At 62.2% G+C, this 57,288-nt stretch carries 50 protein-coding genes (2 of these 50 cut by a window edge); 25 read left to right on the top strand and 25 right to left on the bottom strand.

What is annotated here, in order from left to right; genetic code table 11:
- The 7 genes from nusG to rpoC all read left to right on the top strand — a co-directional run.
- A protein-coding gene (nusG, locus tag ACT6QG_RS11930) for a transcription termination/antitermination protein NusG (protein ID WP_444977782.1) crosses the window boundary here: on the top strand, positions 1–299 show its 3' portion. 232 nt of this gene lie to the left of the window's left edge; the window shows 299 of its 531 coding nt (coding positions 233–531); its start codon lies beyond the left edge, outside the window; its stop codon occupies positions 297–299.
- Between the two features lie 165 nt (positions 300–464).
- Positions 465–914, top strand: a complete 450-nt coding sequence (gene rplK / locus ACT6QG_RS11925) for a 50S ribosomal protein L11 (protein WP_444977781.1) — start codon at positions 465–467, stop codon at positions 912–914.
- Between the two features lie 5 nt (positions 915–919).
- A complete protein-coding gene (rplA, locus tag ACT6QG_RS11920; protein WP_444977780.1) occupies positions 920–1,618 on the top strand; it encodes a 50S ribosomal protein L1 in 699 nt (232 codons plus the stop codon).
- Between the two features lie 596 nt (positions 1,619–2,214).
- On the top strand, positions 2,215–2,733 hold the full coding sequence (gene rplJ, locus ACT6QG_RS11915; protein WP_444977779.1) for a 50S ribosomal protein L10: 519 nt from the start codon (positions 2,215–2,217) through the stop codon (positions 2,731–2,733).
- Positions 2,734–2,787: 54 nt separating this feature from the next.
- Positions 2,788–3,165: a 50S ribosomal protein L7/L12 gene (gene rplL / locus ACT6QG_RS11910; protein WP_444977778.1), complete on the top strand. Its 378-nt coding sequence runs from the start codon at positions 2,788–2,790 to the stop codon at positions 3,163–3,165.
- Between the two features lie 240 nt (positions 3,166–3,405).
- Positions 3,406–7,482 carry a DNA-directed RNA polymerase subunit beta gene (gene rpoB / locus ACT6QG_RS11905; protein ID WP_444977777.1) on the top strand — a complete coding sequence of 1,359 codons (4,077 nt, stop codon included), beginning with the start codon at positions 3,406–3,408 and terminating at the stop codon, positions 7,480–7,482.
- Between the two features lie 99 nt (positions 7,483–7,581).
- Entirely contained in the window at positions 7,582–11,772 is a 4,191-nt protein-coding gene (gene rpoC, locus ACT6QG_RS11900; RefSeq protein WP_444977776.1) for a DNA-directed RNA polymerase subunit beta', read from the top strand.
- Between the two features lie 1,050 nt (positions 11,773–12,822).
- On the opposite strand, the gene ACT6QG_RS11895 is transcribed toward rpoC, so the two are convergent.
- Positions 12,823–13,482, bottom strand: coding sequence for a GNAT family N-acetyltransferase (locus tag ACT6QG_RS11895; protein WP_444977775.1), 660 nt, complete (start codon positions 13,480–13,482; stop codon positions 12,823–12,825).
- Between the two features lie 309 nt (positions 13,483–13,791).
- On the opposite strand from ACT6QG_RS11895, the gene ACT6QG_RS11890 reads away from it, so the two are divergent.
- Positions 13,792–14,706, top strand: coding sequence for a methyltransferase domain-containing protein (locus ACT6QG_RS11890; RefSeq protein ID WP_444977774.1), 915 nt, complete (start codon positions 13,792–13,794; stop codon positions 14,704–14,706).
- A complete protein-coding gene (locus tag ACT6QG_RS11885; RefSeq protein ID WP_444977773.1) occupies positions 14,703–15,152 on the top strand; it encodes an acyl-CoA thioesterase in 450 nt (149 codons plus the stop codon). The genes ACT6QG_RS11890 and ACT6QG_RS11885 overlap by 4 nt, the downstream gene beginning before the upstream one ends.
- A gap of 74 nt (positions 15,153–15,226) precedes the next feature.
- On the opposite strand, the gene phbB is transcribed toward ACT6QG_RS11885, so the two are convergent.
- Both phbB and ACT6QG_RS11875 read right to left on the bottom strand, forming a co-directional pair.
- The gene (gene phbB / locus ACT6QG_RS11880) at positions 15,227–15,949 is read right to left on the bottom strand and encodes an acetoacetyl-CoA reductase (protein ID WP_444977804.1); all 723 of its coding nucleotides are present in this window, start codon (positions 15,947–15,949) and stop codon (positions 15,227–15,229) included.
- 166 nt (positions 15,950–16,115) lie between these two features.
- Positions 16,116–17,294 (bottom strand): acetyl-CoA C-acetyltransferase, encoded by a 1,179-nt coding sequence (locus tag ACT6QG_RS11875; protein ID WP_444977772.1) that lies wholly within the window; start codon positions 17,292–17,294, stop codon positions 16,116–16,118.
- 280 nt (positions 17,295–17,574) lie between these two features.
- Between ACT6QG_RS11875 and phaR the strand changes: the two genes are divergently transcribed.
- Positions 17,575–18,210, top strand: a complete 636-nt coding sequence (phaR, locus tag ACT6QG_RS11870) for a polyhydroxyalkanoate synthesis repressor PhaR (RefSeq protein ID WP_444977771.1) — start codon at positions 17,575–17,577, stop codon at positions 18,208–18,210.
- A gap of 77 nt (positions 18,211–18,287) precedes the next feature.
- Here phaR and ACT6QG_RS11865 read toward each other — a convergent pair whose 3' ends face one another.
- Both ACT6QG_RS11865 and rpmF read right to left on the bottom strand, forming a co-directional pair.
- Entirely contained in the window at positions 18,288–19,046 is a 759-nt protein-coding gene (locus tag ACT6QG_RS11865) for a hypothetical protein (protein ID WP_444977770.1), read from the bottom strand.
- Between the two features lie 476 nt (positions 19,047–19,522).
- Entirely contained in the window at positions 19,523–19,708 is a 186-nt protein-coding gene (rpmF, locus tag ACT6QG_RS11860) for a 50S ribosomal protein L32 (RefSeq protein WP_444977769.1), read from the bottom strand.
- Positions 19,709–20,032: 324 nt separating this feature from the next.
- Between rpmF and ACT6QG_RS11855 the strand changes: the two genes are divergently transcribed.
- The 4 genes from ACT6QG_RS11855 to leuB all read left to right on the top strand — a co-directional run bounded on the left by ACT6QG_RS11855 (position 20,033) and on the right by leuB (position 24,167).
- Positions 20,033–20,914: a peptidylprolyl isomerase gene (locus ACT6QG_RS11855; protein ID WP_444977768.1), complete on the top strand. Its 882-nt coding sequence runs from the start codon at positions 20,033–20,035 to the stop codon at positions 20,912–20,914.
- A 211-nt stretch (positions 20,915–21,125) separates the two neighbouring features.
- Entirely contained in the window at positions 21,126–22,367 is a 1,242-nt protein-coding gene (gene argJ, locus ACT6QG_RS11850; protein ID WP_444977767.1) for a bifunctional glutamate N-acetyltransferase/amino-acid acetyltransferase ArgJ, read from the top strand.
- Entirely contained in the window at positions 22,364–22,768 is a 405-nt protein-coding gene (locus ACT6QG_RS11845) for a (deoxy)nucleoside triphosphate pyrophosphohydrolase (protein WP_444977766.1), read from the top strand. The genes argJ and ACT6QG_RS11845 overlap by 4 nt, the downstream gene beginning before the upstream one ends.
- Positions 22,769–23,057: 289 nt before the next feature.
- Positions 23,058–24,167, top strand: a complete 1,110-nt coding sequence (gene leuB, locus ACT6QG_RS11840) for a 3-isopropylmalate dehydrogenase (protein WP_444977765.1) — start codon at positions 23,058–23,060, stop codon at positions 24,165–24,167.
- A gap of 91 nt (positions 24,168–24,258) precedes the next feature.
- On the opposite strand, the gene ACT6QG_RS11835 is transcribed toward leuB, so the two are convergent.
- The 5 genes from ACT6QG_RS11835 to ACT6QG_RS11815 form a co-directional block, all read right to left on the bottom strand.
- A complete protein-coding gene (locus ACT6QG_RS11835; protein WP_444977764.1) occupies positions 24,259–24,816 on the bottom strand; it encodes a GNAT family N-acetyltransferase in 558 nt (185 codons plus the stop codon).
- 140 nt (positions 24,817–24,956) lie between these two features.
- Positions 24,957–26,006 (bottom strand): sulfate ABC transporter substrate-binding protein, encoded by a 1,050-nt coding sequence (locus ACT6QG_RS11830; RefSeq protein ID WP_444977763.1) that lies wholly within the window; start codon positions 26,004–26,006, stop codon positions 24,957–24,959.
- A 235-nt stretch (positions 26,007–26,241) separates the two neighbouring features.
- The gene (locus tag ACT6QG_RS11825; protein WP_444977762.1) at positions 26,242–27,600 is read right to left on the bottom strand and encodes an AmpG family muropeptide MFS transporter; all 1,359 of its coding nucleotides are present in this window, start codon (positions 27,598–27,600) and stop codon (positions 26,242–26,244) included.
- 187 nt (positions 27,601–27,787) lie between these two features.
- The gene (locus tag ACT6QG_RS11820) at positions 27,788–28,462 is read right to left on the bottom strand and encodes a LuxR C-terminal-related transcriptional regulator (RefSeq protein WP_444977761.1); all 675 of its coding nucleotides are present in this window, start codon (positions 28,460–28,462) and stop codon (positions 27,788–27,790) included.
- Between the two features lie 117 nt (positions 28,463–28,579).
- Entirely contained in the window at positions 28,580–29,047 is a 468-nt protein-coding gene (locus ACT6QG_RS11815) for a secondary thiamine-phosphate synthase enzyme YjbQ (RefSeq protein ID WP_444977760.1), read from the bottom strand.
- Between the two features lie 110 nt (positions 29,048–29,157).
- Between ACT6QG_RS11815 and ACT6QG_RS11810 the strand changes: the two genes are divergently transcribed.
- Complete coding sequence (locus ACT6QG_RS11810; RefSeq protein ID WP_444977759.1) at positions 29,158–30,114, top strand: alpha/beta hydrolase; 957 nt, start codon at positions 29,158–29,160, stop codon at positions 30,112–30,114.
- A gap of 36 nt (positions 30,115–30,150) precedes the next feature.
- Here the strand turns inward: ACT6QG_RS11810 and ACT6QG_RS11805 are convergent, their stop codons facing one another.
- A complete protein-coding gene (locus ACT6QG_RS11805; RefSeq protein WP_444977758.1) occupies positions 30,151–30,714 on the bottom strand; it encodes a hypothetical protein in 564 nt (187 codons plus the stop codon).
- Positions 30,715–30,975: 261 nt separating this feature from the next.
- Between ACT6QG_RS11805 and ACT6QG_RS11800 the strand changes: the two genes are divergently transcribed.
- Positions 30,976–31,458 (top strand): phage holin family protein, encoded by a 483-nt coding sequence (locus ACT6QG_RS11800; RefSeq protein WP_444977757.1) that lies wholly within the window; start codon positions 30,976–30,978, stop codon positions 31,456–31,458.
- Positions 31,459–31,503: 45 nt separating this feature from the next.
- Here ACT6QG_RS11800 and ACT6QG_RS11795 read toward each other — a convergent pair whose 3' ends face one another.
- The 5 genes from ACT6QG_RS11795 to ACT6QG_RS11775 all read right to left on the bottom strand — a co-directional run bounded on the left by ACT6QG_RS11795 (position 31,504) and on the right by ACT6QG_RS11775 (position 36,641).
- Complete coding sequence (locus tag ACT6QG_RS11795; RefSeq protein WP_444977756.1) at positions 31,504–32,370, bottom strand: type 1 glutamine amidotransferase; 867 nt, start codon at positions 32,368–32,370, stop codon at positions 31,504–31,506.
- A gap of 138 nt (positions 32,371–32,508) precedes the next feature.
- Positions 32,509–33,021 (bottom strand): MarR family winged helix-turn-helix transcriptional regulator, encoded by a 513-nt coding sequence (locus ACT6QG_RS11790; protein ID WP_444977803.1) that lies wholly within the window; start codon positions 33,019–33,021, stop codon positions 32,509–32,511.
- A gap of 372 nt (positions 33,022–33,393) precedes the next feature.
- Entirely contained in the window at positions 33,394–34,578 is a 1,185-nt protein-coding gene (locus ACT6QG_RS11785) for a site-specific DNA-methyltransferase (RefSeq protein ID WP_444977755.1), read from the bottom strand.
- 174 nt (positions 34,579–34,752) lie between these two features.
- Positions 34,753–35,481, bottom strand: coding sequence for an SGNH/GDSL hydrolase family protein (locus tag ACT6QG_RS11780; protein ID WP_444977754.1), 729 nt, complete (start codon positions 35,479–35,481; stop codon positions 34,753–34,755).
- Entirely contained in the window at positions 35,478–36,641 is a 1,164-nt protein-coding gene (locus ACT6QG_RS11775; RefSeq protein ID WP_444977753.1) for an OpgC family protein, read from the bottom strand. The genes ACT6QG_RS11780 and ACT6QG_RS11775 overlap by 4 nt, the downstream gene beginning before the upstream one ends.
- A gap of 376 nt (positions 36,642–37,017) precedes the next feature.
- Here ACT6QG_RS11775 and ACT6QG_RS11770 point away from each other — a divergent pair, with 376 nt between their 5' ends.
- The gene (locus tag ACT6QG_RS11770; protein ID WP_444977752.1) at positions 37,018–37,845 is read left to right on the top strand and encodes a TrmH family RNA methyltransferase; all 828 of its coding nucleotides are present in this window, start codon (positions 37,018–37,020) and stop codon (positions 37,843–37,845) included.
- Between the two features lie 8 nt (positions 37,846–37,853).
- On the opposite strand, the gene ACT6QG_RS11765 is transcribed toward ACT6QG_RS11770, so the two are convergent.
- Positions 37,854–38,570 carry an MgtC/SapB family protein gene (locus ACT6QG_RS11765; protein WP_444977751.1) on the bottom strand — a complete coding sequence of 239 codons (717 nt, stop codon included), beginning with the start codon at positions 38,568–38,570 and terminating at the stop codon, positions 37,854–37,856.
- A gap of 194 nt (positions 38,571–38,764) precedes the next feature.
- Here ACT6QG_RS11765 and ACT6QG_RS11760 point away from each other — a divergent pair, with 194 nt between their 5' ends.
- Both ACT6QG_RS11760 and leuC read left to right on the top strand, forming a co-directional pair.
- Positions 38,765–38,899, top strand: a complete 135-nt coding sequence (locus ACT6QG_RS11760; RefSeq protein ID WP_444977750.1) for a hypothetical protein — start codon at positions 38,765–38,767, stop codon at positions 38,897–38,899.
- 89 nt (positions 38,900–38,988) lie between these two features.
- Positions 38,989–40,413 carry a 3-isopropylmalate dehydratase large subunit gene (gene leuC / locus ACT6QG_RS11755; RefSeq protein WP_444977749.1) on the top strand — a complete coding sequence of 475 codons (1,425 nt, stop codon included), beginning with the start codon at positions 38,989–38,991 and terminating at the stop codon, positions 40,411–40,413.
- Positions 40,414–40,581: 168 nt separating this feature from the next.
- On the opposite strand, the gene ACT6QG_RS11750 is transcribed toward leuC, so the two are convergent.
- Positions 40,582–40,704 (bottom strand): hypothetical protein, encoded by a 123-nt coding sequence (locus tag ACT6QG_RS11750; RefSeq protein WP_444977748.1) that lies wholly within the window; start codon positions 40,702–40,704, stop codon positions 40,582–40,584.
- Positions 40,705–40,835: 131 nt separating this feature from the next.
- Here ACT6QG_RS11750 and ACT6QG_RS11745 point away from each other — a divergent pair, with 131 nt between their 5' ends.
- Positions 40,836–41,249, top strand: coding sequence for a metallopeptidase family protein (locus ACT6QG_RS11745; protein WP_444977747.1), 414 nt, complete (start codon positions 40,836–40,838; stop codon positions 41,247–41,249).
- A 72-nt stretch (positions 41,250–41,321) separates the two neighbouring features.
- Here ACT6QG_RS11745 and rnd read toward each other — a convergent pair whose 3' ends face one another.
- A complete protein-coding gene (gene rnd, locus ACT6QG_RS11740) occupies positions 41,322–42,470 on the bottom strand; it encodes a ribonuclease D (RefSeq protein WP_444977746.1) in 1,149 nt (382 codons plus the stop codon).
- A gap of 477 nt (positions 42,471–42,947) precedes the next feature.
- Here rnd and aspS point away from each other — a divergent pair, with 477 nt between their 5' ends.
- Positions 42,948–44,723, top strand: a complete 1,776-nt coding sequence (aspS, locus tag ACT6QG_RS11735; RefSeq protein ID WP_444977745.1) for an aspartate--tRNA ligase — start codon at positions 42,948–42,950, stop codon at positions 44,721–44,723.
- Positions 44,724–44,842: 119 nt separating this feature from the next.
- On the opposite strand, the gene ACT6QG_RS11730 is transcribed toward aspS, so the two are convergent.
- Positions 44,843–46,906: an aq_1923 C-terminal domain gene (locus tag ACT6QG_RS11730; RefSeq protein ID WP_444977744.1), complete on the bottom strand. Its 2,064-nt coding sequence runs from the start codon at positions 46,904–46,906 to the stop codon at positions 44,843–44,845.
- Between the two features lie 183 nt (positions 46,907–47,089).
- Between ACT6QG_RS11730 and ACT6QG_RS11725 the strand changes: the two genes are divergently transcribed.
- The gene (locus tag ACT6QG_RS11725; protein ID WP_444977743.1) at positions 47,090–49,375 is read left to right on the top strand and encodes an NADP-dependent malic enzyme; all 2,286 of its coding nucleotides are present in this window, start codon (positions 47,090–47,092) and stop codon (positions 49,373–49,375) included.
- A gap of 132 nt (positions 49,376–49,507) precedes the next feature.
- Here the strand turns inward: ACT6QG_RS11725 and ACT6QG_RS11720 are convergent, their stop codons facing one another.
- Positions 49,508–50,725, bottom strand: a complete 1,218-nt coding sequence (locus ACT6QG_RS11720) for a cell wall hydrolase (RefSeq protein WP_444977742.1) — start codon at positions 50,723–50,725, stop codon at positions 49,508–49,510.
- A gap of 98 nt (positions 50,726–50,823) precedes the next feature.
- A complete protein-coding gene (meaB, locus tag ACT6QG_RS11715; protein ID WP_444977741.1) occupies positions 50,824–51,777 on the bottom strand; it encodes a methylmalonyl Co-A mutase-associated GTPase MeaB in 954 nt (317 codons plus the stop codon).
- Between the two features lie 193 nt (positions 51,778–51,970).
- Here meaB and chrA point away from each other — a divergent pair, with 193 nt between their 5' ends.
- The 3 genes from chrA to ACT6QG_RS11700 all read left to right on the top strand — a co-directional run bounded on the left by chrA (position 51,971) and on the right by ACT6QG_RS11700 (position 54,910).
- Entirely contained in the window at positions 51,971–53,197 is a 1,227-nt protein-coding gene (gene chrA, locus ACT6QG_RS11710; RefSeq protein WP_444977740.1) for a chromate efflux transporter, read from the top strand.
- A 76-nt stretch (positions 53,198–53,273) separates the two neighbouring features.
- Entirely contained in the window at positions 53,274–53,615 is a 342-nt protein-coding gene (locus tag ACT6QG_RS11705) for a rhodanese-like domain-containing protein (RefSeq protein WP_444977739.1), read from the top strand.
- A gap of 221 nt (positions 53,616–53,836) precedes the next feature.
- Positions 53,837–54,910, top strand: a complete 1,074-nt coding sequence (locus tag ACT6QG_RS11700) for a polyamine ABC transporter substrate-binding protein (protein ID WP_444977802.1) — start codon at positions 53,837–53,839, stop codon at positions 54,908–54,910.
- A 121-nt stretch (positions 54,911–55,031) separates the two neighbouring features.
- Here ACT6QG_RS11700 and ACT6QG_RS11695 read toward each other — a convergent pair whose 3' ends face one another.
- From ACT6QG_RS11695 to ACT6QG_RS11685, 3 genes are all read right to left on the bottom strand, one after another.
- The gene (locus tag ACT6QG_RS11695; protein WP_444977738.1) at positions 55,032–55,721 is read right to left on the bottom strand and encodes a YceI family protein; all 690 of its coding nucleotides are present in this window, start codon (positions 55,719–55,721) and stop codon (positions 55,032–55,034) included.
- 188 nt (positions 55,722–55,909) lie between these two features.
- Complete coding sequence (gene rnhA / locus ACT6QG_RS11690; RefSeq protein ID WP_444977737.1) at positions 55,910–56,347, bottom strand: ribonuclease HI; 438 nt, start codon at positions 56,345–56,347, stop codon at positions 55,910–55,912.
- Positions 56,344–57,288, bottom strand: the 3' portion of a protein-coding gene (locus tag ACT6QG_RS11685; protein ID WP_444977736.1) for a homoserine kinase. The gene runs 21 nt beyond the window's last position; 945 of the gene's 966 nt are visible here — the last part of the coding sequence; the start codon falls outside the window, past its right edge; its stop codon occupies positions 56,344–56,346. Before ACT6QG_RS11685 ends, rnhA begins: the two co-directional genes overlap by 4 nt.

Genomic DNA, 57,288 nt, shown 5'->3' with positions numbered 1-57,288 from the left:
TCATCAAGAATACACCGAAGGTGACCGGGTTCCTGGGGGCTGACAACAAGCCCATGCCGATTCCGGAATCCGAGGCGATGCGCATCCTGCATCAGGTGCAGGAAGGTATCGAGCGGCCGAAGCCCTCCGTTTCCTTCGAGGTGGGCGAGACGGTCAAGGTTTCCGATGGCCCGTTTGCTTCCTTCAACGGCATCGTTGAAGAGGTGGATGATACCCGTTCGCGCCTGAAGGTGGCGGTGTCCATCTTCGGCCGTGCAACGCCGGTCGAGCTTGAGTTCGGTCAGGTCGACAAGGTCTGACCCGTTCCCGCTCCGTAAGGAGTGGTGGGATGGCATATGCTGTCCCTTTGTCGCGTGGGAGGGAAGGGGGCGTCTCGCCAAGCGCCTTCGAGTACCGCACCACGTTCCCAGCCACGCTATGACCGCCCTTGAAGGTGCGGGTGGCTTATTTGGGGAGTTGTTCTTATGGCGAAGAAAATTGCAGGTTATGTCAAGCTGCAGGTGCCTGCTGGCAGCGCCAATCCGGCCCCGCCGATTGGTCCCGCGCTTGGTCAGCGTGGCCTGAACATCATGGAATTCTGCAAGGCGTTCAACGCGCAGACCGCCCAGATGGAAAAGGGCATGCCGATTCCGGTGGTGATCACCGCGTATCAGGATCGTTCTTTCACCTTCGTGATGAAGACCCCTCCGGTCTCCTATTTCATCAAGAAGGCTGCTGGCCTCGACACCAAGAAGAAGCCGGGCACGGGTTCCAAGACCCCGGGCAAGGGCGGCTCTGTCGGCAAGATCTCTCGCGCCCAGATGGTCGAGATTGCCGAGAAGAAGATGAGCGATCTGAACTGCGACACCATTGAGGCCGCGATTCAGATGATCGAAGGTTCCGCCCAGTCCATGGGCATCGAGGTTCAGGGGTGAGCGCAATGGCTAAGCACGGAAAGCGTATCCGCGCCGCGCGCGAAGGCATTGACCGCGACCAGCTCTACAGCCTTGATGAGGCTCTGAAGCTGCTCAAGGAGCGGACCACTGCGAAGTTCGACGAGACTGTCGAGCTGGCGATCAATCTCGGTGTTGACCCGCGCCATGCCGACCAGATGGTCCGCGGCGTGTGCCTGCTGCCGAACGGCTCCGGCCGTACGGTTCGCGTGGCGGTGTTTGCCCGTGGCGCCAAGGCTGATGAGGCCAAGGCCGCCGGTGCCGATATCGTTGGCGCTGAAGACCTGCTGGAGACCATCCAGGGCGGCACGATCGATTTCGATCGCTGCATCGCGACCCCGGACCTGATGCCGCTCGTCGGCCGTCTCGGCAAGGTGCTCGGTCCGCGTGGCCTGATGCCCAACCCCAAGGTTGGCACCGTGACCATGGACGTGAAGGGCGCTGTTGAAGCCGCCAAGGGTGGCGCGGTCGAGTTCCGTGTCGAGAAGGCGGGTATCATCCATGCCGGTATCGGCAAGGCCTCTTTCGATGCCGAGAAGCTGGCTGAGAACATCCGTGCGTTCGCGGATGCTGTCGTGAAGGCCAAGCCGGCTGGCGCCAAGGGTACCTATGTCCAGCGCGTGGCGATTTCGTCCACCATGGGCCCGGGCCTGAAGGTTGAGCCGTCCACGGTTCTGACCGCCTGAGTTTTGCCTCCGCTTCTGCGCGGCAGGAATAGAATTTGCGGGTCGCAATTCCGGTTGCGATCCGCAAATCGTTTGAATGGCATAAAAAATGCGTTGGGGGGCGTGACAAGCCTCTTCAATGTCTATATATGAACCCGTTCCCATGGAAGTGTTTAGCACTTTTTAGGGAATCATGGCTTTTACCCTTAACGGGTAAGAGGGGTCGGGAAGGTTAGCCTCCCCGGCCTTGTCGTCTGTCTCTGCTGCCTTCTGGTGGTGTGACGGGCGGCCGTCCTGTCCGAGACTGCAGGTGTCTTGCCCGTGCAAGACTTAATTCTCATTGTTTCGCCCTTTGTGGCGGATGGTGGAGAGCCGGCATAGACGGGGAAGACCGGATTCAATGTGGAGAGTGATCTTCACATCTGTTTGAGATCGGTTCGAACCAGCGCCTTGTGTTCCGTCCCGGATGTGTTCCGTGGTCAGGATCCGAGGGGACAGGGCATGTGAGCGTCGCGCGGCGCGGCTGGCATGCCGTCATAAGGCGGATCCGGCTTTGTCGGGCGACAAGGCGCAACAGGTGGAACTCAGGTTCTGCCGCAGGCTTAAGAGAGCCAGACGTGGATCGAGCGCAAAAGCAAGAGCTCGTCACGACGCTGACGGATGTGTTCAAGACCACATCCATCGTCGTGGTCGCCCACTACTCCGGTCTCACCGTGGCCCAGATGTCCGACCTGCGTCGGCAGATGAAGGCCAGCGGTGCGTCCGTGAAGGTGGCAAAGAACCGCCTCGTCAAGATCGCTCTGGAAGGCTCCGACGTTGCCCACATGGAGCCCCTGTTCAAGGGGCCCACGCTGATCGCCTATTCTGACGATCCTGTGGCGGCGCCGAAGGTGGCTGTCGAGTTTGCCAAGACGAATGACAAGTTTGTCATCCTTGGCGGCGCGATGGGCACCACGTCCCTGAATGTGGATGGTGTGAAGGCTATGGCCACCATGCCGTCCCTGGACGAACTGCGTGCGAAGATTGTCGGCCTGGTTCAGGCTCCGGCAACCAAGATCGCGCAGCTCTCCACGGCACCCGCGGCGAAGCTCGCCCGCGTGTTCGGGGCGTATGCCAAGAAGGACGAGGCCGCGTGAGGCGGTTGCTTCACGCATATTTTTATTTCGAACCTATCTCCAGGAAGAAGAACAATGGCTGATCTGAACAAGATCGTTGACGATCTGTCCGCTCTCACCGTCCTCGAAGCTGCCGAACTGGCCAAGCTGCTCGAAGAGAAGTGGGGCGTTTCCGCCGCTGCCGCCGTTGCGGTTGCTGCTGCTCCGGGCGCTGGCGCTGCTGCCGCTGCTGTTGAAGAGCAGACCGAGTTCACTGTCGTTCTGGCCTCTGCCGGCGACAAGAAGATCGAGGTCATCAAGGAAGTCCGCGCCATCACCGGCCTGGGCCTCAAGGAAGCCAAGGATCTCGTCGAAGGCGCGCCGAAGCCTGTCAAGGAAGGCGTCGACAAGGACGAGGCCGAGAAGCTCAAGGCTCAGCTCGAGAAGGCTGGCGCCAAGGTCGAGCTCAAGTGAGTTTTTGAAAATGGCGCCCCGGGTCACCCCGGGGCGCTTTCTCGCATGGGGCCTGGGCTCCGGTGAGCTGGGCGGTTCCCCCGACAGTCTGCAGGCAGGCTGTCAGGAGAGCCGTCATGGTGTTGGTAAGGGGTGGTCCCGGGCGGGGATCTCTTCGGTGTGACGGCGAACGGTTCCAGTGTCGGCAAGGCCAACCCGGATGGGTGTCGACGCGAGGGCCCTGTACGGACGAGGATCGAGATGGCGCAAACGTTCACCGGTCGTAAGCGGATCCGCAAGTTCTTCGGAAAGATCAAGGAAGTGGCTGAGATGCCGAACCTCATCGAGGTTCAGAAGGCGTCTTATGATCAGTTTCTTCAGATTGAAGAGCCGAAGGGCGGGCGCGACGACGACGGTCTGCAGGCGGTGTTCAAGTCGGTATTTCCCATTTCCGACTTTGCCGGTGCCTCCATGCTGGAATTCGTGCGCTACGAGTTTGAGCCTCCCAAATATGATGTCGATGAGTGCCGCCAGCGTGGCATGACCTTTGCCGCGCCGCTGAAGGTGACGCTGCGCCTGATCGTGTTCGATATCGATCCCGATACCGGCGCGAAGTCCGTCAAGGACATCAAGGAGCAGGACGTCTATACCGGCGACATTCCGCTCATGACGATGAATGGCACCTTCATCGTGAATGGCACGGAGCGCGTCATCGTCTCGCAGATGCACCGTTCGCCGGGTGTGTTCTTCGACCATGACAAGGGCAAGACCCACTCCTCGGGCAAGCTGCTGTTCGCCGCCCGCATCATTCCCTATCGCGGGTCCTGGCTCGACATCGAGTTCGATGCCAAGGACATCGTGTTTGCGCGTATCGACCGCCGTCGCAAGATTCCGGTGACCAGCCTGCTCTATGCGCTGGGTCTGGATGCGGAGGAGATTCTCGGCACCTTCTACGAAACCATCCAGTTCGAGCGGGCCAAGGATGGCTGGCGCGTGCCGTTCGATCCCAAGCGGATGAAGGGCTTCAAGGCTGTCGTCGATCTGGTCGATGCGGACACCGGTGAGGTGGTGCTGGAGGCCGGCAAGAAGCTGACCGTGCGTGCCGCCCGCCAGCTGGTCGAGAAGGGCCTGAAGGCACTGAAGATCTCCGATGAGGAGATGATCGGGCAGTATATCGCTGAAGATCTCGTGGATGTTCAGACCGGTGAGATCCATGCCGAGGCTGGCGAGGAAATCACCGAGAAGACCCTCAAGATGCTTGAGGAGGCCGGCTATAATGACGTGCCGATCCTCGACATCGACCATGTGAACACCGGCGCCTATATCCGCAACACACTGGCGGCAGACAAGAACACGACCCGTGAGGAAGCGCTGTTCGACATCTATCGCGTGATGCGCCCCGGCGAGCCGCCGACCATTGATTCCGCGCAGGCGATGTTCCACTCGCTGTTCTTCGATCCGGAGCGGTACGATCTTTCCGCGGTTGGTCGCGTGAAGATGAACATGCGTCTGGATCTGGACTGCCCGGATACCGTGCGCGTGCTGCGTCGGGATGATATTCTGGCGGTCATCCGCACGCTTGTGGAACTGCGTGACGGCAAGGGCGAGATCGACGACATCGATCACCTTGGCAACCGTCGTGTGCGTTCTGTCGGCGAGCTGATGGAGAACCAGTATCGCGTCGGCCTGCTGCGCATGGAGCGCGCCATCAAGGAGCGCATGTCGTCTGTCGATGTCGATACGGTGATGCCGCAGGATCTCATCAACGCCAAGCCGGTGGCGGCTGCGGTGCGTGAGTTCTTCGGTTCTTCCCAGCTCTCGCAGTTCATGGACCAGACCAACCCGCTCTCCGAGATCACCCACAAGCGTCGTCTCTCGGCACTTGGTCCGGGCGGTCTGACGCGTGAGCGTGCGGGCTTCGAGGTGCGCGACGTGCACCCGACCCACTATGGCCGTATCTGCCCGATCGAGACGCCGGAAGGCCCGAATATCGGCCTGATCAACTCGCTGGCGACCTTTGCCCGCGTGAACAAGTATGGCTTCATCGAGGCCCCCTATCGCCGTGTGGTGGATACGAAGGTCACTGACGAAGTGGTCTATCTCTCCGCCATGGAGGAGGGGAAATACTATGTCGCGCAGGCCAATGTGCCGCTCGACGCCGAAGGCCGCTTCGAGGAAGACCTGGTGATGTGCCGTCACGCCGGTGACGTCATGCTGGTCAGCCCCGATCGCGTGGATTTCATGGACGTGTCGCCGAAGCAGCTTGTTTCGGTGGCGGCGGCGCTCATTCCGTTCCTTGAGAACGACGACGCCAACCGCGCGCTCATGGGCTCGAACATGCAGCGTCAGGCTGTACCGCTGGTGCGCTCGGATGCGCCGCTGGTCGGCACTGGCATGGAAGCGGTTGTGGCGCGGGACTCCGGCGCGGCTATCGCGGCCCGCCGTACCGGTGTGGTCGATCAGGTGGATGCCACCCGTATCGTGATCCGGGCAACGGAAGAGACCGATCCGTCCAAGTCGGGCGTCGATATCTACCGGCTGATGAAGTTCCAGCGCTCCAACCAGTCCACCTGCATCAACCAGCGCCCTCTGGTGCGCGTGGGCGAACAGGTGCGGAAGGGTGACATCATCGCTGATGGCCCCTCCACGGATCTGGGCGATCTGGCGCTGGGCCGGAACGTGCTCGTCGCGTTCATGCCCTGGAACGGCTACAACTACGAGGACTCCATCCTGCTCTCGGAGAACATCGTCAAGGATGACGTGTTCACCTCTATCCATCTGGAAGAGTTCGAGTGCATGGCCCGCGATACCAAGCTGGGCCCGGAGGAAATCACCCGCGATATTCCAAACGTCTCTGAAGAGGCGCTGAAGAATCTCGATGAGGCCGGCATCGTCTATATCGGTGCCGAGGTGAACGCCGGCGACATTCTGGTGGGCAAGATCACGCCCAAGGGCGAAAGCCCGATGACGCCGGAAGAAAAGCTGCTGCGCGCGATCTTCGGTGAAAAGGCTGCTGACGTTCGCGATACCTCCCTGCGGCTGCCGCCCGGCACCAAGGGCACGATTGTTGAAGTGCGCGTGTTCAACCGTCACGGTGTGGACAAGGACGAGCGCGCCCTGGCGATCGAGCGTGAGGAGATCGAGCGTCTCGCCAAGGACCGTGATGACGAGCAGGCCATTCTTGACCGTAACGTCTATGGCCGTCTGGCCGAGACGCTGATCGGCAAGATCGCGATTGCCGGTCCGAAGGGCTTCAAGAAGGATAGCGACGTCACCCGTGAGGTGCTGGACGGTTATCCGCGTTCGCAGTGGTGGCTGTTCGCCGTGGCGGACGATGCCGTCATGGGCGAGCTGGAAGCCATGCGGGCGCAGTATGACGAGTCCAAGAAGCGTCTTGAGCAGCGCTTCCTGGACAAGGTCGAGAAGCTGCAGCGCGGTGATGAGCTGCCTCCGGGCGTGATGAAGATGGTCAAGGTCTTCGTCGCCGTGAAGCGCAAGATCCAGCCGGGCGACAAGATGGCCGGCCGTCATGGGAACAAGGGCGTTGTCTCTCGTATCGTGCCGGTGGAAGACATGCCGTTCCTTGAGGATGGCACCAATGTGGACATCGTGCTCAACCCGCTGGGTGTGCCGAGCCGCATGAATGTCGGCCAGATTCTCGAGACCCATCTGGGCTGGGCCTGTGCGGGCCTTGGCAAGCAGGTCGCGGCTGCCGTGGACTCCTATTACGCAACGCAGGACATCAAGCCTCTGCGCGAGCGTCTGGAGACCATTTACGGCGTGGAAGAAATCGGGCCGCTGCCTGACGACAACCTGCCGGAGCTTGCCGAGAATGTCCGCAGGGGTGTGCCGATGGCCACGCCGGTCTTCGATGGCGCGCATGAGGATGACATCGAGACCCAGCTTGAGCTGGCGGGTCTTGATCGTTCCGCGCAGTCCACCCTCTATGACGGGCGTACGGGTGAACCCTTCGACCGTAAGGTGACTGTCGGCTACATCTACATGCTGAAGCTGCATCACCTTGTGGACGACAAGATCCACGCCCGCTCGATTGGCCCGTACTCGCTCGTGACCCAGCAGCCGCTGGGCGGCAAGGCGCAGTTCGGTGGCCAGCGCTTCGGTGAAATGGAAGTGTGGGCGCTTGAGGCTTATGGCGCAGCCTATACGCTTCAGGAAATGCTCACAGTGAAGTCGGACGACGTGGCCGGCCGTACCAAGGTCTATGAGGCGATTGTGCGTGGCGAAGACACGTTCGAGAGCGGCATTCCCGAGAGCTTCAACGTTCTTGTGAAGGAAATGCGTTCGCTCGGCCTCAATGTCGACCTCGAGAACGGCTAGGTTCGTACCAGATATTTGCCGCGAAAGCGGCCTTCCGCTCCGGCACCCCGGCCGGAGCGGCGCAGCGATTAAGCCGCCCACCTTGTTTGGGAGCACCAGATGAATCAGGAAGTCCAGAACGTCTTCAACCCGACGGTTCCGGCCCCGAATTTCAATCAGATCCGCATCACGATCGCCAGCCCCGAAAAGATCAAGTCCTGGTCTTACGGCGAGATCAAGAAGCCGGAGACGATCAACTACCGTACCTTCAAGCCGGAACGGGACGGCCTGTTCTGCGCGCGTATCTTTGGCCCCATCAAGGACTATGAGTGCTTGTGCGGCAAGTACAAGCGCATGAAGTACAAGGGCATTATCTGCGAAAAGTGCGGCGTCGAGGTCACCCTCTCGCGCGTGCGCCGTGAGCGCATGGGCCATATCGAGCTGGCCGCGCCCGTCGCTCATATCTGGTTCCTGAAGTCACTGCCGAGCCGTATTGGCCTGCTGCTTGACATGACGCTCAAGGATCTGGAGCGGATCCTCTATTTCGAATATTTCGTGGTGACGGAGCCCGGCACCACGCCGCTGAAATATCGCCAGCTTCTTTCCGAAGAAGAGTATCTGCGCGCGCAGGACGAGTTCGGCGAAACCAACTTCACGGCCATGATCGGCGCGGAAGCCATTCGTGAACTGCTTCAGACCATGGATCTGGAGAAGATCGCGGCTGACCTGCGTCAGGAGATTGCCGAGGCGACCACCGAGCTGAAGCCGAAGAAGCTGGCCAAGCGCCTCAAGATCGTCGAGGCATTCCAGCTTTCCGGCAACAGGCCGGAATGGATGATCCTGACCCATGTTCCGGTCATCCCGCCGGATCTGCGCCCGCTGGTGCCGCTGGATGGTGGCCGTTTCGCCACCTCTGACCTGAATGACCTGTACCGTCGCGTCATCAACCGCAACAACCGCCTCAAGCGCCTGATCGAACTGCGTGCGCCGGATATCATCATCCGCAACGAGAAGCGCATGCTGCAGGAGTCTGTGGATGCGCTGTTCGACAATGGCCGTCGTGGCCGCGTCATCACGGGTGCCAACAAGCGTCCGCTGAAGTCGCTCGCCGACATGCTGAAGGGCAAGCAGGGCCGGTTCCGTCAGAACCTGCTCGGCAAGCGCGTGGACTATTCCGGGCGTTCGGTCATCGTGGTGGGTCCGGAGCTCAAGCTCCATCAGTGCGGCCTGCCCAAGAAGATGGCGCTGGAGCTGTTCAAGCCCTTCATCTATTCGCGTCTCGACGCGAAGGGCCATTCCGCCACCGTGAAGCAGGCGAAGAAGCTGGTCGAGAAGGAGCGTCCCGAGGTTTGGGACATTCTCGACGAGGTGATCCGCGAGCATCCGGTGATGCTGAACCGTGCGCCGACGCTTCACCGACTTGGCATTCAGGCGTTCGAGCCGGTGCTGATCGAGGGCAAGGCTATCCAGCTTCATCCGCTGGTCTGTTCCGCCTTCAACGCCGACTTTGACGGCGACCAGATGGCCGTGCACGTTCCGCTGAGCCTTGAGGCACAGCTGGAAGCGCGTGTGCTGATGATGTCCACGAACAACGTGCTGCATCCGGCCAACGGTGCGCCGATCATCGTGCCGTCTCAGGATATCGTGCTTGGGCTCTATTATCTCTCCATCATGCGGGAGAATGAGCCGGGCGAGGGCATGGCCTTCGCTTCCATGGCAGAGATCGATCTTGCCCTGCATGCCAAGGCGATCACCCTGCACACCAAGATCAAGGGCCGGTACATTGGCCTTGACGCTGATGGCAATGAATATTCCAGGATTTATGAGACCACTCCCGGTCGCATGAAGATTGGCGAGCTGCTGCCCAAGCATCCCAAGCTGTCCTTCGATGTCGTCAACAAGCTGATGACGAAGAAGGAAATCTCCAACATGATCGACGCGGTGTACCGTCACTGCGGGCAGAAGGAGAGTGTGATCTTCTGCGACAAGATCATGTCTCTTGGCTTCTTCAATGCGTTCCGCGCCGGCATTTCGTTCGGCAAGGACGACATGGTGGTGCCGGCCAAGAAGTGGGATCTGGTGGAGGAAACCCGCGCGCTCACCAAGGAATATGAGCAGCAGTACAATGACGGCCTGATCACCCAGGGTGAGAAGTACAACAAGGTCGTTGATGCGTGGGGCAAGTGCACCGATCGCATCGCCGAAGAGATGATGAAAGAAATCTCCTCGGTGAAGAAGGACCCGGAAACGGGGCGGGACAAGCAGATCAATTCGATCTACATGATGTCCCACTCCGGCGCCCGTGGTTCGCCCGCGCAGATGAAGCAGCTGGCCGGCATGCGCGGCCTTATGGCGAAGCCTTCCGGCGAGATCATCGAGAGCCCGATCATCTCGAACTTCAAGGAAGGCTTGACCGTGATGGAGTACTTCAACTCCACCCACGGTGCGCGTAAGGGCCTTGCCGATACAGCGCTGAAGACCGCGAACTCGGGTTATCTCACCCGTCGTCTCGTGGACGTGGCGCAGGATTCCATCATCACCGAGCGCGATTGCGGTTCGGAGAATGGCATCCACATGCGTGCCATCGTCGATGCGGGCCAGATCGTGGCCTCGCTGGCCTCGCGCGTGCTGGGCCGTACTGCGGTCGAGGATGTGGTGAACCCCGCCACTGGCGAAGTCATCGTGCCCAAGGGCCGGATGATTGAAGAGCCGGATGTGGAGCTCATCAGCAAGTCCCCGATCCAGGAGATCAAGATCCGTTCGGTGCTGACCTGTGAAACACGCAATGGCGTGTGCGCCACCTGCTATGGCCGTGACCTTGCGCGCGGCACGCCGGTGAACATGGGTGAGGCCGTGGGTGTCATCGCGGCCCAGTCCATTGGTGAGCCGGGTACGCAGCTCACCATGCGCACCTTCCATATTGGTGGTGCGGCGACGCTGGCGGATTCGTCCTTCGTGGAGTCGAACTTCGAAGGCTCGGTGCGCATCCGCAACCGCAATGTGGCCCGCAACTCCGATGGCGACCTCATCGTCATGGGGCGCAATGTGGCTGTCATTATTGTGGACCATGACGGCACCGAGCGCGCGGTGAACCGCGTGCAGTATGGTGCGCGTCTGAAGGTCGATGAAGGCGATACCATCAAGCGCGGCCAGCGTATTGCCGAGTGGGATCCCTATACCCGTCCCATTCTGACGGAAGTGGATGGTATCATTGCGTTCGAGGACCTTGTCGAAGGGGCCTCGATGAACGAAACCGTTGACGAGTCCACCGGTATCGCCAAGCGTGTGGTGACCGATCCGCGCAGCGGTCGCGGGCCGGAGCTGCGTCCTGCCATCCTCATCAAGGATGGTGACGGCAAGGTCGTGAAGCTGCCCCGTGGCGGTGACGCGCGCTATGCCCTCCCGGTGGAAGCGATCATTTCCGTGGATCCCAGCGGGCGCGTGAAGGCGGGTGATGCCGTGGCGCGTGTGCCGATGGAAGGTGCCAAGACGCGAGACATCACCGGTGGTCTGCCGCGTGTTGCCGAGCTGTTCGAGGCACGTCGTCCGAAGGATGCGGCGATCATCGCCGAAGTCACCGGCACGATCCATTTCGGGCGCGACTACAAGAACAAGCGTCGGGTCTCGATCGAGCCGACGGATGGGGGCGATACCGTCGAGTATCTGATCCCGAAGGGCAAGCACATCCATCTGCAGGATGGCGACCTGATCGAGAAGGGCGATTTCATCGTCGACGGCAATCCCGCGCCGCATGACATTCTGGCCATCAAGGGCGTGGAAGAGCTCGCAGCCTTCCTTGTCAATGAAATCCAGGAAGTCTACCGGCTCCAGGGCGTGCACATCAATGACAAGCACATTGAGGTGATCGTCCGGAACATGCTGCAGAAGGTCGAGATCGAGGATTCGGGTGAGACCGACTTCCTGGATAACGAGCAGGTTGACCGTCTCGAGTTCATCGAGGCGAATGAGAAGGCTCTGGAAGAGGGCAAGAAGCCGGCGACCGGTCATCCGGTTCTGCTCGGCATCACCAAGGCCAGCTTGCAGACCCGCTCCTTCTTCTCCGCCGCCTCCTTCCAGGAGACGACCCGCGTGCTCACCGAGGCTGCCGTGAATGGCAAGGTGGACCCGCTGGAAGGTCTGAAGGAGAACGTGATCGTTGGTCGCCTGATCCCTGCGGGTACCGGTGCGCAGATGAACAAGCTGCGGGCTGTGGCCAACTCCCGCGATGATCTGATCGTCGCCACGCGGGATGAGCGCACTGAGGTTCAGGTTCCGCGTATCGAGGGACCTGCTGCCGATCCGGCAGAATGACAAAAAGGCCGGTGGGGTGACCCACCGGCCTTTTTCTTTATGCAGAGCATGGTGATGGCGGGCTTTGCCGGGGCAGACTTGGGGGGCTTGAGTTTTGGCGCGGATATGGGCGCGGGGTCGGGCGACGGGGCAATGCCTGAGCCAGTAGGGGAATGGCTCCGGACCATTCACAACCTCGGCGGCGGACTCCTAAGACGTTTTCCGAATTTGGATGGCAGCGCGCTTGAGTGCTGCGAGGGAGCTGTCCGGTCGCTGGTCGTAGCGGGGGCAAGGCCCCGATCAGTTTGATCCTGTTGAAAAAGCGCTCGACGAGGCTTCCTGGTCGAAAGAGCCACGGACTGAAGGCAAAGGTGCGCTTGCGGATTGGCGCGGCGGCACATTGGCAGAGTCACCGCGCCTGACCATCTCGGTGTGGATGGCATTGGTGCTCATAAGCCTTGTCGTGAGCAGGATGCCGCCCGGCGCGAGCCGGGCCGGAAACTCTCATTCGGCTGGTGCATCGCCCACCTGACCAGAAGATGGATCAGCCGGCTTTCAGCATCGACCAGAGCATGGATCCTGGTGGTGAGCCACACCGGGAGCATCTCATGGAACGATGGTCCTCGCCCCTTTTAATGGGGAGCGCCAAGCTGGTGAACGCGAATGCAGAAGCTGTCCATCATCACGCGATTGCCGTCACAGGCGGCTGAGACTGCTGTCAACAGCTTGTCCCAGACCCCCATTCGCCCGCTGGCGAACGAAACAGGTGTTGAGGGGGGTGCGCGGACCGCAGAGCTCCGGAACGCAGCCGTCAGACAATGCCGTTGATCACACGCCGGTGCTCGACCCGCGCGTTCCCGCGCGGCTTGTTTGGCAACAGCGGGGCGATGTTCGCTTATTCCTCGTCCGCCAATTCGTGGCGGTGCATCACATCGGCCATTTGGGTGTCACTCTCGCCAGAGCGCTTCCTGTGCGACTACCCTGTCCAAAAAATAAGCCACCCGCCCAGAAGGCATAGGCTTTCTGGGCGGGTGGCTTGACACACTGTGGGATCAGCGCGCGGGCGCAGTTTTAGCCATTGCTGACCTTGCGGCTTTCAGCGGCGGCATCATTGTTCACCTGCATCAGCAGGCCGAAAAGACGGCCTGTTGCCAGACGCTGCGCCTGAAGGGCCATGCCGGCCATGCCTTGCAGATCTGTCGCCGCCTCGCGCGCCAGTGAAATGGCGGTGGGAAAGGGCGCCTTGAGCTGGGCGACAACCTCATCCGTATCGAAGGTGAGATCGGCGTCAAACTTGCGGGCGATCTGCTGCATGCGGCGATTATGCAGCAGGCAGTTCATGCACAGGGAGCGGATGCCGCGGTTGCGCGCGACAAGGATGACATGTTCCAGAAGCGCGGTTCCAAGCCCGTGGTTCTGGTATTCGCGCTCCACACTGAATGCGGCTTCCGCCTCACCGGGCAGCACATCTCCCAGCGGATACAGCTCTGCCGCGGCGCGCAGCACGCCATCCACGAAATAGCCTTGCACGATGGCGCCATTGCGGAAAGCCCGCGATGTGTAGCGTTCAATAAACTCATCGGATACAGCAGACCCGAATCTGAAACGACGGCTCTCCATATCCAGCCTGAGCAGATGCTCGCGGAAGATAGTAGCCTCTCCGGCCCACAGTTTGCGCATCGTTCCGGGTGTGACCTCTCCGGTCATGTTGGCCTCCAGACCTGGCGTCATGAAAGCCCCCTCGGTCCTCCGATCGTGAATTTAGGTGCAATGCAGCATAGGTCAAGACAAAATATGAGGCTCATCTGCATCTTCATAAAATTGCAACCCTGGGGAAAATACGTAAGCCATAGAAAAATGTAGATAATATGCTGATATGCACAAAGTGCAATTCTGTTGCGCTGCACGCGTGGCAATGCGCCTTCCTGTTGCCATCCTCTGCTGCAGTGCACGGATGTTTGCCCCATTACCGTCATATCCTCATCCCGCGGGCCTTTCGTGATGGGTGCATCGCTTCAGCTAAAGCGCTATAGGCAGGGCATGAAAAACAGTTCGGATGCGCTCCCCAGGGTTTTTGATCGCGCCCTTGCCCGCCGCCGCCTTGCCCGTGCCTTCAGGCTCGGGCCGGAAGCCTTTCTGCTGGAGCGCGTCGCTGAAGACATGGTCGACCGCCTTTCCGCGGTCAAACGCCAGTTCGCGCTGGCCGCAGATATCGGCACGCCGACAGATGCCATGGCCCGCCTTCTGGCTGCCTGCCCGCAGATTGAAAAGCTGGTTTCACTGCGTCCGCTGCGGGCAGGCGGGCAGGTGGATGTGATCGCCGATGAGGAATATCTGCCTCTGGCTCCGGCGAGTCTGGATCTTGCCGTTTCCGCGCTGGCGCTGCATGGCGTGAATGATCTGCCGGGTGTGCTGGCGCAGATCCGCCGGGTTCTGCGGCCGGATGGGCTGTTTGTTGCGGCCTTTGTGGGCGGTTCCAGCCTTACCGAATTGCGACAAAGTCTGGCGATCGCCGAGACGGAGATTACCGGGGGGCTTTCCCCCCGCATTGCCCCCTTTGTGGATGTACGGGATCTGGGAGGACTGTTGCAACGCGCCGGCTTTGCTCTTCCTGTCACGGATGTGGACCATATCACAGTGCGCTACGGTTCACCCTTTACGCTGCTGTCAGACTTGCGGCGCATGGGGGCAACGAATGTGCTGGTGGAACGCCGGCATGTGCCCTTGCGCCGGTCTGTGCTGCTGCGCGCCGCAGAGATTTATGCCGAGCAGTTTTCTGACCCGGATGGGCGGGTGCGCGCCACTTTCGATATCGTCTGGCTTTCGGGCTGGGCACCGCATGAGAGCCAGCAAAAGCCCCTGCGCCCGGGTTCCGCCCGCATGCGCCTTGCCGATGCGCTCGGGGCGCAGGAAGTGACATTGCCAGTAACAGACAGAACAGGAAAACTTGAATGAGCCAGCCGCCCGCCGCGCGTCAGGAGCCGTTGCCCATCAGCGCCTTTCCCTATCTGCATACGCTGACCACACGCTGGAAAGACGTGGATGCCTATGGGCATGTGAACAATGTGGTCTACTATTCCTATTTCGATACAGCGGTAAATGCACACCTCATCAATCAGGGTGTTCTGGACCCCCACACCAGCCCGGTGATTGGACTGGTGGTGGAGACGCGCTGTGTCTATTTCCGCAGCCTTCATTTTCCGGCGGATGTGCAGGCGGGATTGCGGATCGTGCATCTGGGCACATCCTCTGTCCGTTATGAAATCGGGCTGTTTCAGGGAGAGGACATGCAGGCCGCCGCGCAGGGGCATTTCGTGCATGTCTATGTGGACCGGAACACGCATCGGCCCATGCCGATTCCGGCACCCATCCGTGCTGTGATGGAGCAGCTCGTCGTCTGACGCTTCAGGCTCCGGGCAATAAAAAAGCCGACCGGGAAAGCCCGGCCGGCCTGCCTGTACGGCGCCTGAAATGATCAGGTGATGTACTGGGCGCCATTGATGGTGAGCGTGGAGCCCGAGATGAAGGATGCATCATCGGACGCCAGGAACACCACGCCACGCGCAATGTCTTCCGGCTCGCCCAGACGGCCCACAGGAATGGAGGCAACGATCTTGGCCAGAATATCGGCCGGAACCGCGCGCACCATCTCCGTGCCGATATAGCCGGGTGCAATGGCGTTCACGGTGATGCCGTATTTGGCGGTTTCCTGAGCCAGCGCCTTCACGAAGCCGATCTCGCCGGCCTTGGCCGCGGAGTAGTTCGACTGGCCGAACTGGCCCTTCTGCCCGTTGATCGAGGAAATGCAGACAATGCGGCCGAAGCCGCGTGCGCGCATGCCTTCGATCACGTTGCGAGACGTGTTGAACGCGCTGGAAAGATTGGTGTTGATCACGGCATTCCACTGCTCAAGAGTCATCTTGTGCAGCGGGGCGTCACGGGTGATGCCCGCATTGTTGACCAGCACGTCGATGGGCCCAACCTCGGCCTCGACCTTGGCGATACCTTCCTTGCAGGCCTCGAAATTGGAAACGTCCCACTTGAAGGTGGGGATGCCGGTCTTTTCCGAGAAGGCCTTGGCCGCCTCGTCATTGCCAGCATAGTTTGCCGCAACGGTGTAGCCAGCAGCCTTCAATGCTACCGAAATGGCCTCACCGATACCGCGGGTGCCCCCGGTGACCAATGCGACACGCGCCATAGCTCCCTCCATCATCTTTCCGCCCAGTTGCAGATGCGCGCCATATCCGATCCGGTTCATTGGGCTTTGCCCGGATCGCCCTCAAGAGATGGGCGCTTGCCTCAATGCCGGGTCGCGAAATCTCCGCGACCCGGAACATGTTGCAGGTACCGGCTATGCTGCCGGATCAGTCACGCGCCACGCAGACGGCAACACCCATGCCGCCGCCGATGCACAGCGTGGCAATGCCCTTCTTGGCATCGCGCTTCACCATTTCGTGGAGCAGCGTGACGAGAATACGGGCGCCGGAGGCACCGATGGGGTGACCGATCGCGATGGCGCCGCCATTCACGTTCACCTTCGAGGTATCCCAGCCCATGGACTTGTTGACCGCCAGAGCCTGGGCGGCGAAAGCCTCATTGGCCTCGATCAGGTCCAGATCGTTCACGGACCAGCCGGCACGCTCCAGCGCCAGCTTGGAGGCGGGGATGGGGCCGGTGCCCATGATGGTCGGGTCCACACCGGCCTCGGCCCAGGAAACGATGCGGGCGAGGGGGGTGAGGCCCTCGGCCTTGGCGCGGGCTGCGCTCATCAGCACGACGGCAGCCGCACCATCATTGATGCCGGAAGCGTTGCCGGCCGTGACCGTGCCATCCTTCGCGAAGGCGGGGCGCAGCTTGGCCATGGATTCGAGGGTTGCGCCGTGGCGGATATATTCGTCGGTGTCGACCACCACATCGCCCTTGCGGGTGTGAATGGTGACAGGGATGATCTCATCCTTGAACTTGCCGGCCTTCTGGGCGGCCTCGGCCTTGTTCTGCGAAGCAACGGCGAAAGCGTCCTGCTCCTCGCGGGTCAGCTCATACTGCTTGGCCACGTTCTCGGCGGTGATGCCCATGTGGTAATCATTGAACGCGTCCCACAGGCCGTCCTTGATCATGGTATCGGCGAAGGAGGCGTTGCCCATGCGTACGCCGGTGCGCAGATGCGCGGCATGCGGGGCAAGGCTCATGGATTCCTGACCGCCGGCAATGACGACCTCGCTGTCGCCGCTGGCAACGGCGCGGGCGCCCAGAGCCACGGTGCGCAGACCAGAGCCACAGACCATGTTGATGGTCCAGGCCGGGGTCGTCACCGGCAGGCCGGCATGGATCGCAGCCTGGCGGGTGGGGTTCTGCCCCTGGCCAGCCGTCAGCACGTTGCCGAAGATCACTTCATTGATCTTTTCGGGGGCAAGGCCGGTGCGCTCAAGCAGCCCCTTGATCACAGTCGTGCCAAGCTCATGGGCGGGAAGCGCGGACAGTGAACCGTTGAATGAACCAACCGGGGTGCGCCCTGCACCGACGATGACGACCTCATCCTTCATGATCTTCTCCTGGAACTTGCAGGCAGCCCGCAAAAGGCGGGCGGGTGAAACTTAAAGGCAGGCACGGTTTTGGCACCGTTTTGCGTCTGACCAATATATCTCAATTTCAAACATCCATGTGTCAATGATCCAAATCAGTATTCAACGACGGATTTGATGAGGGTCTTCCCACAGGATCTTGACGGATGCGAAAGGCGGTGATGGTATTTATATAGGGGTGGCTAAGGGGGGCGAAACCCCTTAACGTGGGTCAACGCCAAGAATTCTGGATGACCGGATAATGGGAAAATCACAAGAGCCAGTCACCATCAAAAAGTATGCGAATCGCCGTCTTTATAATACAGGCACGAGCACTTATGTCACTCTCGAAGATCTCGCCAATATGGTGAAAGATGGAGAGGACTTCGTTGTCTTTGATGCCAAGAGTGGTGATGATATTACGCATTCTGTCCTGACTCAGATTATTTTTGAGCAGGAGAATAAGGGGCAGAATCTACTGCCGATCGCTTTCCTTCGGCAGATCATACGCTTCTATGGTGACAGCATGCAGATGCTGGTTCCGCGCTATCTGGAAGCCTCGATCAGCAGCTTCACGAAGGATCAGGAAAAATTTCGCTCGCAGATGACCAATACATTTACGGGAAAGACTTTTCCCGGATTTGAGGATCATGTGCGTCGAAATATGGAAGTGTTCGAACGTGCCTTCCAGATGTTCATCCCCTTCCCGAAAGGTGATGAGCCTGCTTCCGAAGCCGGGCAGGGTGAGGCTGTGCCCTCGAAAACCGGCAGTGACCGCAGCGAGCTGGACCAGCTGAAGAAGCAGATGCTGGAAATGCAGACCCTGCTCAACAAGCTGGCTGCGGAGCCTGAAGTCGCTGAAAAGCCGCAGACAGGCAGTTCCAAGTCCAAATCCTGAAGCTTTTCCGGTTCAGCCGGGATGGATTGAAAAAGGGCGCGCTCCTTGTGAGCGCGCCCTTTTTCAATCCGGCTATCCTATTTCTTTTCCGCAGCTTCTGGAGCAGGTGCTTCTGCCTCTTTCGCCTTGGCTTCAGGGGCTTCGGGTGCTGCCACTGGCGGGGCGCTCCCGGTCGCTGTGGGGCTTGCCGCCTTGTCCGACTCGGGCGCTGTGGCTGGCTGTGTCTTGTCTGTCTTTTCCGCAGGGGGCGGCGTCACCGGTTGGATGGGCGGTGTCACTGGCGGGGCATTTTCCGCAGGCTTTGCCACTGCGGCTGTTGCGGACACCGGTGGAGCCTGAGTTGCCGGGGCTGTTGCCTGTGCCGGGGCGGGCGTTACGACCGGTGCAGGTGCAGGTGCAGGTGCAGGTGCAGGCCGGGGCGCGGGAGAGCTCGCGACGGGCGGGTTCTTGGCTGCGCGTGCGCGGCGTGGCGCGCGAATAGCTGCCGTGATGCCGATGACCACATCCAGAAACATGATGCAGATCAGGATCGCAAAGGTGGATGTCCCCGCCTGCGGCACCAGCAGAAACTCAGCCAGCGAGATGAGCATGATCAGCGCGGACAGGCCATGATCCATGAAGGAGCGGGCATGCACCCGTGCCGATTTCAGGATCTCGAACAGGAGAAAGAGCAGGCTGAAGGCAATGAAGGCTTTGGCTGTGCTGATATCCCACAGGGCTCCCGATGGCAGGCGCACCTGCCAGAGAATCGCGTTCCATTCGAGGCCCGGCGTGAGAAAGGCCACGATATTGTAAAGCGCGAATGGAATGATCAGCAACGGAACTGGCGTCAGCATGGAACCTCCTCAGACGGGTCCGGGCCGGGTGCAGGCAGAATGGGCTGATGGGTGGCATATTGCGGGGGGAATGTCACCGTTTCCGGCACTGGGCCCTGGGCCTGCCGCAGGGGCAAAGCGCAGGGTGTGCAGGGCAGTGGTTCCCAGATATGGGATGTTCAACATGTTGAGCAGGAAGGCAAAAACAAAACGCCAATAGTAAGGCGCAGGGCGCACGCTACTGTTAACCCTGAATGCCGTATGCCGGCTTTCCTTCTCCCGGGGGAGGGGGCTCTTTATTCCTGTACCACCCAGGAGGAGGGGCGGAGATGGGCTCAATCCGCCGACAAGGAAAAGGCGGCGAGGCATGGAGCCTGCCGCCTTGATCTCAAATCCAGACATCACCCGAAGCGCGCTTGGGCCTGATTCCAGGCGGGTGGCGATTCACGGGTGCGTCACGGGGATGAGGCCACAGCCCATCCCCCCATCACGCTGACTCAGGCCTCAGCCTTGGGGGTCAGAACCTGACGGCCACGGTACATGCCGGTCTTCAGGTCGAGGTGATGCGGGCGACGCAGCTCGCCGGAATCCTTGTCTTCCACATAGGTGGGCTGCTTGAGCGCATCGGCCGAACGGCGCATGCCACGACGCGACGGCGAGGTTTTTCTCTTCGGGACTGCCATTGTCCAAACTCCTGCTGGCGTAACGCCCGAGGGGGCATTTTGCCCGCCACGTCTCTACCGCCAAATTGTGCGCTGGTTTCCTCATATCCCTTTTGCCGGATGGCAGGAACACGGTAAACCAGATTCCATGATCGAAGGCGCGCCTTATACAGCCTCTCGCGACGAAGCGGAAGCCCTGTCCTGTGAAATGTCGTGCGGGCTGCCTCAAGAAAGCCTGCTTGCCACGGGATGAGACTTGCGCAAGTGTGCCATTCACAACCGATATGCGCCACATCGGCACGCCATGGTGGTTACGCCGATCATATATGCGAGGAAACCGGACCTATGAAGCGTTCCGCCCACACCGCCGTTTTCGCGGCTGCTCTCGCCTCGTCTGTTGCGTTTGCATCCCTCGCCACGCCGGCCCTGGCGCAGCCGGCGCCTGCGGCGGAGGCGGAGGACGTTGTCGTCGCAACCGTCAACGGCACGCCGATTCGCGCGAGCGAGGTGGCGATTGCAGTGGAAGATATCGGCCCGGGTCTGCCGCCGCAGGTGCAGGGGCCCGAGCGGGAAGCCTATGTGCTCTCCTTCCTCACGGACATGACCCTGCTCGCACAGGCTGCCGAGGCGCAGAAGCTGGCGGATACGGAAGCCTTCAAGCAGCGCCTCAACTATGCGCGCAACAAGGTTCTGATGGAGGCCATCCTCACCAACGCGGCGAAGTCCGCCGTGACCGATGAGGCCAAGCGCAAGACCTATGAGGAGTTTGCAAAGACTGCCGCCGATGAGCAGGAAGTGCATGCCCGCCATATCCTTGTGGAAGATGAGGCCAAGGCCAAGGAGCTGGCCAAGAAGGCCAAGGGCGGGGCGGATTTCGCCAAGCTGGCCAGCGAGAACTCCAGCGATGGCGCCGCCAGTGGCGGTGATCTGGGCTATTTTACCAAGGAACAGATGGTTCCCGAATTCGCCGAAGCGGCCTTCAAGCTGAACAAGGGCCAGGTTTCCGATCCGGTGAAGACCCAGTTCGGCTGGCACGTCATCAAGGTTGAGGACAAGCGCTCCAAGCCGGTGCCGAAGTTCGAGGAAGTGGAGGATCAGGTCAGCGAGTATCTGGTGCGCAAGGCGCAGGCCGATCTCGTGACCAAGCTGCGCGCGAATGCCAAGATCGACAAGACCGCGGCTCCCGCCGCCGCTTCCGAGGAAGACGAAAAGCCCGCTGGCAAGTGATGCCGTCGGGTGAGTGATCGCGCTCCGCGCTTTCCGGCGCGGGCGTGTCACGAATGGGGAAGGGGTGCGCCAGGCGCGCCCCTTTTTGCTGAGACAGGCGCCGGTGGCACCGCTTCAGGCCGCAAATGCAGGGCTGGCATATGGCCCCGGCACTTGCCAGCCAGATCAAGGTGCGTCACAGGTTAGGCCTCATTGTGTTGGGTGTTGTTCCATGTCTGTCACCATTTCTCCGCTTGCTCCTCAAAATGTCCCGGATGTGCCGCCGGTTGCCGGCGTGCGTTTCGCAACCGCCGAGGCCGGTATCCGCTACAAGGGGCGCACGGATGTGCTGCTGGTGGCTCTGGATGCAGGCACGACGGTTGCCGGCGTCACCACCCGCTCGAAATGCCCGTCCGCCCCGGTGGAATGGTGTCGTGATCTGCTGAAGAAGGGCAGGGCGCGCGGGCTGGTGGTCAATTCCGGCAATGCCAATGCCTTCACCGGCCAGTCTGGCCGCGAATCCACCCGCCTGACCGCGGAGGTGGCGGCACAGGCGCTGGGCTGCAAGCCGAATGAGGTATTTCTCGCCTCCACCGGCGTCATCGGTGAGCCGCTGGATGCCAGCAAGTTCGAGGGCGTGCTGGAAGACTGCAATGCCCGCCTCGCCCATGCGCCATGGCTGGATGCCGCCAGCGCCATCATGACCACGGACACCTTCCCCAAGCTGGCTGCCGCGCAGGTGCTGCTGGGTGATGTGCCGGTGACGATTGCGGGAATCGCCAAGGGCGCAGGCATGATCGCTCCGGATATGGCGACTATGCTCTCTTTCGTCTTCACGGATGCGCCGATTGCTGCCGATGTGCTTCAGACCCTGCTGTCCAAGGGGGTGAAGCGCACCTTCAATGCGGTGACCGTGGATAGCGACACCTCGACCTCCGATACGCTTCTGCTGTTCGCCACGGGCGCCGCGGCGGGGCGCGATGCTCCGCGCATCAAGCAGGCGAATGATCCGCGCCTGAAGGCTTTCCGCCGGGCGCTGAATGAGCTGCTGGGGGATCTGGCCGAGCAGGTGGCGCGCGATGGTGAGGGGGCACGGCACCTTGTGCGGGTGCATGTGAAGGGGGCTGTTTCCCGCAAGTCCGCCCGCCGCATCGCCATGTCCATCGCCAATTCGCCGCTGGTGAAGACCGCCGTGGCTGGTGAGGATGCCAATTGGGGCCGGGTGGTGATGGCTGTCGGCAAGGCCGGTGAGCCGGCCGAGCGCGACCTGCTGTCCATCTCCTTCGGCGATATCTGCGTTGCCCGGAAGGGCGCGCGCGCGCCGGATTATGACGAGGCCCAGGTTTCCGAATACATGAAGAGTGATGTCATCGACATCACCGTGGATATCGGCCTTGGCGAGGGTGAGGACCGGGTGCTCACCTGCGATCTGACCAAGGAATATGTGGCCATCAACGGGGATTACCGCTCGTGAGAATCGTGCTGGTGGCCGCGTGCGCGCTGGTAGATGCCGATAACCGGGTGCTGGTGGCCCAGCGCCCGCAGGGCAAGGCTCTGGCCGGCTTGTGGGAGTTTCCCGGCGGCAAGGTCGAGGCCGGGGAGCGGCCGGAGGAGTGCCTCATTCGCGAACTGGCCGAAGAGCTGGGCATTGCGGTGAAGGAGGAGTGCCTTGCGCCCCTCACCTTCGCGAGCCACGGTTATGAGGACTTCCACCTGCTGATGCCGCTGTGGATCTGCCGCCGGTGGGAAGGTGCCATCGTCCGCAAGGAGCATGAGGCGCTGAAATGGGTGCGGCCCGGTGCCTTGCGCCAGCTGGACATGCCGCCCGCTGATGCCCCCCTCATTCCCCCGCTTGTGGATCTGCTCGGCGCCTGAGCCTCCAAAGCGGATGACTGAAGGGTATTCTTCATTCCCCGGAAGGAGAAAATGCCCTAAAGCAAGCCCGGTGGCGGGGCCGTGCAAGGCTGCCGCCATCTGGATCGACCGTTATTTCCGCGCATAGCGCCGCGTTACGGGTGGCCGGCAGGGCAGCCCCATGCGGGGCCGTGCCGTTCCACCGGCCCGTGCGCCTGAGGGTGTCGGGCTTCCTGCTCCCAGCATGGGCGCGCCTGTTTCGCGCCATGCACCAGCCGGCCCGGCGGGCCGTTTTGCGAAGGATGTTTCCATGGCCACCCACAAGCTGCTCCTTCTCGCCGGTGACGGCATCGGCCCTGAAGTGATGGCCGAGATGAAGCGCATCACCGCCTGGATCGAGAAGGCCGGCCTTGCCTCTTTCGCCATCGAGGAAGATCTGGTGGGCGGCTGTGCCTATGATGCGCACAAGGTGGCCATTACCGATGACGCCATGGCGCGCGCGCAGGCGGCGGATGCCGTGTTCCTTGCGGCGGTCGGCGGTCCCAAATGGGCGGATGTGCCCTATGAGGTGCGCCCCGAGGCCGGCCTGCTGCGTCTGCGCAAGGATCTCGGCCTGTTTGCCAATCTGCGCCCCGCCATCTGCTATCCCGCCTTGGCGGATGCCTCCTCGCTCAAGCGCGAGCTGGTGGAAGGTCTCGACATTCTCATCGTGCGTGAGCTGACGGGCGGTGTCTATTTCGGCGAGCCCAAGACCATCACCGATCTTGGCAATGGGCAGAAGCGCGCTATCGATACGCAGGTCTATGACACCTATGAGATCGACCGCATCGCCCGTGTCGCCTTCGAGCTGGCCCGCACCCGCCGCAACAAGGTGACCTCTTCCGAGAAGAACAATGTGATGCGCTCCGGCGTGTTGTGGAAGGAGGTCGTCACGGCCATCCACGCGCAGGACTACAAGGATGTGGAGCTTGAGCACAATCTGGCCGATTCCCTGGCCATGCAGCTCGTGCGTCGTCCCAAGCAGTATGATGTGATCGTCACCGATAACCTGTTCGGCGATATTCTTTCCGATATTGCCGCCATGCTCACCGGCTCCCTGGGCATGCTGCCCTCGGCATCGCTGGGTGCGGCGGATGCGGAGGGCAAGCGCAAGGCCATGTATGAGCCGGTGCACGGCTCCGCTCCGGACATTGCCGGGCAGGGCATCGCCAACCCCATCGCCATGATCGGCTCGCTGGCCATGGCGATGCGCTATTCCTTCAATCAGGGTGATGTGGCGGACCGGATCGAGAAGGCCATTTCCGGCGTTCTGGATGCTGGCAAGCGCACGGCGGACATCCGCACCGAGGGGTGTGAGGTTCTTTCCACCCAGGCCATGGGTGATGCCATCATCGCCCAGCTTGAGGCACAGAAGGCCTGAGCTTTCGCAGCCCAGGATGATGATCAGGAAGGGCCGGGCCGTAAGGTGCCGGCCCTTTTCCATTTTCCAGGGGTTCAGGAGGCCAGATCGTTCAGGGGGTCTGATCGCCGTGCAGGGGCAAAACCATGGCACAGCGTTTTTCCACGGGAAGTCCGTGGGCGGCCTCGCGGTTCAGCAGGGCCGTGAGAGCGGCGGGCATTTCCCCGGTTTCGAGAATGCGGAAACCGAGGCGGGCATAGAAGGGCGCATTCCATTGCACATGCCGGAAGGTGGTGAGGCTGAGCCCGGCAAGGCCGAGGGTCCGGGCCGCGGCGATGGCATGTTGCATCAGCGCGCGCCCCAGCCCGCGCCCCTGCGCTGAGGGGATTACGGCCAGTTGCCAGATATGCAGGGCAGGGCCTTCATCCGGTGCGGGAAGCGTATCGGCGAGAATCCCGGCACTCAAAAATCCGACAACCGTTTCATCCTGTTGCGCAAGCCAGCAGGTTTGGGCGCGGATAAAGGGCAGATAGGCATCTGCCGGGAGAGCATCATCGCTTTCGGCAATCCATGCCAGATCCGGCTGGGTGCGGAAAAGCTTGTCTGATGCATTCTCTATGGGGGGCAGCAGCGCTGCATCCTCAGGTCTGGCCGGGCGGATGGTGAGCATGGGGCCTTGCAAAGCGTGGGAAGGGGTGTGAACCGCTTCCTTACCACGGTTGCCCGGATGCGCCCCATGGCTTGCTCTTGTGCAGGCATGAAAAAGCCGGCCAGCGTGAAGGCCGGCCGGCTTTTTCCAAGGCAGGGCAATCAGCGGGCGGTGAACAGGCTGTCCAGCTTGCCGTCAGAAGCGAAATGCTCCTTCTGCACCTGCGGCCAGCCGCCAAACACCTCTTCCACCTTCACGAGACGGATCTCGGGGAACTGGTCCTTGTACTTGGCCGCCACTTCCGGGTTGGCCACGCGATGGAAGGACTTGGCCGCCACTTCCTGGCCTTCAGGGCTGTAGAGGAATTCGAGATAGGCGGTAGCCAGATCACGCGAGCCGCGCTTGTCCACCACCTTGTCCACCACCGCCACGGGGAATTCTGCCAGCAGGCTGACGGACGGGGTGACGGTCTCCAGCTTCTTGTCCTTGTACAGGTTCTTGATGGTCTGGGTCTCGGCCTCGAAGGTCACGAGCACATCGCCGGTATCGCGTTCCACGAAGGTGGTGGTGGCGCCGCGCCCTCCGGTATCGAACACCGGCACATTCCCGAACAGCTTCTTCACGAAGGCATCCGCCTTGGCGGTATCGCCATTGTACTTTTCGAGCGCATAGGCATAGGCGGCCAGATAGGTGTAGCGCGCATTGCCGGAGGTCTTGGGGTTGGGGAAGATGACCTTCACATCCTCGCGGACCAGATCATCCCAATCCTTGATGTTCTTGGGGTTGCCATCGCGCACCAGGAAGGAGGGGAAGGAGAAGTAGGGCGAGGCATTGTTGGGGAATTTCTTCTGCCACTCCGGGTCCACCAGGCCGGCCTTCACCAGCACATCGATATCCGGCACCTGATTGAAGGTGACGACATCCGCCTCCAGCCCCTCGATGATGGCGCGGGCCTGCTTGGAGGTGCCGGCATGGCTCTGGTTCACCGTCACCTGCTGGCCGGTCTTGGCCTTCCATTCAGGGACGAAGATCTCATTTTCGGCGGCGAACAGCTCGCGGGCAATGTCATAGGAGACATTGAGGATATTGTCCGGCCCGGCGGGGGCCTTTGCATCCTGCGCATAAGCGGGGGAGAGGACGGAACCGGCTCCGAGCACTCCGGCAAGGGCGCCGGCAACCACCGTGGCGATAACGGTGCGACGGGTGAACATGCGACGTCTCCTGTTCTTAATTCACAAAAATTAGTGTATATATATTACGTTATCTCCTTCTAGCATGTGAATATGGGGATGTGAACTCCCTTTCAGATATTGTGAAAAACAAAATTGCACATTGGAAAAGATGAAAGCCCGCAGCGCGGTGCTGCGGGCTTTCATGAAAAGTCATGTTTTCCAAATGGCTTGGGTCAGGGACTGGAGTCTGTCTCCAGCCGTGGGGCAGGGTTCCTCACGGCGTATCCTGATTTTCACGGGCCAGATTGCGGAAATGCCCCTTCACCTGAAGCCAGGCCAGAAGCGCCAGCCCCGGCAGCCCGGCGATGGAGGTGACGACGAAGAACAGGGGCCATCCTGTCGCCTCGGCCACGAACCCGCCACCGGAGGCCAGCACGGTGCGCCCCACGGCAGTGAGGGCGGTCAGCAGGGCATATTGGGTGGCGGTGTGGGCCCGCACCCCGCACAGGGCAGACAGATAGGCCACGAAAATCACCGTACCGATGGCGCCGGTGAAATTCTCGATCACGATTGTCGCTGTCAGCGCGGCGGTATTCACACCAATCAGCGCCTGGGCCGTAAAGGCGAAGTTGGAGAGAATCTGCAGGATCCCGCCCAGCCACAGGCAGGTGACCAGAGGCAGGGCGCGGGCGATGAAGCCGCCGGCAAAGCCGCCCGCCAGCGCGGCCGCCAGCCCCACACCTTTCACGATGGCCGCATAGGTTGCCTTGTCAAAGCCGATCGAGATCACGAAAGGCGCTGTCAGCACGCCCGCAAAGGCGTCGCAGAATTTGTAGAGCAGCACGAACAGCAAAATGGCGATGGCCTGCTGGCGGCCAAGAAACTCGGTGAATGCGCCAATGGCGGTGGTGGCGACCCGCGTCATGGCGCCCACGCCTTCCTCGCGCACGGGTGCGCTTGGCTCGCGCGCCATGAAGGTGGCCGCCATGCCCACCAGCACACAGGCCGCCGCCGCCACATAGCCCCAGAACCAGACCTGCGAACTGTCAATGCCGGTGACTTCCAGATAGGCGACCAGCGCGATCACGCCCGCACCGGAAACCAGCATGCCGATACGATAGGCCGCCACATAGCCGGCCATGCCGGCCGCCTGTTCGCTGGTATCCAGCCGTTCCACACGGAAGGCATCCACCACAATATCCTGCGTGGCGGAGAGTGTGGCCACCACCAGCGCGCCCAGTGCCACCATGAAGGGGGAGGCGAGAGGGTCTTGCGCCCCCATGAAGACAATGCCGGCCATGAGCGCGAGCTGGGAGGCCAGCAGCCATCCCCGCCTGCGGCCAAGCCAGCGTGAAAGAACGGGCACATCCAGCGCATCGACCAGCGGCGCCCAGAGGAATTTCAGCGTGTAGGGCAGCCCCACAAGGGAGAACAGGCCGATACTGGCCAGACTCACTCCACTTTCCGTCATCCATACCGAAAGGGTCGTGCCTGTCAGCGCCAGCGGCAACCCGGAGGAGAAGCCCAGCAGAATCACCACAAGAACGCTGGGACGGAGATAGACGGTGACAGCCTCCCATGCGGAATGGCGGGGCGCGTCGGGCCGGGTCACATCGGGTGGGGAGGCGTGCAAGCTGTGCTCCTGTCACCCGGTGCCGGCGGGGGTGGCCAGCCGGGCAATCGGGTGTTGGTTCGGTCTCTTCTGCGGCGGATTATGGCCGGAGAGTCTTGACCGAGCGTTTCACCCGCAGCGCAGCACGGAATGCAAAAAGGCGCTGCGCACGGGGCGGCAGCGCCTTTTCGGAAACAGGTGTGGCAGATCAGGCCGGTTGCTGGCTCCACAAGGTGGTGTCCACCTTGGAAACGGCGATCACGGCCTGTGTGCGGCTTTCAACCCCGAGCTTCTGGAGAATGGCGGAAACATGCGCCTTCACGGTGGCTTCCGAAACGCTCAGCTCATAAGCGATCTGCTTGTTGAGCCGGCCTTCCGTCAGCATCATCAGCACGCGCACCTGCTGCGGGGTGAGGGTGCCGAGACGGGCGATGATGTCCTCGCTCTCCGCATCGGCCTGCATGTTCAGCTCGATGTCCGGCGGGGTGAAGGTGTCGCCCGCCAGAACCCGCGCAATGGCCTTGCGCATGCACGATGTATCCATCGTCTTGGGCATGAAGCCGGAGGCGCCAAGTTCCAGACAGCGGCGGATCACCATCGGATCCTCATTGCCGGAGACGACGAGGACGGGCAGGGCGGCATATTGTGCCCGCAGATAGACGAGGCCGGAAAATCCCCGTGCGCCCGGCATGGTCAGGTCCAGCAGGACGAGATCGAAATCGCTGTCCTCTTCCAAGCGTCTGGTCAGATCATCGAAGGTGCCGACATCCTCGATGGTTGTGGTCGCGTCATGTCCCAGCACCGCCTCGCGCAAGGCGCCACGAAACAACGGATGATCATCTGCGATGATCAGGCGGTGGCCGTCTTTCGCGTCTTCTGCCATGCATCCTCCCGTTTTGTGCCGGTCATTTCTCCCCTCAGGGAGTATGCCTGTCATTTGCACCATGTCATTATTTCAGCGTGGCGTTCTTTGAGGAATGGCAAACATATGGCCGGCGGATCAACATAATTCTTTCGTCGCACCAAGAAATGACAGAATCAACTCCCGGTGGTGAGGTCTGTCCCGGTGCTCCAGTAAGTATAGGCCCTGCCATGTGCCCAGAGCCATGCGGCCGGCGCAGACGGGGACAGACAGACTCACATCACTGAGCATGGTGCGCACATGGGCGGGCATGTCGTCCGGCCCCTCGTCATCATGGGTCCAGGCAAAGCTGCGCGGGGCCAGCTGGTCCAGCGCGCTCAGAAGGTCGCGCTGCACGGCCGGGTCGGCATTCTCCTGAATGACCAGCGATGCGGAGGTGTGGCGGCAGAACAGGGTGAGCACCCCTGCAACCGCCCCGCACTCGGAGAGAAAGGCGGCCGCCTCGCGCGTGATGTCGGTGAAACCCTGCCCGCGTGTTTCAACATGCAGGGTGCAACTGGCCATGTGGGTGAGGGGCAGCGTGCGGGCGGGGGTGCGATGCGTCATCTTTCCTGCTCCATTTGAAGTATGGTGTCCTGCTGGGTATGACCTGTCATCAAGGCAAGGTCAGCCTCTGCATGCATGCCATGCCGGAATGTCAGAATCGGGAGCCCCTCATGTCCAAGCTCGTTCTCGACCCCGCCGTATTTCGCGCCGATGCCGTACCCGCGGATGCGCGCATGGTGAATGAGGCCATCATCAAGGCCCTGCGGAACATGCCGGGACTGTGGGATATTCCCCTGCCGAAGATCCGGCGGGCGCGGCTGGAAAACAAGGGCACATTTCCCCTGCCGCCGGAAAGTCCGCGTGCGCGGGTGGAGACCATTCCCGGCCCCCGCGGCCCGGTGCCCGTGCGCATATTGATGCCCGATGGCGCGCCCAAGGGCGTTTATCTGCATTTCCACGGCGGTGGATGGACGCTCGGCAGCGCGCGCGAGAATGACATGCTGACAGACCGTATCGCCACGCGCTGCGGCCTTGCGGTGGTGTCGGTGGATTATGCGCTTGCCCCTGAAAATCCCTATCCGGCCGGGCCGGATGATTGCGAGGCCGCAGCCCTGTGGCTGGTGAAGGAAGGCCCGGCGCGCTTTGGCACCAGCCGTTTTGCCATTGGCGGCGAATCGGCGGGTGGCACCCTTTCCGCCGTCACGCTCATGCGCCTGCGGGACAGGCACGGCATCTCGCCCTTCTCCGCCGCCAATCTGGTCGCCGGGTGCTATGACCTGCGCCTGACCCCCTCGGTGCGAAACTGGGGGGATGTGCCGCTGGTGCTGAACACCACGGATGTGAAGCGTTTTGTCGATTTCTACATGAGCGGTGGGGGCAGCGTGGAGGATGTGGATGTCTCCCCCCTGCTGGGCAGGCTGGAGGGGCTTCCCCCCGCCTTGTTCACCGTGGGCACGAAGGATCCGCTGCTGGACGATACGCTGTTCATGGCCAATGCATGGATGGCCGCAGGCAATGCCGCCGAGCTGGCTGTCTATCCCGGCGGCTGCCATGTCTTCATCTCGTTCCCCGGCAGCCTCACAGATCGCGCGCTTGAGCGGATTGATGCCTTCCTGAACACTTTCTGAACCGGTGTGGCTGTCCTTCCGGGGTGAGGGGCGCCCCTAGAGGCTTTCCTCACCCGAAGGCGGGGGCGGGGCATCCTTCAGGGCATTGCGCAGCCAGCGCAGAACCTTGTCGGCATAATCGAAGGCCGCATCCATCTCCTGCCGGTTGGCCGGCGGCTCTGCTGAAGGGGGCTGGGCGGATGGGGGAACAGGCGCGGCGCGCGGCGCGCTTTCCCCCTGCGGAAGAAGGTCCTGCGCGGCGGCATCGAGCTGGGCCTGTGCGGCGGCCAGATCGTGCTTCAGCCGGGCGATCTGCGCCTCATAGGCGGTGCGGCTGTCCGGCACCAGCTTGCAGGCATAGGCATCGCCATCCTGCGCACACAGGGTGACGGTGCCATTCTCGGTATCCAGCCGCAACACGCCGCCATCAACCGGGGCGAAGCTGTAGCGTGGCGCCTGAACCGGCGGGCTGGCGCAGGCATTTTCGGGCGCGACGGGCTTCCCGGCCTCCTGCGCGAGGGCCGGCAGGGCCGGACATGCCAGCGCCAGCGCGAAAAGCGGAAGCGCCACCTTCCGGGAATGGCGACTGGCCATGAGGGGGCGTATGTTCACAGGAAGCATGATCGACCTCTTTCCTACAGGTCCACTTTCCGGCCCGGCCACCCGGCACCATAATGCCGGGTGAGGGATGATGCCCCATTCTTGCCCGACATCAGGGCAGCAGCGGGGCGGGGGTGAGATTGCGGGAACCCGCCTGCGGTGCGCGGGTTGGAAAACGGTGTGGTCCGCGTTCTTGACTCTGGGGATGAGGCGCGCTCCATGCTGCATGCGACTGCGATCCGGGCACATGCTGCGCGGGTAAGGTGAGCTTGGGAGACGCGGATGAACGATCTGGACACATTGGCGCGCAATCTGCGCATTCTTCTGCGCGCGGATATCATCATTGCGCAGCTTCATCTTCAGCGCATGCTGAAGAAGTCCATTCTATACGCCGTGGCTTTTGTCATTGGCGGTTTCGGTATTGTCATGCTCGGCGTTGCCGGCTTCCTGGCGCTGGAGGAACTGTACGGGCGCGTGGTGGCGGCTCTCATCATGGGCGGAGTGGGCGTGGTGCTGGCGCTGATCTGCCTGATCGTTGCCGGCCGGGTCCGCAGCGGGGATGACATGCGCCTGGCGCAGGAAGTGCATGGCGCGGCGCTCTCGGCTGTGAGCCAGAACCTGAAGGATACGGGAGCGAACGTGACGCAGTTCGCCTCCCTCGCCAACAATCCGCTCGAGTCGATTCTGCCGGGCCTGCTCATGCAGCTTTTCGGCATTGTCATGCGCCGCCTGCGCCGGCGCTGGTCCGATCGCGACAAGAGCTGAAAATCATGGCCCCGCAGTGATGCGGGGCTTTTTTCATGGTGGCCCTCAGCCGCGTCCACGCTCTGCGCGGACAGGCACCACCTGTCGCGCGATCCAGTTCTTCAGCTCCAGCGTGCGCATGGTCCTGTCCGTGACGGCACCATCTATGCCGAAGCGCCAGGAGAGGGACTTGTTGCCCGGCTCGCGCTCCAGATGCTCCAGATCGGCAATGAACAGGCCGGCCTCGTCATCATCCAGAAAGAACCCCTCGGCGATCAGCATCGGGCAATAGCGACGGAATATGGCGGCCATTTCGCGGAAGGGATATTCTGGGTGATACTGCACCGCCCAGCAGGTGCTGCGCCCGGCCTGGAATTCGGCGGCCTGCACCTGCGAGTGATCGTTCGTGGCCAGCAGGCGCGCGCCGGCAGGCAGGGTTTCCACCTCATCCTGATGCACGGTCATGGCCTCGAACACTGTTGGCTTGCCGGCATAAAGTGGGTGCCCCAGCCCCTCTCCGGTCTGCCGGATGCGACGGCCAAAGCCGACCTCGCGCCCACGCGGATTCAGCCGCACCGCGCCACCTGCCGCGACTGTGAGCAGTTGCAGGCCCCAGCAACTGCCAAAAATCGGCACGCCGGTCTCAAAGGCGGTGCGGATCAGGGCGATCTGGCTCTCCACCTCGGGGCTGCGGGCATAGATATTGAGCGAGGAGCCGGTGATGGCGATGCCGTCATAACCGGAAAGGCCGGCACTGTCGGGCAGATGCGCGCCCGGATCGGCCGGATAGCAGATCTCGGCCGTGGCCTGCGGGCACAGTTCCCGCAGCAGCTGGGCATAGCCCTCGCCGGCCGCCTGGCCGCCGGAGCGCACCTGTGCCGCACGATCCTTGGCGACATTACCTTCGACAACGAGAAAACGGGGAGCGGACATGTGATGCGGTCCGATAAGGGGGAAACCGCGCAGCATAAAAAGGATTTTGACAAAAGCGAGATGCTTTCCCGCTCCATCCGCCGCCAGCGGGGGGAAACGGGAAAGCCGGTGTTTCAGCGCGCCATTGCCGGGCCGGCTTCAGATGTCGTCATCATCCGGGCCGTCCATGTCGTCATCCGCGCCATCTTCCGCATTGTCCTGCGAGCCATCGTGGGTGCCAAGGCGCAAGGCGAGATTCTTCTCCACCTTGCGCAGCAGCTTGCGCAGACGCTTGCGCTCCTTGTTGTCGAGTCCGGCGGCGATTTCTGTTTCCATGAGCTCCCAGATGCCGTCGATTGAACTGGCGCGCTCTGCCCCCGCTTCGGTGAGGAAGACGCGGACGATGCGCCCGTCACCATCGCTGGTGCGCCGTTCAACCAGTCCCTGGGCGGTGAGGCGGGCCACGGTCTTGGAGGCGGTGGGTGGACGCACGCGCAAGGCATTGGCAAGGTCTCCCATGGTCCTGCCATCTTCCTCGGAAAGCAGCTTGAGAACCGTCTCCTGCCCCGGAAAAAGCCCAAGGTCCGACAGCAGCCGCGCGGAAAGGGCGCGCTGGAGGCGGGCTGTATGGTTGAGCCGGTAGCTGATGGTTTTCGCAAACGGGTCTTTCATCATGTCCCTCACAGCCCGATGATCCCCGATGGATCGGCCGGGCTCCGGCCGCACAGGTCTCAGGCAGAACGAACAGCGCATTGCGCACTATCCATTGCCGCGTGGAGTATCCACACGCCGGCTTACATTTTTGCGAAGGTCAGGGACATTTTACCAGCGAGAATACGGATACTGTCGCATTTTCCGGGTGCAGAGCACAAAAACGGTGCATTCGGGCGCGATTGCAGCGGTCCGGGGCGGGGTGAGCCGCAGATTTTCTCTGCGGTTTTCCCCTTTTTCCGACTCAGGACTGTTCGTGAAGCCGGCTATTCTTTGTGAGTCCTTTGGGGAGGTGCAAGGGTGTGGTGCGCCCGGGCTGGCCACACGCGCCTTTCATTCGCCACCCAGCCCCAGTTCGGCCCGCAGACGTGCCCGCAGCTCGTCAATCGGGTGACGGCGGCCTTCCTGTTCCACATGCCAGAAGGTCCAGCCATTGCAGGCCTGCGCCCCTTGCGCCATGGCGCCGACACGATGGATGGAGCCCACCTTCGGCACCGCCGGGGCTTCATCATGAGTGAGGGCGATGGTGCCATCGGCCCGCACAACAGCGCGATAGCGCCCCTTGGCATCGGTGAGTTCCGCGCCGGGCGAGACCAGGCCCCGCTCCACAAGGGCGGAGAATGCCACGCGGGGAGCCTCCCGTGCACTGGGGGGGGCGACAAGGGCCGCCTCCGGCAGGGGCTCCACCGCTTCAATCCGCTCGCGGGCGGCCGCCGCATAGGTTTCATCCCGCTCGATGCCGATAAAGGCGCGGCGCAGACGCTTGGCGACAGCCCCTGTGGTGCCGGAGCCGAAGAAGGGGTCGAGCACCACATCACCGGGCTTGGATGTGGAAAGCAGGATGCGCGCCAGCAGCGCCTCGGGCTTCTGGGTGGGGTGCACCTTGCGCCCCTTCTCGTCCTTCAGCCGCTCATGGCCGGTGCACAGGGGAATGAGCCAGTCCGAGCGGACCTGCACATCCTCATTGCCGGCTTTCAGGGCCTCATAATTGAAGGTGTAGCCCTTCGCATTCGCATCACGTGCCGCCCAGATCATGGTCTCATGCGCATTGGTGAAGCGCCGGCCACGGAAATTGGGCATGGGGTTGGACTTGCGCCAGATGATGTCGTTGAGAATCCAGAAGCCCAGATCCTGCATCAGCGCACCAACGCGGAAAATATTGTGATAGGAGCCGATGACGAAGATGGTCGCCGTCGGCTTCATCACCCGCCGCACGGCCAGAAGCCAGGCGCGGGTGAAGGCATCATAGGCCTGAAAGCTCTCGAACTGGTCCCAGGCATCATCCACCGCATCCACGCGGCTTTCGTCCGGGCGCTTCAGGTCTCCCCCGAGCTGGAGATTGTAGGGCGGATCAGCAAACACCAGATCAATGCTCTCCGCCGGAAGGGAGGAGAGATGCTCGATATTGTCGCCGACATAAATCTGGTTCACCGGCAGGGGGGCGACCGATGAGGTTTGCGTCTGTTTGCCATAACGGCGGGGCGCACGAACCGCCGAACTCTTGACCATGCCACGCATGCCGAACCCTGCCCATCACTCTGAGATTGAGTGTGAGTTTGAGGGAAAGTCGGTTAAGGGCGGGTGAAGGTAAACGCGGAAGAACCAGTGAAAACAGGGGTTTCCGGTAAGGTTGGGTTAAGTTGTCCGTGCCCGCGCCGCCCCCGTGCGGGGGTGAGGGCCATGCCGGCGGCCTCAGCGCGTGGCGGCGCGGACGATCGCCTCGGCCATGAGTTCAGGCATGCAGGTGGTGCTGGTGGCAAGCTGCGTGCTCAGGCTCTGGAGCGTGGTGCCGGGCGTGCGCGCGGCGCGGTTCAGAAGATAGCGCGTGACATCATACTGGTTCACGACATTCATCTTGTCGCGCAGGGAAATGGCGTCAATCTGCTGCACAATCTGGTGGTAGCGCATTTCATAGGGCACATCCGGCACGAAGGGCGGGTCTACCAGCACGAGATCCACGTCCCGTCCCTCGATCCAGTCCGCCGCTTCTTCCAGTGTGTCGGCGAAGTCCGCCGGATTGGTCGCGGCGAGGGCATCACCCGTGCCAACCTGCCAGATCACCAGATCCGGATCGACAATATCGAGCAGGGAGCGGATCTGCGCAAAATCACTCTCCGCACCGCCGGGCTGGGGGCGTGCCTCGATGATGGTGAAGATCACATCCGGCAAACGGCGGGCCAGCTCACGCTCAAGGGTTGGCGTATCGATGCTGCGCCGGGGCCCCTGTTCCTGCGAGGGGCGAAAGCGCAGGATGCGTACGGGCTGGGAGCGGTCCACCAGATCCTCAACGCGCTTGAGTTCCGCATCGAAGGCCAGAAGGGCTTCAGGAACCCGACAGGCAATGGACATGTCCGCCTGCGCCGGGGTGGCCAGTGCCGCCAGCATGAAAAAGGCTGTCGCCAGGCAGGCGCGCCCGATCATGGCCGGGCAGTTGCGCCAGCTCCCTCCACGGGAGGCGTATGCGCCGTGCGCGTTCCGGACTGGCTCTTGTGTTTGCGACCGCTCCGCTGCCACTCCAGCGTCCATGCGACCAACCATTGGATGGAGAAACCGACACCCAAGATTACCAGATCAAAAGACAGAGCGCCATCAAAACCGGGTCGTACAACCTGCGCCCCGAGGCTGAGAACCGTGCCCACGCAGAACACCGGCAGGGAGTGGCGGCCCATCAGGATCAGCGGTCTGGCGGCAGCGGCCTGTCTCAGCCAGTTTTCCAGCGGCAGACGGGAGACACAATAGACAAGGGCCAGCACATGCAGCAGGCGCGGCAGGGCAAGGTTTGTCTTGTCAAACGACCAGACAAAGGCCGGCAGCGGCCACACTTCCAGCGAGAAGGGAAAGCCGGCGAAAACCCAGGCACAGGCCAGAACAAGATAGAGCGGGGCCAGAATATCCAGAATGCGGCTGCGCACGGGCGGGCGGCCGGAATCGATGGCCTTGCCGATGACCAGGCCGCAGGCGAACAGAAGCTGCCATGTAAACGGGTTGAAGAACCAGTTCCCGCTGTTCGGCCACACCGGCAGGGCGAAAGACCAGACATGGGCGACCACATACAGTGCCGCCGAAACGCCAAGCCCGAGCACGGCGCTGCGCCGCATCAGCAGGATGAGGACCGGCGCCATGAGCAGAATGGCGATGTAAAGCGGCAGGATATTCAGATAGGCCGGCTGGAAAGTGAGCATGACAATGCCCACCAGCGCCTCAAGCGGCACCTGAAGCAGCAGGTCCATGTGGTACTGGCCCAGTATGCGGGTGTCCCCGGTCATCACGGCGAAACCGCCAATGGTGGCGATGGCGACCAGAACCAGAGCCAGATGGGCAGCATACAGGCTGAAGGCCCGCAGCCACACCCGCCCGGTGATCATCAGCCGGTTGCCGGGCTCGAAATTGCGCAGATAGGCAAAGGCGGCGGAAACACCGGCCAGCAGAACGAACAGCTCCGCTGCATCCGAGACGCCGAAATTGCGAAAGGTCCAGCCTTCCAGAAACAGGCCCGGCACATGGTTGATGAAAATGGTGAGAAGGGCAAAGCCGCGCCAGAAATCAATGCTGACCAGTCGCCCCGGATTCATCGCCACCATCCGAACTCCATTCTGCGACGCTCAGATGGCGCCATGCCCTTGCTGTCTCAGGCGGGAGCAGGGGCCAGGACGCACAGACTTTTGAAGTTGAATCCGGCGCAAATGAGTCCGCCTCGCAAAAGCCGAGGCGGATTATCCCGGTTTCCACATCCGTGCGTGGCCTTAATCCATCCGCGCTCTTCCGGTCAATCGCAGACAAGGGATTGCGCGACAATCCGCTTTTCGATCATGCCTGAAGGGCGGGCCAGCGTTAACCCTGTTGTGAAACCATGCGCGACAGTTTTGACTCCGCCGCCCGGGCATGGTCTGGAACGCAAAGGCTCTGGCGGGGGCTTCCGACCCGCCGCCCCCTGTGTCTCAGACTTGCGAAGATTCCATGCCCCAGATCATTCCTGTCACCGATGCACATGATCCGCGGATCGCGGACTATCGTGATGTGCGGGAGCGCGATCTGGTGGGGCGGCAGGGGCGCTTCATGGCCGAGGGTGAGGTGGTGCTGCGCCTTCTGGCCGGCTGCCTGAACATGGAGCAGGGCGGAGGCAGCAGAGCGGGGCATCGTCTGTGCTCATTGCTGCTTTCCGAGGCGCAGGCCGCCCGGCTCGCCGATGTCGTGGAGGCATTCGGGGCGGACTTCCCGGTTTATGTCGCCCCGCAAATGGTGATGGATGCGCTGGTCGGCTTCCATATTCACCGCGGCATTCTGGGCATAGGGGAGGCGGCAGCGCCGGTTGCGGCGGACGATCTGCTGGCAGGCCTTGGTGAAAGGGCGCTGGTGGTGGGCGTGGTCGGCCTCACCAATCATGACAATATGGGCGGCATCTTCCGTAATGCGGCGGCCTTTGGCGCAGATGCGGTGCTGCTGGACACCACATGCTGCGACCCGCTCTATCGCAAGGCCATCCGCGTTTCGGTGGGTGCCAGCCTTGTTGTGCCGTTCGCCCGTGTGGACAGCGGCGGAGAGATGATCGCCTGCATGGAACAGGCCGGGCTGGAGGTCATCTCCCTCTCGCCCTCCGGCTCGGAGCGGTTGTCCGCGCTGGCGCGCCCGGCGCGGGCCGGGGCGCTGTTCGGCACGGAAGGGCCGGGGCTGCCGGCCCATGTCATGGCGCGCACGCGCACGGTGGCCATTCCCATGGCGGCAGGGTTCGACAGCCTGAATGTGGCGACGACCAGCGGCATCGTTCTGCACCATCTGGCCGGGTGAGGGCGGGATCAGTCCTGAGTCGAGCTTTCCCATGTCACATGGGTCACGCCCGCCGCCCGCGCCAGACGGGTGGTGACGGCATCCAGCTCCTTCGGGTCCACCGATGTGCTCACCAGCTTGGCGACCAGTTCGGCCATGTCATTGTGCGTATGGTCGATGATGACATCGCTCACCGGATAGCTGGCGGCCTCCAGCTCGGCAATCAGCGTGTCGCGCATCTGGGCGGCGACGTCCGAATTGCAGGAGAGACGGACCTCATAGCTCATTTCCGAGGCCATCTCATTGAGCGGAATACGGTCAATGGCAGCCGCGATGGGGCGCAGCAGCGTGTTGCCGGCAATGATGATGAAGGTGAGCAGCGCGGCCTCGGCGATCATGTCCGTGCCCGCGCAGGAGCCGACAGCGGCCGAGCACCACAGGGTGGCGGCCGTGTTCAGGCCGCGCACATTCATGCCCTCCTTCATGATGACGCCCGCGCCGATAAAGCCGACACCGGTGATGATGTTGGCCACAACACGCATCGCATCGCTGGGAAAGCCCAGGCGCGAGGCCAGGTCGGCGAAGGCGGCGGAGCCCACGGCCACCAGCACATTGGTGCGCAGGCCCGCGGTGCGCTGGCGATACTGTCTTTCCGCGCCGATCAGCGTGCCCAGCACGAAGGCCGTGGCCAGACTCATCACCGTGTCCAGAAAATGCACCGGATCGAACGTGTTCAGGAACTGCATGGCGCATTTTCCTCTCTGGCGGGGGGAGGGGGGCTCGTGCCGTCTTGCGTCTGGAGAAGCAAGCGCCATATCGGGCATAGGTGACGCTTTCATGAAGTCGGCGCACAATCTGTCAAGCTGATTGCCGCCGGAGCTTATAACTGGTAAAAAACGGAATGTTTCGTTCGTGCTCGCCTTTTCCGCGCCTCGGGGTGATGGCTCATCGTGCCGTCGGGCCCTTCTTTGCGCGCACGACCATGGAATTTGCCGCGGTGCCGGACCATGTGCGCCTGCCGGGCCGGTTCTTTGGTCGCTTCACCACCACGGCTTCAGCCGTGGCGGGCGGCTGACCCACATTCTTTTCCAGCTTTCCCGAATGACATGGCGGGCGGTGCATCTGGCGCCGGCCCAGCCCCCGAACAAGCTCCAGGAATGACCCATGACTGAAACCGCCGGCCCCCGCACCCTGTATGACAAGATCTTCGACGAGCATATCGTCGCCCGGCAGGAGGATGGCACCTGCCTGCTCTATATCGATCGCCATCTGGTGCATGAAGTCACCAGCCCGCAGGCGTTCGAGGGGCTGCGCATGGCCGGCCGCAAGGTGCGCGCGCCGGAAAAGACCCTGGCCGTGGTGGACCATAACGTGCCCACCACTGACCGCACCCTGCCGAACCCGGACCCGGAAAGCGTCGCGCAGATTGCCGCGCTGGCCGAGAACACCAAGGAATTCGGCATCGAATATTATGACGGCTTCGACAAGCGCCAGGGCGTGGTGCATGTGGTGGGCCCCGAGCAGGGCTTCACGCTGCCCGGCACCACCATTGTGTGCGGCGACAGCCACACCTCCACCCATGGCGCATTCGGCGCGCTGGCCCACGGCATCGGCACATCCGAGGTGGAGCATGTGCTCGCCACCCAGACGCTGATCCAGAAGAAGGGCAAGAACATGCTTGTCCGCGTGGATGGCAAGCTGCCCGAGGGCGTGGGCGCGAAGGACGTTGCGCTGGCCATCATCGGCACCATCGGCACCGCGGGTGGCACCGGCTATGTGATGGAATATGCCGGTGACGTGATCCGCGACCTCTCCATCGAGGGCCGCATGACCGTCTGCAACATGTCGATCGAGGGTGGTGCGCGTGCCGGTCTGGTTGCGCCGGACCAGAAGACCTATGACTATTTCAAGGGCCGCCCCAAGGCGCCCAAGGGTGAGGCATGGGAAGCCGCGCTGCGCTACTGGGATACGCTGCGCACCGATGAGGGCGCGCATTTCGATGCCGAGGTCGTGCTGGATGGCGCTTCCCTGCCGCCCATCGTTTCCTGGGGCACCAGCCCGGAAGATGTGATCTCGGTGGAAGGCATCGTGCCGGACCCGGACCAGATTGTTGATGACGTGAAACGGGCCGCCAAGAAGCGCGCGCTGGCCTATATGGGCCTGACCGCCGGCACCAAGATCACCGATATCGGCATCGACCGCGTGTTCATCGGCTCCTGCACCAATGGCCGGATCGAGGATCTGCGCGCCGCCGCGGCCATTGCCGCCGGCCATAAGGTCAGCCCCAATGTTTCCGCCATGGTGGTGCCGGGCTCCGGTCTGGTGAAGGAGCAGGCCGAGGCCGAGGGTCTGGACAAGATCTTTATCGAGGCCGGCTTTGAATGGCGTGAGCCGGGATGCTCCATGTGTCTGGCCATGAATGCGGACCGCCTTGCTCCCGAAGAGCGCTGCGCTTCCACCTCGAACCGCAATTTCGAGGGTCGTCAGGGCTTCAAGGGCCGCACCCATCTGGTTTCGCCCAGCATGGCTGCCGCTGCCGCCATTGCCGGCCGCTTTGTGGATGTGCGCTCCTTCCCGCGCCGGGGCTGAGCTTCTGCCCGCTGAGGCGGGGCTAAAATGACTCTGAAATGACAAGGCCCGGTGGCGCAAGCCCCGGGCCTTGTTGCATCAGGGGGACAGGCAATATCTCCTGTTCCGCAGGGAAGTCACATTCGCGTGATGAGACAGCGTGCAAAAGTCCTGTAATCATGCTCTCATTCAGAAGATAGAGCTGAAAATGACAGGCGCGTTATCTGTCGCTTCCGCTTCCTGCGGCGCGAAAAACACGGCCACCCCCATAATTGCCACCAGCGCACCGGTGACCCAAAGCTTGCGCGTCATGGTCACTTTCCTTTCTGGTTATATGAGGGGACAACGCGCAACAGCGTTAATGGTTCCTTAACTTTGTCGGTGGACTCCAACAAAAGTCGCATGAAGCGCAGGCGATGGTCCGGCGCTGGAGGAGGGGGATAATGTCAGCAACGCCCTGGGGTGCGCGCGCGGCGCCTTCCATCCGCGATTTCGAGATGATGGCGCAGGAGGCCTATGACGAACTGCCCGCAGACTTCCGCGCACTGTGCGGAGAGGTGCTGATTCAGGTCGAGGATTTCCCCAGTGAAGAGGTGCTGGACAGCATGGAGCTGGAGAGCCCGTTCGAGCTTCTGGGGCTGTTTCAGGGAATCGGTCTGGCTCAGGGTGGGGCCCTGACGCAGACCGGGCAGATGCCCAACATGGTTTTCATCTATCGCCGGCCCATTCTCGATTATTGGGCCGAGCATGAGGAAACCCTTGGCGCGGTGGTGAGCCATGTGCTGATCCACGAGATCGGCCACCATTTCGGCCTTTCGGATGATGATATGGAAGCGCTGGAGCGCGAGGCGGATTAAGCCGCCGCAAACAGAAACAGCCCGCCATGGCTGGCGGGCTGTGTGAATGCGGACAGAACCGGAGAGCGGGGATCAGCGCTCCACCATCACCACGCGGTTGTTCTCCATAGCCAGCGCCAGCCGCCCGGCCTTCAGGGCGAGAGCCCGTTCGCCGAATAGCTCCCGCCGCCAGCCCTTCAGGGCCGGTACATCCGCCTCATCATCCACCGCGATGCGTTCCAGATCCTCCGTGGTGGCGATGACCTTCGCGGCCACATCATCCTGCTCGGCCGTCATGCGCAGCAGAACCTTGAGCAGCTCCACGGTTGCGCTTGCGCCATTGGGCAAGGGCTTGCCGCGGACAATACGGGGCAGGGTCTTGGGGTCACGCGCAATGCCGCGCTTCACGGCTTCCAATACCGCCTCTCCATAACGCGAGCGCTCGAACCCCTTGGGCAGGGAACGCAGTTCAGCCAGCTTTTCCGGCGTCTGCGGCTGCTGGGTGGCGATTTCGCCGACCACATCATCCTTGATGATGCGCCCGCGCGGCTGGTCACGGCTCTGCGCCTCACGCTCGCGCCATGCCGCAACCTCCATGAGAACCGCAAGCTCACGCGGCTTGCGCGCCCGTGACTTGAGCCGCTCCCAGGCATTTTCGGGATTTTGCTCATAGGTGGCGGGGGAGGTGAGAATGTGCATTTCCTCACCCACCCATTCGCCACGCCCGCGCGCTTCAAGATCGGCGGTCAGCTTGATGTAGATGTCGCGCAGATAGGTGACATCGGCGAGCGCATAATCAAGCTGGGCGGAGGACAGCGGCCGGCGGGACCAGTCGGTAAAGCGGGAGGACTTGTCGATGCTCACACCGCAGACGCGCTGCACGAGCTGATCATAGGAGATGCTTTCCCCATAGCCCAGCACCATGGCCGCCACCTGCGTGTCGAACACCGGATGGGGGATGAGGCGGGCGAGATGCCAGATGATCTCGATATCCTGCCGCCCGGCATGGAACACCTTCATCACCCGCTCATCGCCCATCAGCCGGTGGAGGGGTGAAAGGTCCAGCCCTTCAGCCAGCGCATCCACCAGAAATGCATCTTCCGGTGAGGCAAGCTGCACGAGGCAGAGCTTCGGCCAGAAGGTGGTCTCCCGGAGGAATTCCGTATCGACGGTGATGAAGGGGTGGCGGGCGAGGCGCTCGCAGGCCGTGGTGAGGGCTTCTGTCGTGGTGATCGGATCCATGCAAAGACCATATTCGTGCCGGGCTGCCAGCGAAAGCGGATATCAGGCGCGACAGCCTGAATGTGCGCAACCTGCAACATCATGATTCGAAACCAGGGATGGTATCAGGCCCTTGTAACCTCGTCCTGTGCCACTGGTTTCAACGTTTCACCGGATGAGGGCTGCGCATATGCGCCACTTTACCAGTTTGGGATTCAGGCGGAAGCGCCAAAAGGCGCGGTGAACTGTTGCGGAATCAGGGACAAGAGGGTGCGCAGCCTTTCCGATGCTTGACAAGGGGCGGGGAGCATGCACCTTCCGCCCGTCTGGCATGAGGCTCATTCCGGGGCGCATTGGTGTGCACCGGGGGGTGAGCCGGCCCGAACCGTCATGCAACCACCCGTTGCGCGCCCTTGCGCTGCGCGGGTGCAGCACTGGCGCGGGCCATGCGTGAAGTGTTCATGCCCCATCTCATTCAGCCTCGAAAGGGCAAGCCTGATGCACCGCTATCGCTCCCATACCTGCGGCGCGCTCACCTCCAGTGACATTGGCCAGGAGGTGCGGCTCTCCGGCTGGTGCCACCGCATCCGCGACCATGGTGGCGTGCTGTTCATCGATCTGCGCGACCATTATGGCCTGACACAGGTGGTGGTGGATCCGGACAGCCCGGCCTTCAGCGCCGCCGAGAAGGTGCGCTCGGAATGGGTCATCCGCATTGACGGCAAGGTGCGCAAGCGCCCCGATGGCACCGAGAATGCAGACCTGCCCACCGGTGCGGTGGAAGTCTATGCGCGGGATCTGGAAGTGCTGGGCGCTTCCGCCGAGCTGCCGCTGCCGGTGTTCGGCGATGTGGAGTATCCGGAAGAGACCCGCCTGAAGTACCGCTTCCTCGACCTGCGCCGCGAGAAGCTGCACAAGAACATCATGACCCGCGGCGCCATCATCGATTCCATGCGCCGCCGCATGAAGGATCAGGGCTTCTTCGAGTTCCAGACCCCGATCCTCACAGCCTCCTCGCCGGAAGGCGCGCGGGACTTTCTGGTGCCAAGCCGCATTCACCCCGGCACCTTCTATGCGCTGCCGCAGGCCCCACAGCAGTACAAGCAGCTTTTGATGATGAGCGGCTTCGACCGCTATTTCCAGATTGCGCCCTGCTTCCGCGATGAAGACCCGCGCGCCGATCGCCTGCCGGGCGAATTCTACCAGCTTGATCTCGAAATGAGCTTTGTCGAGCAGGAAGACATCTTCGCCGCGATGGAGCCGGTCATCACCGGCATCTTCGAGGAATTCGCCAATGGCAAGCCGGTGACGCAGAAATGGCCGCGTATTCCCTATGCCGAGTCCCTGCGCAAATATGGCACCGACAAGCCGGACCTGCGCAACCCGCTGGTGATGCAGGAGGTTTCCGGGCATTTCCGCGATTCCGGCTTCAAGGTGTTCGCGCGCCTGCTGGAAGTGGATAAGAACGAGGTGTGGGCCATTCCCGCGCCCAAGGGCGGCTCGCGTGCCTTCTGTGACCGGATGAACAGCTGGGCACAGGGCGAAGGGCAGCCCGGCCTTGGCTATATCATGTGGCGAGAGGGTAATGAGGGCGCCGGCCCGCTGGCCAAGAATATCGGCCCCGAGCGCACCGAGGCCATTCGCCAGCAGCTGGGCCTGGGCCCGGATGATGCGGCCTTCTTCGTGGCGGGCGACCCGTCCAAGTTCGTGAAATTTGCCGGTGCGGCGCGCACCAAGGTGGGCGAGGATCTCAACCTTGTCGATACCGAGCGCTTCGAGCTGGCGTGGATCGTCGACTTCCCCTTCTATGAATGGTCGGAAGACGAGAAGAAGGTGGATTTCTCCCACAACCCCTTCTCCATGCCGCAGGGCGGGCTGGAGGCCCTGAACACGCAGGATCCGCTCACCATCAATGCCTTCCAGTATGACATCGCCTGCAATGGTTATGAGATCGCCTCGGGCGGTATCCGCAACCACAAGCCGGAAGCCATGGTGAAGGCGTTCGAGCTGGCGGGCTATGACGAGCAGACCGTGATTGAGCGCTTCGGTGGCATGTATCGCGCCTTCCAGTATGGCGCGCCGCCCCATGGCGGCATGGCGGCCGGTGTGGACCGCATCGTGATGCTGCTGTGTGGCGTGACCAACCTGCGTGAAATCTCGCTCTTCCCCATGAACCAGCAGGCGCAGGATCTGCTGATGGGTGCGCCGGCCCCGGCAACCCCCAAGCAGCTGCGTGAACTCAATCTGCGTCTTGCGCCCCAGCAGAAGGCGTAAGGCCCGCTCCCCTCTCCCGCCTTTCAGGTGAAGCCTTTGGGTGGGAGAGCGGCATGAAGCCATCAAAAAGGCCGGTGCGCTTTTCACGCACCGGCCTTTTCTGTCTGGAGCCACCCCGCTCAGGGAGAGGTGGTGGCGCTGATGGTGAAGTCCTTCAGCGCGGTTTCCCGGTTCTCGCTGTACACCAGATCGATGAGTGACACCGCGCCCTTGGGGGTTGCGGTGAGAGTGAGGGTCTTCGGATCCTTGATGAAGGCGATCACCGATTCCAGAACCTGTGCGGTTTCGGGTGCGTCGCTGAGGGCGGGGGCGAGCGCCGTCAACAGGGCGATCACCTGCTCGCGATACTCCTCCTCGCTCACGCCGGCCGCCCGCGCCTGTTCCTTCAGCAGAAGCTGCGCCAGCCCCTGATTGGTGACAGACAGTGAAACCGGGCCGATGGTGATATTCATCAGGGACTCTTCCATCGCCCCTTCCTCGGTGAAGATTTCCTTGGCCACATTCTCCAGCCGGGCGTTCAGCTGCATCTTGAGCGCGCCATCAAGGTCGCTCTCGGCGGGGGCAATGGAGAGGGTCTGGCTGGCCTGGTCATAGTTCATCTTCAGCAGAAGGCTGACCTTGGCCCGCGTCATGCCGGTGCTGGCGAGCAGGTTGAAGGGCATCTCATCCTGCGCCGAAATGGGGCCGGAGATGTCGGTGATGACCAGTTCCAGCCTGGTCGGGGCATCGCCGAGAAGTTCACCCCATGTCAGTGCCATGCGGCCAACGGTGATCGGGCCGCCCTTGCCACTGCTGGAGACATCGCCCGGTACGGAGGCGTCTTCGATTTCAAAGCCCGAAATGATGCGGAACAGCAGCAGCGAGGCATCGGGCAGGGATTCATTGGCGGCCTCGCTGAAGCGGGCGAGGGCCGGCAGGTCCAGCCGGTTGATGGCGAAGCGGCCGAAACGGGTCTGCCCGTCCTGGTCGCGCACCTCGGCATCCTTCATCTCCAGCTTGGTGATGATGCCATTGGAGATGTCTTCTGCCAGGAGAAGGGACATGCTGGTGGTGGCGTCCTTTTCCTGCGAGGTCGACTCGCTGACCCTGATGCTCTTGACCTGCACGGCCTGAAGCACGTCCACTGTCAGCCCCAGCGCGCGCTGGGCATCCTCAAGGGAGATGCTCGGGCTGGACAGGTTGAGCGCATTCAGGGTGGCGATGCGCTCGGGGGCAAAGGCCGCCGGGCGAATGCCGAAATCCTCGATCAGGGTCGAGGCGCCCTTGCTGGTTGAATCCGGGGAGGCGACAAGATGCGGCCCGGTTTCAAGCTGGCGGAAAATGCGCTGGTAGGGCTCATCCGTCAGGGTGGCGGGAGCTGTGTCCTTCGCATCGGTGCCAGCCTCCGCGGCAGGTGCGGTGGCCGCCAGAACCGGTGCGCTGTCGATCTCATGAATGATGATGTCCCGGATCTCGCCGGTCGTCGTCACCGGGCCGGGCTTGTCCACATCCGTGGCGGTGGTGGCCTCGTTCTGTTCGGCCGGGGCTGGCGCCTCCAGCCTGAAGCGTGCTTCCGCGATGGAAAGCTTGCGCACCTTGCCCGTGGCGATCTGGTCCAGCGCGATGTCGCGATAGGTCACTTCCGAGCGGGATGAGGCTTCATCGTCCGGAGCCGGGGTGATGGTGACGGTGGCCTGCGGAATGCGCACCTCATCCGCCTTCAGGGTGGCGAACTGGCGCAGGCCCAGACGCAGGGCCGCATATGGGCCGCCATGCTGGTCTGACGGCAGCAGGTTCATCGGGCCTTCATAGCCGATCACGTCCATGTCGGGGATGATGTAGACGATCTGCCCACCGCCGGCCGGGGCCCCCTTCAGGGTCATCCGCACGCCGGAAAAGTCCATCTCGTCCGCCTGCATCCGCTCGCCGGAAGGAGCGGTGCTGATTCGCAGGACCAGCTTCTCGATATCCAGAACGGAGTCGCCATTTTCGGAGGAGATACGGACCCCCGAAATCGTCACTTTCTGGCTGAGCAGAGAGACATCCGTGCTGGAAAAACGGGCATCCACACCGCTGGCACGCAGAGCTGCAAAGCTTTGCTCCGTCTCGGTTTGGACCTTGCTCTTGAGCCATGCCTGGAAGCCGAAGCCCCCCAGAACCGCCACCACCACGATGATGACGATGCCAATACCTGCTTTTTTCATCCAAAAGGCCTCAACCAGACTGTGGACAGGGCAATCTTCGCCCCTTCCGTGCCATATAACTGAATCTTCATCCAAGACAGTGACATAACGGTCCGTGGCGGCTAGTTTCGGATGATTTCGCCTGACCGCGCAAGAAAATCGCGCAGATGGGATCGCGCACATACAGGAAGGTTGGCAAAGGCAATGGCGTCCAATATCTCTGATGACCTCCGTTCTGGAGCACTCTATTACCACCGGCATCCGCGTCCGGGGAAGCTGGAGATCCAGGCGACCAAGCCGCTCGGCAACCAGCGCGATCTTGCCCTTGCCTATTCCCCCGGTGTGGCCGCCGCCTGCGAGGCGATCGAGGCGGACCCCATGCAGGCTGCGGAGCTGACCTCCCGCGCCAATCTGGTGGCTGTGATTTCCAACGGCACCGCCGTGCTTGGCCTGGGCAATATCGGCCCGCTGGCCGGCAAGCCGGTGATGGAAGGCAAGGCCGTCCTGTTCAAGAAATTCGCCAATATCGATGTGTTCGACATTGAAATCGACGCCAACAGTGTCGAGCGCATGGTGGATGTGATCAGCGCGCTGGAGCCCACCTTCGGCGGCATCAATCTGGAAGACATCAAGGCCCCGGAATGCTTCGAGGTGGAGCGCCAGCTTCGCGAGAAGATGAAGATCCCGGTCTTCCATGATGACCAGCACGGCACCGCCATCATCGTCAGCGCCGCTGTCCGCAATGCGCTGGAGCTGGGTGGCCGCAAGATCGATGAGGTGAAGATCGTCGCCTCCGGCGCGGGCGCGGCGGCCCTGGCCTGCCTCAACCTGCTGGTGACCCTTGGCGCGAAGAAGGAAAACATCTGGGTCTGCGACCTCAAGGGCCTCATCCATGAGGGCCGCAACGAGTCGATGGACCCCTACAAGGCCAAGTTCGCCCAGAAGACCGACAAGCGCACGCTTGATGAGGTGATTGACGGCGCCCACATCTTCCTCGGCCTTTCGGCTGCCGGTGCGCTGAGCGCCGACATGGTGAAGAAGATGGCGCCCAACCCGCTCATCCTCGCGCTGGCCAACCCCACCCCGGAAATCATGCCGGAAGTCGCCCGCGAGGTGCGCCCGGATGCACTGATCTGTACCGGCCGTTCGGACTATCCGAACCAGGTGAACAACGTTCTGTGCTTCCCCTATATTTTCCGTGGCGCGCTGGATGTCGGGGCAACCGATATCAATGCCGAGATGAAGATGGCGGCGGTGGAGGCCATTGCCGCCCTTGCCCGCGAAACGCCGTCTGACGTGGTGGCCCGCGCCTATGGCGGCGAGGCCCGCCGCTTTGGTCCCGATTCCCTCATTCCCTCGCCGTTCGATCCGCGCCTCATCATGCGTATCGCCCCGGCCGTGGCGAAGGCGGCGATGGAAACTGGCGTCGCCACCCGTCCAATCACCGACATGGATGCCTATGTCGCGAAGCTGGACGAGTTCATGTTCCGCTCGTCCTTCATCATGCGCCCCCTGTTCGCCCGTGCGAAGCAGGACAAGAAGCGCGTCATCTATGCCGAGGGCGAGGACGAGCGCGTGCTGCGCGCGGTGCAGGCCGTGGTGGAAGAGGGCATCGCCCATCCCATCGTCGTGGCGCGCCCCAATGTGGTGGAAAACCGCATCAAGCGCTTCGGCCTGTCCATCCGCCCGGATGTCGATTTCGAGCTGATCAATCCCGAGGATGATCCGCGCTACCGCCACTATGTGCGCACCTATCTGGAAGTGGCCGGCCGCCGTGGCATCACGCCGGAAGCGGCGCGCACGCTGGTGCGTACCAACACCACCGTCATCGCGGCGCTGGCCCTGCAGCGCGGTGAGGCGGATGCGATGCTGTGCGGCATTGAAGGGCGCTTCACCCGCCATATGCGCCATGTGCGCGACATTATCGGCCGTGCGCCGGGTGTCAGCCAGCTTGCCGCTCTCTCCCTGCTCATCACCCAGAAGGGCAGCTTCTTCATCTGCGATACGCAGATCCAGTCCGAGCCCTCGCCGGAAGACCTGGCGGAGATGACCATTCTGGCCTCCACCCATGTGCGTCGCCTTGGCCTTGAGCCGCGTGTGGCGCTGCTCTCCCACTCCAATTTCGGCAGCCATGAGACGGCTTCCGCCAAGCGGATGCGTGAAGCGCTGCGTATTGTGCGGGATCGTGCTCCGGGCCTGGAAGTGGATGGCGAGATGCAGGCCGATGCCGCTCTGGTGGAGGAAATCCGCAACCGCGCCTTGCCGGGTTCCTATCTGACAGGTGCGGCCAATGTGCTGGTGATGCCGGATCTGGATGCCGCGGATATCGCCTACAACATGCTGAAGGTGCTGGGTGATGCCCTGCCGGTCGGCCCCATCCTGATGGGCACGGCAAAGCCTGCCCACATTCTCAGCCCCACCACCACCGCCCGCGGCGTCGCCAACATGACCGCAGTGGCCGTGGTCGAGGCCCAGACCCTCGAAGGCTGATGACACGATACCGGCCACGCTTCGGTGTGGCCGGAAAATGATGAAGGCGGTGAGACATGGTCTCACCGCCTTTTCTTTTGGGCTTCACGCCCCTGATGCCAGCTTGGCGTCCTGCGCGGGATGACGGGAAGATCAGCTCTTCCAGTTCAGCGGGCGGTAGAAGGTGTGTACGCCAATGCGATCGAGCTTGCGCATTTCACCCACCCATGCCGGATGCACCCAATGGGCGTGGTAATGCGTGGCCCGGCCCACCGTATCGAGCCAGAGCTTGCCGTCCAGCATGTCTGCCGCAATCTCGTTGGCCTGTGTCCACATCTGCGGTTCGCGCACCACATCCTTCACATCATCACATGCGAAGGTGAACTGACAGGCCAGCTTCTGGTGTGCATTCTGGTAGACGACGCCGCAAATGTCTGACGGATAATAGCCGGAGAAAGCGCGGTTGATGACCACCTGCGCCACCGCGATCTGCCCGCGCCTGGGCTCGCCCCGGCTTTCAAAATAGACCGCCTCGGCGAGGCATTTCTGTGCCTTTTTCAGCCCGGCGCCCTTCAGTTCCAGCCGCTGGGCGGGGGAGGGCCAGATGCCTTCCGGCTCATCGCTATGGGTTGAGGTATGGGTCAGCTCTGGCGTGGCGGCGGGTTGCAGCAGGGGAAGGGGCACCACACCCTGCCCGGCGAGCACCTCATATTCGAAGGCCATGGGGGGAAACACGTCCGGACTGGTGTTGAAAATGGCAACCGGATCATGATGCAGGGCGGGCTGTTCCGGCGCATTCTCACCCGGGGCCAGTCCCTGCAGAAGAAAGTCGTCTCCATCGGGGAGAACACCCGTCATGGTTTCCTCTTCTCCCGCAAAGGAGAGGGCGGAACCATAGGGCAGAGTGCCCCCAAGGCGCGCCGCCAGTGCCCCATAGGTGGCGGCAAGGTCCGCGCCATCGGCGGTGAGGCCGGGCAGTTCGAGAACCAGATCAAAGGCCAGATTGCGCAGGGCGGATGTGTCATCGCCCTCATGAGTGGGGCTGGCGCTGCCTGAAGCGCCGGAGGTGACGAAAATGGCCGGGGCGGGCAAGGCGGCAAAGGTGCGGCTCTTCTGCACCGTGGCTAGCCCATCTATGGCGGATATGCCGCTTCCCGTACCCAGCGGCTGGGGCAGCTCCAGTGTCGGCACGTCCAGCACGCGCATGGAAGAGGCGAGGGGGGAAGAGAGCAGCGGCCCTGTCAAGCCCCGCCCGGTGCCGGATGGGGGAAGGGCCGAGGCATCATTGCCCGCAGCGCCTGCCATGGCGGGCGATAGCGCCACACCCGGAAGCGCGGCGCACAGAACCGATGCGGCGATCAGTGCCGGCAATCCCGGCCGCCATTTTTGCGATACACCCATGACCCGAGCCCTTTGCCAGCCTTCCGGCAGGCTGTGGCCCGCCGGAAACAGGCAAGAGCATTGTCCACTTACTCTTGATTGCTGGTTAATTCCGCCGCAAGTTCTGCTTCCCTTGCGAAGGGGCCGCCCTGCGGGCGCGCCATTCGGCGCATGCGGGCCAGCCCATGGGTGCCGAAGCGCACCTTGATGGCTTCCTCCACCCAGCGCTCTTCCTGCTCCACCCGGCGCTGAGCACGGATCTGGTGGGCCTCCACATGGCTGAGATGGGCCTGCACGGCCTCATCGAAGGAATCCAGCCCCTCGCCGGTGGTGGCGGAAAGACGGATGACCGGAACCTTCCAGCCCTGGCTATGCCCCTCCGAGCCGCCGGAAAGGGAAATGGCCCCCGCCACCTCGGAGGCCGCACGCCGCGCCACCTCCGCCATATCGGCCTTGGTGACGACGATGATGTCCGGCAGTTCCATCACGCCGGCCTTCATGAACTGGAGACTGTCGCCTGAGGCCGGCTGGATGCACAGCACCACCGTATCCGCCACCAGCGAGATATCGGCCTCGGACTGGCCGACGCCGACCGTTTCCACGATCACCAGATCATAGACCGCACGCAGCAGAACAACGGCGGCGATGGCATCATCGGAAAGGCCGCCCAGCCTGTCCCGCGCAGCCATGGAACGCACGAAAATGCCGCGGTCTTCCGGGTCTGTCTGAATACGGGCGCGGTCTCCCAGCAGGGCTCCGCCGGTGCGCCGCGATGAGGGGTCCACAGCCAGCACGGCAACCGTCTGCCCCGCCTTGCGCGCGCGTTGCACCAGCGCATTGGTGAGGGTGGATTTGCCAACCCCGGGCGGGCCGGTGAGCCCCAGCACATGGGCGCGGGCGGCGCGGGCGGCCTCATCCAGCAGCGCAACAAGCGCACAGCTGCCGCGTGCGGTTTCCACCGCCGCCAGAGCCTTGGCAACGGCGCGCTTGCCACCGGAACGCAGCGTTTCCAGATCAAAGAGGGGAGAAGAAGCGTGCGACATGAATGGCAATCTAAAGCATTCTGGAGGGAAGTGGATACGGCTTTAAGGGAACAATTCACTATTGCGTGGAGCCGGCGGCCATGCTTTCCGGCCTCTGAACTTCTGCCATATATGGTGCGCTTCTGCTTGTCTTCTGTACGCGGCTCGGCCAGATTTGCGGGCGTCCAGACATGCGTGAGGGACAGGAGCGGCGGTGGAGCAGGGAAGCGCGAGGGCGCCGCAGATGCGCGCCGTTTGCAGGCATGGCAGGCCGCTGGAGGTTTTTCTCGTTTTTCTCAAGCTGGGCTGTACTGCCTTTGGCGGGCCAACGGCGCATCTGGGCTATTTCCGGGAAGAACTGGTCAGCCGTCGAAACTGGCTGTCCAACGCATCCTATGCAGATCTGGTGGCCCTGTGCCAGTTGCTGCCGGGGCCGACATCCAGCCAGGTCGGTATGGCGCTGGGGCAGGCACGGGCTGGCTTTGCAGGGCTTCTGCTTGCTTTCCTGGGATTTACACTGCCTTCCGCCGCACTGATGGTGGGTTTTGCCTATGGGCTGGATGTGGGGCAGAATGCACCGACAGGAAGCTGGCTGGCCGGCTTTCGCGCTGCTGCTGTTGCGGTAGTGGCGCATGCCGTTTTCGGAATGGCGCGGGATTTGTGCCCGGAATGGCGCACGCGGCTCATGGCTGTTGCTGCTGCCGCGCTGGCTATCACATTCGGAGGGCTGGCGGGCCAGTTTGCGGCACTCGCCTTCGGGGTAGCTGTCAGTTTTCTGACGCCACCCCCCGCTTCGGCCAGCGCCGGTCTGCATGATTTTCCGGTCCAAATTTCAAGGCGTACCGGCGCGATCTTGCTGGCTCTCATGATAGGGCTGCTCATTGTGCTGCCTCTCCTGGCCGCGATGACGGAGTCTCGCGCGCTGAATCTGGCCAGTTCCTTCTATCGCACCGGCGCATTGGTGTTTGGTGGCGGGCATGTGGTTCTGCCCTTGCTGGATGCAGAAATCGTGCAGGCTGGCCTGGTTCCGCGTGAAACCTTCATGGCCGGCTATGCCGCTGCGCAGGCGATGCCCGGCCCATTGTTCACCTTTGCCGGGTTTCTGGGGGTGGTGATGTCGCTGCCGCCTGATGGTCTTGCAGGTGCCGTTCTGGCGACAGGCTGCATCTTCCTGCCCTCATTGCTGATGGTACCGGCGGTGCTGCCCTTCTGGGCCAGCTTGCGCGGAATGAAGCCGGTGCGGCGTGTTCTGGCTGGTGTGAATGCGGCCGTGGTGGGGCTGCTCGGCGCGGCGCTTGTTGATCCCGTCCTGCCGGAAGGGGTGACATCCCTGACGAGTGGAGCGATTGTCCTTTCCGCTTACATTGCACTTTCTGTCCTGCGCCTGTCTCCGGTTCTGGTGGTGTGTGGATGTGCTGTGGCCGGCGCGTTGTTGTTGTGATGCCCTTGCGCCCGCTTCAGGGCTGATGCACATTCATGCGCGGTTTTCAGGTCTACCTGTTGTGAAAGTTGAAAAGATGAGCCAGCAGAACCCCTTCGGCGGAACCATCATCCATCTCACCCCGGCAGAGGTGCGAGAGGGCATGGCCAGGGGGGAAATCGTGCTCGTGGATGTGCGCGAGCTGGATGAGGTGAAGGCCGCCCGCATTCCCGGCGCTGTCACCGTGCCCCTCAGCACATTCTCGGTGCAGGCCCTGCCGGAGGCGGAAGGCCGGCGCATCGTGTTTTCCTGCCGCTCGGGCCAGCGCTCTCAGAAGGCCGCCGCCGCCGCGCAGGCCGCGGGGCTGGCGCTGGAAGAGCATATGGCCGGCGGCATCCTTGCATGGAATGAAGCCGGCTTTCCTGTCGAGCAGGGCTGATCGCGCTGTCCGCCCTGCCTCATCCTTGATGGGGACAGGGCCACTCATGTCATCATTCCTCTGGAATAGAGCCTGTATCTTTGGGCAGAATGGGCAATGGCGCATTGCCTTTGCCATGCAGGTTCTGGCGCGCTGTGTGTGACGCGGCCATTCGCAAAGAGGATGAAGGGATGCAGCACAAGTTGACAGCGCTGGTTCTGGGGCTGGGGGTCGGCGCCTTGATGGGAGGCGTGTCACTCGCGCCCGCCATGGCGCAGGAAAAGGTGGTCAATGTCTTCAACTGGTCGGACTATATCGACCGGGAGGTGCTGGAGAACTTCACCAAGGAAACCGGCATCAAGGTGCGCTACGATGTGTTCGACAGCAACGAGGCGCTGGAGACCAAGCTGCTGGCCGGAAAGACCGGCTATGATGTCGTCGCGCCCACGGGCTCCTTCATGCAGCGCCAGATCAAGGCCGGGGTTTTCCTGCCGCTGGACAAGGAGAAGCTGCCCAATCTCCAATATATGTGGCCGGAAATTCAGGAGCGTCTGGCGGTCTATGATCCGGGCAACACCTTCTCGGTCAACTATATGTGGGGCACCACCGGCATTGGCTACAATGTCGACAAGGTGAAGGCGCGTCTTGGCGACATGCCCATGAATACATGGGATATTGTCTTCAAGCCGGAAATCCTCTCGAAACTGGCCGATTGCGGCGTCTATGTCCCGGACAGTCCGGAAGAGCTGGTGCCCGCCGCCATGAAATATCTGGGGCTCGACCCGGATTCCAAGAACCCGGATGATATCCAGAAGGCGGGTGAACTGCTCGCAACCATCCGCCCGTCCATCAAGAAATTTGATTCATCCGGCTATATCAATGCTCTGGCCCGCGGCGACATCTGCCTTGCCGTGGGGTGGTCGGGGGATGTGTTCCAGGCCAAGACCCGCGCCGAGGAGGCTGCGGAGAAGACCGGCACCGAGGCGGTGAACATCGAATATGTGATCCCCAAGGAAGGGGCGCTCATGTGGTTCGACAATTTCGCCATTCCGCATGATGCGGCGCATACGGATGAGGCGCACGCCTTCATCAATTACATGATGCGCCCGGATGTGGCGGCCAAGAATGTCAACTATATTTCCTACGCCAGCGGAAATGCCGAGGCGAAGAAATATATCGAGAAGTTCATTCTCGACAATCCCGGCATTTATCCGGATCAGGAAACCTTCGACAAGCTGTTCCTTGTCACGACCAATGATCCCAAGCTTCAGCGGGTCATTACCCGGACATGGAACAACTTCAAGCGCGGGAAGTAAGAGCCGCCTCGCTGCGGCAAAGGGCCGGAAGAATTTCGGGCCGGACGGGGTGAGGCATTGGCTTCACCCCGCTTTCTTCAGGTGAACAAGGGCTGCCAGCCCGCTTCAATGCGGGGAAGGCTCACTTCTTCTCAACCTGCTGGACGAATTCACCATCGAAGCGAATGGTGACCACATCCCCCACATAATTCTCGGCCTGCCCGAAATCGGAGCGCTTGAAGGTGCCCTCGGCTGCAAAGCCCACTGCGGGAACCTTCAGGAAGGGATGGCTTTCGATTTCACCGAGGAAGGTGGCCTTCATCGTCACCGGCCTGGTCACGCCAAGGAAGGTGAGGTTGCCGGTGACATCCGCCGTGGTGGCGCTGGTCGGCTCGACCTTGGTGGAGGTGAAGGAAATCTGCGGGAACTTGTCGGCGTTCAGATAAGCCGGGTTGCGGCTGATATCCTCGGCGAAGCTCCCATAAGGGCTATCCTTGTGCATGGCCTTGTAGTCTGCCGGGAAAGCCACCTGAACCGAGCGCGGATCTGCCGTGAAGGTGATGGAGGATTCCGAAAGCTTGGCCGGGTCCAGCTTCAGCGTCGCGGAAACCTTCTCGAAGCGGCCCGTATAGTTGGAAATGCCATTGTGCCGGAAGGACCACAGCAGCGCGGCATGGGTCGGGTCCAGCTCATAAGTTCCCGCAGGCACATTCACCTTCCCCGCAGAGACCTGGGCGGGCGCTTCCGCAAGGGCGGGCGCAGTGAAGGCGAGGGCGGAGAAAGTTGAAATCGTTCCAACGAGGGCTGCGGGAAGGATATGGCGTGGATTCATCTTGTCTGGTCCGTTCTGTCTGTATCCGCTGTGTTGCGCGATACTAAGCACAGCCATTCGTGACCACAAAGGGGCGAAGCTGCAAACGCAGCCTGCGATTTTGCAAGATCATAGGAATTACAGAAGGCATGCATGCCGCAGGGCAGGGCATGCCGCTCCTCAGGCCCGCCCATACCCTTCAGGCCGGCTCATGCCTTGAAGGGGGCCATGCCTTCGCGCGCCAGCTCATCAGCCCGCTCATTTTCCGGGTGGCCGGCATGGCCTTTCACCCAGTGCCACTCGATCTTGTGGCGCTGGATGGCCAGATCCAGCGCTTCCCACAGATCCTGGTTTTTCACGGGCTTCTTGTCAGCGGTGCGCCAGCCATTGCGCTTCCAGCCGTGCATCCATTTGGTCACGCCATTGCGCAGATATTCGCTATCGGTGTGGAGATCGACAGCACAGGGCTCTTTGAGGGCTTCCAGCGCGCGGATGGCGGCGGTCAGCTCCATGCGGTTGTTGGTGGTTTCACCTTCGCCGCCCTTCAGGTCCTTTTCATGTGGCCCGAAGCGCAGCAACGCCCCCCAGCCGCCCGGACCGGGATTGCCCGAACAGGCACCATCGGTAAAGATTTCAACCTGTTTCATGCGTTGAGGCCATAATCCCGCGCATGATCTGCGGCCTGATGAAAGCGCAGCTTGCGCAGATATTCCAGCGGATCCTTCGGGCGCACCAGCGCGCCGGGCGGCACATTCAGCCAGTCCACCAGCCGGGTCAGCAGAAAGCGCAGTGCCGCACCGCGCGCCAGAACGGGCAGGGCATTGGCCTCTTCGGTGGTGAAGGGGCGCAGCTGCTGGTAGGCCGCGAGCAAGGCGCGGCCCTTGGTGATATTGAACGCGCCATCCGCCTCGAAGCACCAGGCATTCAGGCAGATTGCCACGTCATAGGCCAGAAAATCGGTGCAGGCGAAGTAGAAGTCGATGATGCCGGACAGATGATCATTCAGGAAGAAGGCATTGTCCGGGAAAAGATCGGCATGGATCACCCCTTCCGGCAGTCCTCGGGGCCATGCATGTTCCAGAAAATCGAGATTCTGCATCAGGGTCGCGGAAAGGCCGGGGGAGACACCGTCCGCCTGTGCAAGGGTCATGTCCACAAGCGCCCGCCAGCCCGGCACGGAAAGGGCATTGGCCCGGCTGCCGCTGAAGTCTGCCCCGGCCAGATGAAGCTGCGCCAGCCCGCGCCCCAGTTCCGCGCAATGGTGGGCGGTGGGGCGGCGCACAGAAAGGCCGGGCAGGAAGGTGACAATGGCGGCCGGCCGGCCGGCCAGTTCGCCCAGCATTGCACCCGTGCGGGTGGCCACGGGCTGCGGGCAGGAAATGCCATGCTGCGCCAGATGCTGCATCAGCCCCACGAAGAAAGGCAGGTCATCACGCTCCACCCGCTTTTCATAGAGGGTGAGAATGAAGCTGGCCTGCGTTGTCTGCAGCAGGAAATTGGAATTCTCCACCCCTTCGGCAATGCCATGGAAGGAGGTGAGGGCTCCAATGTCATAATCGGCGAGAAAATCGGCGATCTGCGCGGCCGA

This window comes from Haloleucobacter ellipsoideus, assembly GCF_052491725.1.
Note: the sequence above shows the minus strand (reverse complement) of the source record. Positions and strands in the feature narration are given on the sequence as shown.

Coding starts and splice junctions, on each gene's coding strand:
- rplK (WP_444977781.1), top strand. CDS start 465: ATGGCGAAGAAAATTGCAGGTTATGTCAAGCTGCAGGTGCCTGCTGGC.
- rplA (WP_444977780.1), top strand. CDS start 920: ATGGCTAAGCACGGAAAGCGTATCCGCGCCGCGCGCGAAGGCATTGAC.
- rplL (WP_444977778.1), top strand. CDS start 2,788: ATGGCTGATCTGAACAAGATCGTTGACGATCTGTCCGCTCTCACCGTC.
- rpoB (WP_444977777.1), top strand. CDS start 3,406: ATGGCGCAAACGTTCACCGGTCGTAAGCGGATCCGCAAGTTCTTCGGA.
- rpoC (WP_444977776.1), top strand. CDS start 7,582: ATGAATCAGGAAGTCCAGAACGTCTTCAACCCGACGGTTCCGGCCCCG.
- ACT6QG_RS11895 (WP_444977775.1), bottom strand. CDS start 13,482: ATGACGCCAGGTCTGGAGGCCAACATGACCGGAGAGGTCACACCCGGA.
- ACT6QG_RS11890 (WP_444977774.1), top strand. CDS start 13,792: ATGAAAAACAGTTCGGATGCGCTCCCCAGGGTTTTTGATCGCGCCCTT.
- ACT6QG_RS11885 (WP_444977773.1), top strand. CDS start 14,703: ATGAGCCAGCCGCCCGCCGCGCGTCAGGAGCCGTTGCCCATCAGCGCC.
- phbB (WP_444977804.1), bottom strand. CDS start 15,949: ATGGCGCGTGTCGCATTGGTCACCGGGGGCACCCGCGGTATCGGTGAG.
- ACT6QG_RS11875 (WP_444977772.1), bottom strand. CDS start 17,294: ATGAAGGATGAGGTCGTCATCGTCGGTGCAGGGCGCACCCCGGTTGGT.
- phaR (WP_444977771.1), top strand. CDS start 17,575: ATGGGAAAATCACAAGAGCCAGTCACCATCAAAAAGTATGCGAATCGC.
- ACT6QG_RS11865 (WP_444977770.1), bottom strand. CDS start 19,046: ATGCTGACGCCAGTTCCGTTGCTGATCATTCCATTCGCGCTTTACAAT.
- rpmF (WP_444977769.1), bottom strand. CDS start 19,708: ATGGCAGTCCCGAAGAGAAAAACCTCGCCGTCGCGTCGTGGCATGCGC.
- ACT6QG_RS11855 (WP_444977768.1), top strand. CDS start 20,033: ATGAAGCGTTCCGCCCACACCGCCGTTTTCGCGGCTGCTCTCGCCTCG.
- argJ (WP_444977767.1), top strand. CDS start 21,126: ATGTCTGTCACCATTTCTCCGCTTGCTCCTCAAAATGTCCCGGATGTG.
- leuB (WP_444977765.1), top strand. CDS start 23,058: ATGGCCACCCACAAGCTGCTCCTTCTCGCCGGTGACGGCATCGGCCCT.
- ACT6QG_RS11835 (WP_444977764.1), bottom strand. CDS start 24,816: ATGCTCACCATCCGCCCGGCCAGACCTGAGGATGCAGCGCTGCTGCCC.
- ACT6QG_RS11830 (WP_444977763.1), bottom strand. CDS start 26,006: ATGTTCACCCGTCGCACCGTTATCGCCACGGTGGTTGCCGGCGCCCTT.
- ACT6QG_RS11820 (WP_444977761.1), bottom strand. CDS start 28,462: ATGGCAGAAGACGCGAAAGACGGCCACCGCCTGATCATCGCAGATGAT.
- ACT6QG_RS11815 (WP_444977760.1), bottom strand. CDS start 29,047: ATGACGCATCGCACCCCCGCCCGCACGCTGCCCCTCACCCACATGGCC.
- ACT6QG_RS11810 (WP_444977759.1), top strand. CDS start 29,158: ATGTCCAAGCTCGTTCTCGACCCCGCCGTATTTCGCGCCGATGCCGTA.
- ACT6QG_RS11805 (WP_444977758.1), bottom strand. CDS start 30,714: ATGCTTCCTGTGAACATACGCCCCCTCATGGCCAGTCGCCATTCCCGG.
- ACT6QG_RS11800 (WP_444977757.1), top strand. CDS start 30,976: ATGAACGATCTGGACACATTGGCGCGCAATCTGCGCATTCTTCTGCGC.
- ACT6QG_RS11795 (WP_444977756.1), bottom strand. CDS start 32,370: ATGTCCGCTCCCCGTTTTCTCGTTGTCGAAGGTAATGTCGCCAAGGAT.
- ACT6QG_RS11790 (WP_444977803.1), bottom strand. CDS start 33,021: ATGAAAGACCCGTTTGCGAAAACCATCAGCTACCGGCTCAACCATACA.
- ACT6QG_RS11785 (WP_444977755.1), bottom strand. CDS start 34,578: ATGCGTGGCATGGTCAAGAGTTCGGCGGTTCGTGCGCCCCGCCGTTAT.
- ACT6QG_RS11780 (WP_444977754.1), bottom strand. CDS start 35,481: ATGATCGGGCGCGCCTGCCTGGCGACAGCCTTTTTCATGCTGGCGGCA.
- ACT6QG_RS11775 (WP_444977753.1), bottom strand. CDS start 36,641: ATGGTGGCGATGAATCCGGGGCGACTGGTCAGCATTGATTTCTGGCGC.
- ACT6QG_RS11770 (WP_444977752.1), top strand. CDS start 37,018: ATGCCCCAGATCATTCCTGTCACCGATGCACATGATCCGCGGATCGCG.
- ACT6QG_RS11765 (WP_444977751.1), bottom strand. CDS start 38,570: ATGCAGTTCCTGAACACGTTCGATCCGGTGCATTTTCTGGACACGGTG.
- ACT6QG_RS11760 (WP_444977750.1), top strand. CDS start 38,765: ATGGCTCATCGTGCCGTCGGGCCCTTCTTTGCGCGCACGACCATGGAA.
- leuC (WP_444977749.1), top strand. CDS start 38,989: ATGACTGAAACCGCCGGCCCCCGCACCCTGTATGACAAGATCTTCGAC.
- ACT6QG_RS11750 (WP_444977748.1), bottom strand. CDS start 40,704: ATGACGCGCAAGCTTTGGGTCACCGGTGCGCTGGTGGCAATTATGGGG.
- ACT6QG_RS11745 (WP_444977747.1), top strand. CDS start 40,836: ATGTCAGCAACGCCCTGGGGTGCGCGCGCGGCGCCTTCCATCCGCGAT.
- rnd (WP_444977746.1), bottom strand. CDS start 42,470: ATGGATCCGATCACCACGACAGAAGCCCTCACCACGGCCTGCGAGCGC.
- aspS (WP_444977745.1), top strand. CDS start 42,948: ATGCACCGCTATCGCTCCCATACCTGCGGCGCGCTCACCTCCAGTGAC.
- ACT6QG_RS11730 (WP_444977744.1), bottom strand. CDS start 46,906: ATGAAAAAAGCAGGTATTGGCATCGTCATCATCGTGGTGGTGGCGGTT.
- ACT6QG_RS11725 (WP_444977743.1), top strand. CDS start 47,090: ATGGCGTCCAATATCTCTGATGACCTCCGTTCTGGAGCACTCTATTAC.
- meaB (WP_444977741.1), bottom strand. CDS start 51,777: ATGTCGCACGCTTCTTCTCCCCTCTTTGATCTGGAAACGCTGCGTTCC.
- ACT6QG_RS11705 (WP_444977739.1), top strand. CDS start 53,274: ATGAGCCAGCAGAACCCCTTCGGCGGAACCATCATCCATCTCACCCCG.
- ACT6QG_RS11700 (WP_444977802.1), top strand. CDS start 53,837: ATGGGAGGCGTGTCACTCGCGCCCGCCATGGCGCAGGAAAAGGTGGTC.
- ACT6QG_RS11695 (WP_444977738.1), bottom strand. CDS start 55,721: ATGAATCCACGCCATATCCTTCCCGCAGCCCTCGTTGGAACGATTTCA.
- rnhA (WP_444977737.1), bottom strand. CDS start 56,347: ATGAAACAGGTTGAAATCTTTACCGATGGTGCCTGTTCGGGCAATCCC.